This is a genomic window from Streptomyces sp. NPDC040622, assembly GCF_055593965.1.
Map to the genome: position 1 here is coordinate 418971 of NZ_JBVIXD010000008.1, position 57167 is coordinate 476137.

Sequence of the window (57167 nt, forward strand, 5' to 3'; positions counted from 1 at the left end):
CGGGCCGGGACGAGTGGAACGCGCCGGTGACCACCGTCATCCCCTCCCTCGGCCTCACTCTCACCCCCACACAGCTGCGCTCCGTCGCCGTGCGCAACGGCTTCGCGCTGCGCAACACCGATGGCGAACCGCTCTTCGGCGCACAGCCGTTCACCGTCGTCTGGCGGGGAACGCTGCTGGTCGAGGAGTCCGGGCGGTACGAGTTCCGTGCCGGAGCACCGACCCCCGAGGGCGAGGATCCCGACCACGAGCACTGCCCCGACCACAGCTGGCGCCTCACCCTGGCCCGCCGTCAGAAGACCTGGCAGCTGCTCAACCGGGGCCGACCCGGCGAGGACGCCCCCGACCACCACTCGGGGCCCGTCGAACTGCGCCGTGGCGCGTACGACATCACCCTCGAACTGACCCACGACGAGCCGACGTTCACCGAGGAGGGCAGCGTCCGCCCCCGGCACACCGGATTCCAGGTCAAGTACGCCGGCCCCGACACCGAGGACCGTCTGGTCGAGGTGCCCCGCCACCGCCTCTACCGCGACCAGGTCGACGCACCCCTCGGGGAGGGTGTCGAGGTGCCCGGCACCGCCGCGGCGTTCCTGCGCGACCGCTACACCGGCAGCCTGCGCGACATCCGGCGCACCTATCAACGGGCCTTCAAGTCCGTTCTGCTGGCCCACCGCTTCGGGCTGTCCGCCACACCGCTGCCCGGCGATCCGCAGTCCGAACTCGGCCACCTCCTCGATCATCCGGACGCCTTCCGCGGCACCTCACACCCCCGGACGGGGCCGGACGCCTTCGGCACCCACCACGCCTGGTTCGACGTGGACCTGCTGCCGGTCGACGACCCCTTCCGCGCGCCGCCCCCCGTGCGCGACGCGCGCGGCGCGCCGAGCGCGCGCCGGCAGGCCGCGCTCTTCGACCTGTGGGAGCGGCTGTTCGACTACGCGGCGCTGCGCGCGGAGACCCGGGCGGCCCGCGAGCGGCCCGCCTGGCGGCTGTTCCACGCCGCGGTCCAGCGCCAGCCCGACGACCCGGCGCAGCTCGTACGCCACCTCGGCATCGACGTCGGCCATGCCGCGCAGGTACTCACCTACTTCGCCCTGCCCGACGACTACAGCGTGCGCACCGAGGACCTGGAGTCGGAGATCTGGGCGGTGCGGGTCTGGCGGGCCGAAGTCCGCCTCGACGCCCTGGTACGGCGCTTCCGCCCCCGCCGGATCGAGGAGGCCCGGCCGCATCGCTGGGCCGCCGACAACCCCGCGCAGGGGCCCGACGCGGGCAACGAGAACCTCACGGCGTTCGTCCGCGACGGCAGCTTCGAGAACGGTCGGCCACGCCGTTACGACGATGTGCGCCTGCTCAACGACGGGTTGCGGGTCCGGGCCCGCGACGCGCTCGTGGCCTGGCTGACGGGCATGAACCGGGTCGCCCTGCCGCACGGGGGCGGCTTCGCGACCCGGGCCCAGGACCTGAGCGACCTCCTGCTGCAGGACGTCGAGGCAGGGACGGGCGAGCGAGCCAGCCGCATCGAGGACGCGGTCAGCTGCGTACAGGCGTTCGTCCAGCGTGCCCGCCTGGGTCTGGAGCCGGGCTTCACCGTCGCCGCGGAGCTCGCCGCGCTCTGGGACGCCCGGTTCGCCACCCTCCACGGCTGGCGGCGCTGCACGGAACGGGACCTGCACCGGGAGAACTGGATCGAGTGGGACGAACTGCGCCGGGCCCGCCGGGTCGAGGCGTTCGCGTTCCTGGAGTCCGAGCTGCGCGGCGCGAAACTCACCGTCGCGGTGCCCGGCGGGCTCGACTGGTGGCCCGGCACCCGGCCGCCGGATCATCCCGCGCTCGCCCCGCTCCAACAGGCGGTGCCCTCGACCCTGCGGATGCTCACGCCGGGGCCGCTGCCGGAGGGGCTCGACCTGCTGGGCACGCCGGAGGCCGCCGCCCGCCCGGCCTGGCTCGCGCCCACCGGTGTCTCCGCCGTGCTGCCGGGGCCGGACCTCAAGGCCCGCGAGCCGTCCGCATCGGGCTCGGGGGAAGCTGAACTCACTCCCCCGGACGATGCTGCCGAGCCGACCGCCGCCCCGGCACACGAGCCCGCGGACGCCGAACACACACGCCTCCCCCTGTGGATCCAGGCCGCCATCCGCCCCGGCACCCGCTTCGTACGGGTCGCGGCGGCCGGAGTCCCGCCGGCCACCGCCCGCCCTGAGGGCAGCCGCCCCGGGGGCGCGGATGCCTGCTGCCGTGCGTGCGGCGACACCCACGAACCGCTCGTCGACGAGTTCTACTTCTGGATCGAGGACGCGGTCGAGTACCGCCCCGTCGTCCAGGACGCCGACGAGACGTCCGGCTGGCACGACCCCGAGCGGCTCCCCGCCCTCCTGCACTGGCCGCCCGCCCCCGTCGTCCACCTGTACTGGACCCGGGTCCACCGAGGCGCCTTCCAGCCACCGCGCCGTTCCGCACAGGCCGTGGCCGTGCCGGGCCCCTCCGCGCAACTGGCGTTCCAGGGACGTACGGCCGACTCGCTGCGCTTCGAGGTCACCGGCGCCGACGCACCCACCGGCCACCTCGATCCCACGCCCCCGGGCTTCCGCTACGACCTGGCCACCGACTCAGCCGTCGCCCTGCCTCTGGTCGCGCCGCCGCCCGCCCCCGCATCCGACGCCTTCCCGGGCGGACTGACCGCCTACCCGTACTTCGCGTACGTGTGCTCCGGCGCACCGGTCGAGCCGCTGTCCCCCTTCTCCGTGGCCCTGACCGTCGGCGGGACGCTGGAGGCGCACTGCCGCTTCGAGGCCGCGCTGAAGTGGTACGAGCTGGTCCGAGCACCGCTCGTCAGCGACAACGTCTGGACGCGGTGCACCCGGCACCGGCCGCAGTCCGGCGACTCGGTCCGCCCGGCCGCCCCTGCCGCGCCCTGCTGCCCGACCATCGCCGCCGACGACGACCGGGCGCGCGAACGTGCCGTCCTGCTGCGCTGGCTGGAGACCACCCTGGCCTGGGGAGACCGGCTGTTCGACCGCAATGATCCCGAATCCCTGCGGCGCGCCGGGGTCGTCTACGGCACCGCCGCCCACGTCCTGGGCCGGCGCCCCACCACGATCCGGGCCGTGGACGACGCCGCCCCGCGCACGGTCGCCTCGTTCGTCGCCGCACCGGGCCGCCTCAACCCGCGGTTGCTGTCACTGCACGACCGCCTCGCGGACCGGCTCGCCCTGCTCCACGCGAGTGTGGGTCCCACGCGCCGGCGCGGCGGCACACCCGGCACCGACCTGTCCTACTTCGGTGACGACCCCCGGCGCGATGGCCGGTTCACCGCGGCCGGGGACGCTTGTGCCTGCGGGGCGTGCGACGACGGCCCCGGGAGCGTGGGTGACACGTACCGCTTCGAGGTCCTGATCGCCAAGGCGACGGAATTCGTCGGAGAGGTGCGCGGGCTCGGCGGAGCGCTGCTCGCCGCGTACGAGAAGGGCGACGCGGAACACCTCTCGGCGCTGCGCGCCACCCAGGAGCGCCAGCTCCTCGAACTCGCCGTCGTGGACCGGCAGTACGCCTGGCGGGAGGCCGACTGGCAGGTGCAGGCGCTCGGCAAGACCAAGGAGGGCGCGCAGGCCCGGCTGCGGTACCACGAGGGGCTCATCACGGGCGGGCTGATCGGCGGAGAGATCGGCTACGAGTCGCTGTCGGAGGTCTCGATGGCCTCTCGTGCCGCGGGCAACGTGTCCGAAGCCATCGCCCAGGGCATCGGGATGGTCCCCGACTTCTGGATCGGCGTCGCCGGGATCGCCGGTACCCCTCTTCAGTTCAACCAGCTGCCGCTGGGCAACAAGCTGGCCGCCGGGTTCAGCACCGCCGCCCGGATCCTGAACGCGGTCGGGGAGATCTCCACCAGCGGCGCCAACCTCAGCCTCACCCAGGCGGGTTGGGAGCGTCGACTCGACGAATGGCGTCACCAGGTCACCGTGACGAGTATCGAGATCGAGCAGATCGAACGGCAGGTCCTGGCGGCGGAACGCAGGCGGGACGTGGCGCGGCGCGAACTCGACGCGGCGCAGCGGCAGATCGAGCACTCCGCCGCGGTCCAGGACTTCCTGCGCGACAAGTTCACCAGCCACGAGCTCTACCTCCACCTTCAGCGTGAGACGGCGGCCCTCTACTACCGGATGTTCGAGTTGGCGGAGCGGGCTGCCTGCCGCGCCCAGCGCGCCTTCCGGCGCGAACGTGGCGACAGCACGCGGTCGTTCGTCGAACGCGGCGCGTGGGAGGACCTGCGCGAGGGGCTGCTCGCGGGCGAGCGACTGGCGCTGTCCGTGCGCCGGATGGACCACGCCTATCTGGAGGAGGACCGCCGCGAGTACGAACTCACCAAGCACCTGTCGCTGCGGGTCGACTTCCCCGAGGCGTACCTCGGGCTGCGGGCGGGCGGTCACGCCGAGTTCGAGATCCCGGAGTGGCTGTTCGACCTGGACTACCCCGGGCAGTACATGCGCCGCATCAAGAACGTCACGCTCACCGTTCCCTGCGTGAGCGGCCCCTACGCGGGGGTCCACTGCCGGTTGACGCTGCTGAGCAGCGCCACTCGTGTCGATCCCCGCCCGGCACCGGTGCCGCTCGGTTGCTGCCGTCCGGGCTGCGAGACGGGGTGCCGGTGCGGATGTGACGGGCCGGGCGAGCCCTGCCGGTGCTGCCCGCCCCCGGACGACCGCTACACGTTGCGGCCCGCCGACCCCCGCGGGGTGCGCGCGTACGCGGCGACCGAGGCGATCGCGACCTCGATGGGCCAGAACGACGCGGGACTGTTCGAGCTGAACTTCCGCGACAATCGCTACCTGCCTTTCGAGTACGCGGGTGCGGTCAGCCGGTGGCGGATCGAACTGCCCCCGGAGACCAACGCGTTCGACTTCGACTCGCTCTCCGATGTGATCCTGCACCTCAACTACACGGCCCGGGAGGGCGGTGAGACGCTGCGTCGGGCAGCCACCGAGGCGGCACGCTGCCGGCTGCCCGGCGACGGGCAGCGGATGCTGGACGTCAGGCGCGACCTGCCCGACGCGTGGGCGGGGCTGTCCAGGCGCACCACGGGGCACCGGAGGCTGGACCTCGACGTGTCACCGGCGATGTTCCCGCTCGTACCGGGCCGTCAGGTCACCCACGTCGACCGGGTCCGCGTCCTCCTCGAGGCACCGGGTGCCGAGCCGGGCTCCGGCATCGAGCTGGCGTTCCTGCCCGGAGCGCACACCTGTCCCGGTCCTTGTGCCTGCGAACGGGTGCCGGTGCACTGTGTCGCCGGCAGCGCCTGGCCGGGACTGTTCCTCGGCGAGGTGGACCTGCCCTCGATCCCTTCCCTCTCCCCCCTGACTCCGGGCCGACCGACACGGATCGGCACGTTCGGGTTCACCGACGCCCCGGAGCGAATCTGTGACGTGTTCCTGCTCCTCGGCTACTGCGCTCAGCCCGAGGTTCACGAGCCGAAAGCTCGTGAACCTCGGCCGAGCAACGGACCGGGATGACTTGCTGGAGACGCCCGGCCGTCTGGATCGAGGCCGGCGTGCCGGACCGGTGACTCCGGTCCTGCCGTTGCCCGACGAGATCCCGGCCGTCGCGGGCCGCGCCGGAATACCGTGCCGACGGCCGGACGTCCTTCTGGCCGACCGCGGCCAGGATCACGCCACCTACCGTCGTCTGCGTGTCCGGCGGGAACATCAGCTTTGTCAGGGCCGGTCAGGCGGCGGATTCCCAGTCTGCCGGGTGGCCCACGTGGCGGCCGCGTTCCTCGTGCCGCACCCGTTTCTGGTGGAACCGGGCGAGGAACCAGGCCCCGGCGCTGAGGGGCAGGGCGGCCCAAAACAGGTACAGCGCACCACGGTGGTCGCTGACGGTGAACACGGCGTACACCGCCGTGACGCTCATGGCGAGGGCGAGGTGCAGGCACAGCAGCCTCCCGGCGTGGCGGGCTGCTGCGTCGGCTCGGGTCGTGGGCACCGTGGAACTCCTGGCGCTCGGGCGGCCGAGGCGGTCTTCGGCCGATCAGGGTGACAAGGCAGGAGTGGGGGGTGTGTTCACAGTTGCCCACGATCACGTGAGTGACATACGGGCCTTTGTGCCATTCAGGAAACCCACACATAGCCGGGCAAGATGCCGGTCAAATGGGTACAGGCCGTGCGGAACCCAGACTTCGCATTGGTTCAGACCTGGCTGGAAATAGCGGAAGAGGCCTTCAGGACGGCCCCGTTGGATCACGTATCGAATCCTTTCGGTCACTCTGGCGGCACATACCGTTCCGCTGAGCGCAACAACCCCCACGAACTCACCCTTCGTGTCGGGTAAGTCCTCCTTGCTCCCCCGTTGAGGAGGGGCTGATTCCGGGCCGTATGGCATATGCGTTCGGGGGCACCGCGGCCCGTCCGTGACCGTCGCGTGAAAAATTGTGTGCGCCTCGTGACCACTGGGGTTCACGGGATGCGTCTTCCTGTGGGGGGAAGCCTTGATGCAACGCACCTCTGGTGCGCGTGTTTCGCGTGCCCGCAAGAGAACCGGCCTGGCCACGGCGGCTGTCGTGGCCACCAGCGCCCTGACGTTGTCCCTGCTGCCCGCGGCGGGCGCCCTGGCCGCCGACGAACCGGGCTCCGCGTGGGGCAAGGACGCCCCGTCGTTCACGATGCCCGAGGTGAAGGTCGGCGCGAACGAGCCCGCCGCGCCAGAGGCCGAGGCCAAGCCGTCCGACGAGGTCGCCAAGTGGCGGGCCGAGCAGAAAGACCGGGCCGAGAGCACCGGGGCCAAGCGGTCGGCGCGGGCTGCCTCACCGTACGTACCCGAGGGCCAGGGCGACGTTCCCTGGCACCGGATCACCAACTTCGCGATCACGGACGCGCTGACCGCGCGGATCGACTACTCGACCGGCAACCTGATGCTGACGGCGACGGACTTCTCCATCGCCGGCGCCGGCCAGAAGCTGACACTGGCGCGCACGTACAACTCCCTGGACGCACCGTGGGGAAAGGTCTCCCAGCGGTGGTGGCAGCAGTACGAGCGCTACCTCCAGGTCCTGGACGACGAGGTGGTGCTGTACGACGCATCCGGTGACTCACTGCGCTTCACCAAGAAGACGGACGGCGCCTTCACCTCCCCCAAGGGGTACTCCAAGGAGCTGAAGAAGAACGCCGACGGGACCTACACGGTCACCGACTGGAAGTCGTCGGTCAAGGACACCTACGACGGCAACGGCACGCTGACCAGGGTCACGGACAAGAACAAGGGCGCCATCACCGTCACCCAGCACGACGAGGGCGGCGAGCACAAGGGTTTCAAACTGACCGAGACACGCTCCGGCCGCTGGATCGACCTGGTCAAGACGGACGCCTCCCAGTGGCAGGCCAAGGACAACGCCGGCCGCACCGCCGTCTTCGACCTGGACGGCGCGGGCAACGTACACCGGACCACGGACGCCGAGGGCAAGAAGACGACGTTCGGCTACGACTCCTCGCGCCGCCTGGAGAAGATCACGACCCATGAGGGCCGGGTCACCGTCTTCACCTACGACAGCGCCAACCGCGTCACCTCCATGCTGCGTGCCACCGACTTCAACGGCTCCGGCCACACCGGCCCGACCTGGACCTACGACTACGACGCGTCCTCGCCGACGGCCGCGGGGACGACGAAGGTCACCGACCCGGAGCGGCACGCCACGAAGTACAAGCACGACGGCGACGGTCAGGTCACCGACGTGACCGACGCGCTGGGGCGCGACCGTGCCACCAAGTTCGACGCGAACCACAACATCGACACCGCCACGGACGCGATGGGCACGGGCACCACGCCCGGCAACGTCACGGACTACGGGTTCACCACCCGCAACAACCTGGAGTCCGTCAAGTCCCCGACCGGCGGCAAGTCGCTGACGAACTGGCAGACGGTCGCCGGGGGCGACGTGCCCAAGGACTCCACGAACGCCGACGGCGAGAAGACGTCCTTCACGTACGACACCGCGGGCAACACCAAGTCGGTCGCGCAGACCGGCACGGGCGGCGGCAGCGTCTCCTACACGTACAACCCCGCCACTCCCGACTGCGGCGGGTTCGAGGGCCAGCGGTGCACCGCCCAGACGAAGATGACCGCGTCCAAGACGGTGAAGACCTCCTTCACCTACGACGACAAGGGCAACCTCACCAAGGCCACCCCACCGGGGCCGCTGAAGCCGACCACCTACACCTACGACAGCCTGGGCCGCACCGAGACCCTCACCGATGGCCGGGGCGTCAAGAAGGTCTTCACCTACGACAACCTCGACCGCGTCAAGACGGTGTCCACCACGCACGACACGGTCCACTACTGGTACGACGGCGACGGCAACATGCGCCAGCGCGACGACTCCACCGGCACGATCAGCTACCAGTTCGACCCGCTGCAGCGCGAGACCGTGCGCACCCTGCAGGACGGCTCCCAGACCCTCCTGGCCTACACACCCGCGGGCAACGTCGACTACTACCAGGACCCCGCAGGCAAGACCGACTACACCTGGAACGAGGTGGACAAGCTCGACAAGCTGACCGACCCGTCGGGCAAGGACACCACCTACACATACAACCGCAACGACCTGCGCACCGAGACCGCGTACCCCGGTGGCACCGTGCAGACCGTCGGCCTCGACAAGTCCGGCCGCCCCGAGACGATCACCGCCAAGTCCGACAGGGGCACTCTGGTCGACCTCGCCTACACCTACGGGTACGGTACGGACGCCAAGACCGACGGCGACAAGATCCGTACGCGGGCCGACAAGGTCGCGGGCACGAAGACCGGATACGAGTACGACGGTGCGGGCCGCCTCGCCTACGCCGCGGAGAACAAGGGCTCCGCCCTCAACGAGTCCTGGCAGTACTGCTACGACCTGGCCGGGAACCTGACCAGCCAGGGCACGGAGAAGGGCTGCCCGCGCGGCACGACGTACACGGTCAACGACGCCCAGCAGATCACCGCGAAGAACGGCTCGGCCACGAACTGGTCCTACGACACGGAGGGCCACGAGACGGCGGCGGCCTCGACCCCGGAGGGCGTCCGCACGGGTGAAACATGGTCCGACCACAGCCAGTTGACGTCCCTGACGGTCGGCGGCAAGACCTACGACGGCCGATACGGCTCCACCGACCAGAGCGAGCGGACCAAGCTCGGCGACACCTATTTCCACAACGGCCCGCTCGGCCTGTCGGCCACCTCGACCGCCGGTACGGACACCGGCTTCAACCGTGAACCCGGGGGCACACTCAACTCCATGACCCGGGACGGGAAGACGTACTTCTACCTCACCGACGCGCTCGGCTCCGTCGTCGCGGTCACGGACGAGGCCGGCGCGAAGGTCAACTCGTACGCCTACAGCCCCCGCGGCGTCACCCGCTCGGCGAGCACCGAGAAGACGCCCCAGCCCTACCGCTTCGCAGGCGGCTACCAGGACCCCACCGGCCTCTACCACTACGCGGCCCGCTACTACGACCCCAACATCGGCCGCTTCACCCAGCCCGACCCCTCCGGCCAGGAGAAGAACCCCTACCTCTACGCCGAGGGCGACCCCGTCAACCGCATCGACCCCACCGGACTCTTCAGCTTCAAGAACCTCGGCATCGACACCCTGATAGGTGCCGTGAGCGGTGCCGTGACGGGCTGCGTCGGCGGCGCGGTCACGGCCGCCATCGTCGGGTCCGCGGCGGGCCCCGGCGGCACGACGGTCGGCGCTCTCGGAGGCTGTGCCATCGGAGCAGCCGGAGCAGGATCCGCCGGTGTGGCCGGTGGGGCCGTGACATCGACCCTGACCCAGCTCCTCAAGTAGTCGGCATGGAATAGGAGACCCGGAAATGAGCGCTCTCACAGTCGCTCTGATCGGCGCCCTCATCGGACTCGTGGTCGGGCCTCTGACCGTGTTGTTCGTGACGAGGGCCCGGCGGCGCCGCTGAATCGCGGCTTCGCCCAGCAACGACTGACGGCGCGGGACTTCGACTCCCTTGAGGCGTGTGCGCCCGAACGTCCGGTGCACGCTGACCGCGAGGAAGTCACCACCGCCTGACTGCTGGTGCGGGCCGCATGGGCCCGCACCAGCTCACGTCATGGATGGACGGGCGACACCTACCGCAACGGGTCCGTCTGCCGTCCCTCCTGCTCACGCAGGCACGGCCGGCCAGTCCGATGCGTTCCTCGACGAGCTCCCGGCGGTGCGCCCAGGCCAGCGGGATCCCGTCCTCCTCGCAGAGCCTCACAGAGGCCGGGGACGTGCTGCCAGTCGAGCCGGAGACCCTGGGACGGCGAGGAGCGGGGCAAGCATCCAGCGGGGAACCTGCCTCACAGTTCGACGGCGGCAGTGGGAGTCTCACCGTCCAGCGCCTGCTGGGCGCGGGCAGCCACCGCCTGGGTGAGTGCGCTGAGCGCGCCGAGATCGACAGTGCCGCCGTTCTCGTTCATGACGTGGACGGCGGCCACTACGGTCCCGCAGCGGACCACCGACCGTCCCTGCGACCTGTCCACCGCGTCGGTGACGCCGGTGTACGTCAGCGTGACGGCCGCTGACTCGTCCCCGTAGAGCGGCCGTGCCAGTTCCGCCGGTTCCGTACCGCCGGCGAAGTCGGCCTGTTCCATTTTCAGTCCGAGGTACCCCTCGGCCGCCGCGTCGGTGCTGGTGTACGGCAGGACTTCGATTTGCACCTCTTCGAAGCTGACAGCCTGCCCCGGGTCGTACACCGATCGCAGGTCGAGCTGCGAGGCCGACGTGCAGATGTCGTGGCGCTCCCCTTGGCCGAGGCCACCGACGCGGCTGCTACGACACCGCTCCGTCGTCGGCGAATCGCTCGCGAGGTTCCAGCCGTCCGGCAGGCTCGGCGGGCCCGGGAGGATCTGCTTGGCCCGCGCGGCGTCAAGGACGACCGGGGCCCGCCCGCCGGATGTACCGGACGCCGACGCGGAGGGCACCGCATCACGGGGGTGTTGCGAGGATGTGCCGCCGGAATGTCGGGAGGAGTCGCCGCCGGTGACCATCTGGACTCCGCCGTAGACCGCCAGGGACATCAGCGCGAGCAGGAGGGCGGCGATTCCGGTGAGGGAGGCTCGGTTGGTGCGGGTGTTGGTGATCGTCAGCGGCCCCAGCGAGATCTGGCTGCGCCGCACCGCGCTGCCGCTTCCGATCACGATGCTGCCGTCGTACGAGGGGGTGACGGTGTGCACAGGCGCAGCGGCCGGAGGCGGACCGGCGAGCACTGCCGCCATGCGGTCCCGGAATTCGGGATCGGCGGCCAGTGCCTCCCGGATCGCCTCCTGGAGTCCCTGTGTCGCCAGTGGATCCGCCGGATCGGCGCTTATCCCGGCGAGGGCGGCACGTCCGTCTTCGGAAGTGCCGAGCCGCGCCCGCACGAGGTCGCCCACCGCCCGGCCCGCTTCGGCCCCCACCGCCGTAGCCGCCCCTGCCGCCATGCCGGTCAGTATCTGTGCGGCCGATAACGCCATGCTCCCTGCCGCATCCATGCGACACCCCCCGTGTCCAGTCGAACCCCTGAGGCAACCACAGTCACGGCTACGGCACCAGGGTGCCCCAGCGCCTTCCTCGTCCAGTGACGGAACATTCCACTCTGGGAAGCGGGCGGGAAGCTGCGCGGCGCCCTCTGGACGGGTTCCATCACGGAGGTGACTACGAACAGCGTGAGCGCGCCGCCTGGCATGGCGGCAAAAAGACGGTTGACCCGGCTACGGGCATCCGGCGCCCTTCCGGAACGCCGCGCCCGGCGAACCAATGTCTGTGTTCGCGAGGTGAGGGTTTAACGATCCGGGCAGGGAGAGTTCTTAGCGTAATGCACGGATCGAAATTATTTCAGCCCACAGGCCACCACAGCGTGCTACTGTCGTTTCAGTTGCAGTTGTGGTTCCCGAAAACTTCAAGTGCTCCTGGCCGCATACTGCGGTGGGGCGCTTTTGTATCACCGGTCATTTCCGGGCGGGGTAATCATCGCGGCGACACGGCGTCCGCACAGTGCGGATGTCCGCTGTACTGCCCCAAAGGAGATTGACATGGCTACTGGCACCGTGAAGTGGTTCAACGCGGAAAAGGGTTTCGGCTTCATCGAGCAGGAAGGTGGCGGCGCTGACGTGTTCGCCCACTACTCGAACATCGCCGCCCAGGGCTTCCGTGAGCTGCTCGAAGGCCAGAAGGTGAACTTCGACATCGCGCAGGGCCAGAAGGGCCCGACGGCCGAGAACATCGTTCCCGCCTGACACTGACGCGCACTTTGCAGCTGGGGCCCGCATCCTTCGGGGTGCGGGCCCCAGCTGCAGGCATTTCCCGCAGTGATTCCACCTGCGGGCGACCGCGACGACATCCGCCCATGGTCACAGTCGACACACTGGGTGGGATCCCCTCTTCGCGTCACTCATTTTCAGCGCCTGTGCCCGCATGAATGATCCGCCGGCCAGATTCGCTTTCGCTTTTACTGTCGGTCCATTTCTTGTAATTCTCTGCGCCGCTCATCGCCGGAAGAATTCCTTGACGTGCGCCGCATCGAGGAAGGTTCCGCATGAACCGCACACGTACGAATGACCGATTCGCCCGCACCCGTAATGGCGGTGGCGGTGGCGGTGCCAATGCCGGTGCCGGATACCGGAGCAGGTCCGGTCGGCCGGCCCGGTCCGGCGGCTACGGCCGTGGGCCCGCCGCCCCGCAGGGTGAGTTCGCTCTCCCCAAGACGGTCACCCCGGCCCTGCCTGCCGTGGAAGGCTTCGCCGATCTCGGCATGCCCGCGCCGTTGCTGGCCGAACTCGGCAGGCAGGGGGTGGCCGTCCCCTTCCCGATCCAGGGAGCGACGCTGCCGAACTCCCTCGCGGGCCGTGACGTCCTTGGCCGCGGGCGCACCGGTTCCGGCAAGACCCTCGCCTTCGGCCTCGCCCTGCTCGCCCGCACCGCCGGGCAGCGCGCCGAGCCCCGCCAGCCGCTGGGTCTCATCCTGGTCCCCACCCGCGAACTCGCCCAGCAAGTCACCGACGCGCTCACCCCGTACGCACGCTCCGTCAAGCTTCGGCTGGCCACCGTCGTGGGCGGCATGTCGCTCGGCAGGCAAGCCGGGGCGCTGCGCAACGGCACCGAGATCGTCGTCGCGACCCCGGGCCGGCTCAAGGACCTCATCGACCGTGGCGACTGCCGCCTGAATGAGGTGGGCATCACCGTGCTCGACGAGGCGGACCAGATGGCGGACATGGGGTTCATGCCGCAGGTCACCGCGCTTCTGGACCAGGTGCGCCCCGAGGGACAGCGGATGCTCTTCTCCGCCACTCTGGACCGCAACGTGGATCTGCTGGTGCGCCGCTACCTGACGGATCCCGTCGTCCACTCGGTCGACCCGTCGGCCGGTGCGGTCACGACGATGGAGCACCACGTACTGCACGTCCAGGGCGCCGACAAGCACACCGCCACCACCGAGATCGCCGCCCGCGACGGCCGCGTGATCATGTTCCTGGACACCAAGCACGCCGTCGACCGGCTCACGCAGGACCTGCTCAACAGCGGTGTACGGGCCGCCGCGCTGCACGGCGGAAAGTCCCAGCCCCAGCGCACCCGCACCCTGACGCAGTTCAAGTCCGGACACGTCACCGTGCTCGTGGCCACCAATGTCGCCGCCCGCGGCATCCACGTCGACAACCTCGACCTCGTCGTCAACGTCGATCCGCCGACCGACCACAAGGACTACCTGCACCGCGGCGGTCGTACCGCCCGTGCCGGTGAGTCCGGCAGCGTCGTCACGCTGGTCACCCCCAATCAGCGCCGCGGCATGGTTCGCCTCATGTCGGACGCCGGTATCCGCCCGCAGATCACGCAGGTCCGCTCCGGCGAGCAGGAACTGCACCGCATCACCGGCGCCCAGGCCCCCTCCGGCATCCCGGTCGTCATCACCGCACCGGTGGTCGAACGCCCCAAGCGCGGCACCGCGTCACGCGGCCGTCGCCGCCCCGGTTCGGCGGCGCGACGCACCTCCGCGCCGCGGCGGCCCGCTGCCGACGCGGCCTAGAGACCTTCGCGGCCGGATAGCTGACAAACCCTTTTCAGGAGGCACCTTTTGACGCTGGTTCAGATGCGGTCCCGCTCGATAGGCGGAGATCTGGTGCACGAGCCGCCGGCCGACACCGTTGAGGAAGCCGGGCCGCGGGTCTGGGACGACATGACGGTCGAGGTCGCCCTGTCCGTGATGGCCGGTGCCCGCGTCGGGCATCTGCTCGTCTGCGACGCGGACGGCCGGCGCACCGGTCTGGTCACCCGGGCAAAGCTCACGGCTGTCCGTGACGGCTCCGCGTACACGGATCGGATCCGCCTGCGCGACCTCGGCGACGGCAGCCTCGCCCTCGCCCACTGAGCCGGGCCCCTGATCCCCCTTCCTCCTGTTGCTCCTGTGAGGTCTCATGCGCTGTGTCATCGCCCGCTTCCCCTTCGATCTGACCAGGAGCGGGGTGCTGGAAACGATGAAGGGCATCAAGCCCGAACCGGTCACCGGCCAGTCCGTGATCATCGGACGCCGCCACTACCCCGTCAAACAGGTCGGCCAGGTCATCACCCGGCAGGACCGCCGTGATTTCAGCGCGGGCGAAGTCCTCCGGGCCATGGCTCAGCTCGGCTTCACCTGCCGGACACTTCCGGCAGCCGCGCCCACCCTCACCACCAGCCCGCTCCAGCGAGCCTCCGCCATGCTCGGCACGCCCGTACCCGCCTGAACGACAGGGCAAGACGCGAGCCGCACCAGAAGCAGCGGCGAGGCCCGACCGGCGTGTGCCGGTCGGGCCTTGCCGCGTGCCAGGCGATGGACCGTACCGGCGAGAGGCAGGACGACGCGACTGTCATGTGCCGGGACCGGCGCGGCGTCGGCGACTCCCGGTGGGGCACAGCCACCGGTACGGGCCTGCCCCACGCCTCCGCACCATCACGGACGGGGCGGGCCGCTCCCGGACAATGCCCTTGAGGCCGCTCCCCACGCCGTGAAAGCCGCCACGGTGAAGGCGTGGAACACCTTGTGGAAGCCGAACCAGCGGCGGTGCGGGGTCGGGTCGCTGGAGGGCGTGGACGACCGCGCCCGCGGTGGGCGCCGGCGCGCTACTTGTCCGACTTCCTGAACGTCGGCGAGGCAGCCGTGCTCACCCTGATCGTGGTCGGCGGTCCCCTACGGGCATCGCGAGACGTGGCTTCCCGTCCTTCTGGGAGGCCGCGCGAAGTTCAGGACGAAGGACCGTAACCGCGCGGTGCCCGCACGGAGTTGCGGATCCCGGCCCTCTCAAGTCCCGCCCATCTGGTTGCCTGACCCTGCCGCGCGGCGGTATTCGGCGTTGAGGCGCTGGGCTTCTTCGAGCTGGTCTTCGAGGATGACGATGCGACAGGCGGCTTCGATGGCGGTGCCTTGGTCGACGAGTTCCCGAGCGCGGGCGGCGATGCGCAGCTGGTAGCGGGAGTAGCGGCGGTGTCCCCCCTCGGAGCGAAGCGGGGTGATCAGGCGGGCTTCGCCGATGGCGCGCAGGAAGCCCTGGGTGGTGCCGAGCATTGCGGCGGCCCGGCCCATGGTGTAGGCGGGGTAGTCGTCGTCATCGAGCCGGTTGAACGAGTCGCCTGCTGTCATTGGACCTCTCTGTGGAACGCGCTTGAGGGGCCCGGGTGCCTAATGGCACCCGGGCCCCGAAGGAACTGCTACACCATCTGCCGACCCTGGTCCTGCGCCGGCCTTGTGTTTCCGCACACCCACCTGGGAGCGGGGGGATGCGGGGATCGCGGTTGCCTGACCGGAGACCACCTCACTGTCGATGTCCTGCGGTACCCGGGCTCAGCGCATCGGCCCGGGCGATCCTGATGGCGCCTCGTTCCTCCGTTCTTCCCTCTTGACCAACACTTACCGAAGGGGACTGCGTACTGCGGGGGCACTGCTCTACTGCGTACTGCCGGTGATGCGAACTGCACTTACAGGTGCCGCAACGTGCGTGTACTGCGGTCCTGCTCGCGGCGGCCCCTGATCACTACGGGCCACCCGGTCCGGTCGTCAGCCCCGTCGCCGTCCTGTGACAACCCTGGCTTCGGAACTCCACCACCGCACCGTCCTGCGATTACCTCTGCCCGCCAGTTCGTGTCTGCCGGGCCCTGCTCGATCTCGGCTACGAGAGAAACCATAACCACACCACCACCCAATGTCTACTCCAGCCGACACAGATTTACGCGTGTCCGGCGGGGAGACAATCGGCCTCGAACGGTGGCGGAGGGTGGGAGCGAGGCGTTCATCGTCCGGCTTTCGGGCCATCTTCTGGCGTGTGTCTCACCCGGTAGCGGCACCGTTGAAAGAGCTGGAGCTTCGGCGAATACAATTTCGCCCATGTCGAAGCATGACGAGCTGCTCGTTGCCATCGCAGCCCTGGTGGAGTCCGGGCAAAGCAATCAGATGTCCCTGACCGTCGTGACCGGCGGCGCTGTCATCACCGGTCGGCTGGCTCCCGAAACAGTGTGGCGCCAGCGTGTCGCGGAGGTCCTGACGGACTCCACCCACCTGGGAGAGTTCTCCGTCATCTTCGACACCGCCGCGGAGGAGAACGGACCGCCCACGCATCTGCACTTCCATGTCGCCCGCATCCTGCAGGGCACGGTGGGGATCCCGGAGACAGGCGGGATGTACCGCGTCGCGATTGAGGACGTCAACGCCTGGACCGTGGGCGACTTCAGCTATTCAGACCACTGAGCGACCAGAGCACCGGCGTTCAGTCGCAGTGTGCCTGTGCTGTCGGACAGACGGAACCGGGGGTGCCTGGCCTCTCACGACCTCGCACCGTCACCGAGCTCAGAGCTGGTGACGAGATCTCGCCGAGGCTCCTTGGCCGGGCACGCCCGATCCCCGTTCCGCTCCGGTTGTGTGGCTGCCGCCGCGCCTGCCCACTGCCCGCACGCCGCACCGGGCGGCGCGCGGGTGCGGCCGAGGGCGCCCAGCCAGGCGGCCGAGGGCTTGGGGGTACGGACGAAGGTCTCGCGGTCGACGGCGAGCAGGCTGAAGGTCGGCGGCCAGAGAGTCCAGAGCACCGGTGGTGTTATTGATCCGGCGGGCGTCGTCGGCGGTCGCGATGCCGTTCTCGGTGGCGATCAGCGGGGTGGCGCAGGTAACGGCGGCGCTGTGCCGCAGGGACTCTGCTCGAACTCCCACCAGTCGCAGTTGGTATTGCCGCCCTCGATCTGGTGGGCGGCGGTGGGGGCGCCCCACAGGAGTCCCTCGGGCAGACGTCGCACTTCTGTCATGGGCGGGTTCTCTCTTCTGTGTGACCGTGTGTGGGAACGATCACCTCGGGGCAGAGGCTCCCCGGCACGCGTCAGGCAGTGGGGTCGAGGGCTTGTTCGCGGCGCGCGTACAGTTCCCGCTGGACGCGCGCCACGTCGTCGGCGTACGAGCGGTGGAGGAGCGTCAGGAACGCGCCGTTGATCAGCATGAGGACGACGAGGACCCACAGGAAGACCGTGCGCAGTCCGACGGCATCACCGAGGAACCCGGCGCCGAGGCTGTAGGCCGCCCAGGCGATCGCCTCGACGATGGATACGTACAGGGCGAACGCGGCGCCGCGCAGTTCGGGTGGGGTGATGGCCATGACCATGGGGCGGTTGACGCTCGGGTTGATGCCCTGGGTCGCGCCCATGAGGGCGAAGAAGACGCAGAACAGGGCGATGCTGTCGTAGTCGAACTGGGTGCCGAAGTAGGCGACGAGCGCGAACGTGAACTGGCCCGCCTGCAGGACGGCGACCAGCCCGTGCCGCGGGCTGCGCCGGGTGGCGTGGTCGGCCGCGACACCGCCGAGGAGCGTGCCGAGGAAGTAGCCGACACCGAAGGGCAGCAGGACGATGGACGCCTTCTGCGTGCTGAATCCGTAGACGTCCACGAGGAAGACCACGCCGAAGGTGCCCACCAGGAGGTGGCCGGACAGGAGGCGCGAGACGAGGAGGATCACCAGGCTGCGGATCTTGAGGAGCGAGAGCGCCCGGGTCCAGGTGAGCTTCGCGTGGGCGTCGCGGGTGGTGCGGTCGAGGTCGGCGAGCTGCTCCTCGGCCGCGCCGTGCCCCGGATCGCGGAACCCCAGCCAGAGGGCGATGCCCAGCAGGATGTTGAAGACGCCGATGCCCCACAGGCCCCAGCGCCAGCCGTCGTCGACACCGGCCAGCTGCCCCTTGAGCGGGCCGATCACGGCGGTGACCAGGGAGACCGCGCCGTAGACCACGCCGACCGCGCGGCCTCGGGACGAGCCGCCGAAGAGGTCGCCGATCAGCTCGGTGATGATGGGGTTGGCGGCCGCATAGCCCGCCGCCAACACCGTGTAGAGGACGAGGAGTTGGGTGAAGTTCTGCGAGAAGCCCGCGGCCACGCCCCACACGCCCCAGAGTCCGGTGGCCACCACGAGGACACTCTTGCGTGACCAGCGCTGCGCCGCCCACACCCAGAGCGGGCCGGTGAACGCGCCCACGGTCTTGGCTGTGGCGGTCAGTACCCCCAGCCCGCCCAGCGAGACCCCGAGGGACTGCCGGATCAGCGGGAAGAGGCTGCTGACCAGGCTGGCCTCCGTGCTGTCGACCAGCATCGTGCCGCCGAGCAGGGAGAGCTGCCGCCAGCGCCCCTCGATCCGGGCCTCGGCTTTGGGCATGACGGGGCTCTGACTAAGCTCAGGCATCGCGCCTTCTCATTTCTCTGCGTTCTTCTTGGCGGGAGATCTGCGGGAGGGAGAGGGCAATCGCCGGTGACGGGGCGGCAACCCCGTCACCGGCTCACACGGCCGCAAGCGCCTCAGAGCTGAGCGAGCTCCTCGGCCACCAGGCGGAGGTTCGACGACGGGAACAGCGCGCCCGCCATCGCGGCGACATCGATGAGCGGGGTCGCCCCGAGCATCTGGAGGAGCTCCGAATCGGCGACGCCGGGCAGGTGCCTGCGCAGCACTTCGACGGCGACCGGGTCGGAGATCAGCGCCATGAGGGGCGTCCGCAGCGAGAGACGCCCCTCGGGGAAGTCCTCGGCGCGGGGCAGCGGTTGGGCGGCCCGTTCGGCCTGCTCGCGCTGGACCCGTACCAGAAGGTGCTTCTCCGTGACCGGGCCGTGGGCCGGCAGACCGAGGCGTTCGTACTGGCTGGGCGGGGCGTCATTGGCGCGCATCAGCTCCACCAGCAAGGTGGCCATGCGCAGTTCGGCGGTGTCGTCGGTCAGCGGGCTGTGCTGCTCGGGGTCGGCCTCCAGGTCGAAGAGGAGCGTGCCGTGGTGGTACGGATTGACGAGGGTGCGGCCCGGTACGCGCAGAGTGCGGACGTTCTTGGTGAAGTCGAACGGCGCGGCCAGCTCCAGGTCCGCAAGCTCGGCGGCCGAGAAGCGGCCCCGCATATGGGTCGGCATCAGGGTGTGTTCGTACAGGGGCGCGTTGTCGGGTGAGGCGGGCGCCCGCATGTAGACGTAGCGGCCGTCCGTGACATTGACGTGTCCGCCGTGGATGCCGAACAGGCCCGCCTCGCGCACCGGGGTGTCCTCGGCGACCGGCAGGGGCGTGCCCTGCATGTCGCCGGGACGGTCGATGCCGAAGAACTCGAGGAGGGTCGGCGCCACGTCCACGGTCTGCACCAACGCCGAACGCCGCTGGCCCGCGGCGCGGTTGCGCGGGTCCCAGGCGAACAGGGGCAGATGGACGAGCTCGTTGAACCAGGGCTGGACGCTCTTGCCCCACCAGCCCTTCTCGCCGAGCAGCAGCCCGTGGTCGGTGTTGACGACCAGCAGGGTGTCGTCCCACAGCTCCAGCTCGTCCATGGTGTCCAGGACCCGGCCGAGCGAGTGGTCGCACATCGACAGGAGCGCCCCGTACTCGAAGCGGGCGTGCTCCACCTGGCCGTCGGTCTCGACGACGCGTTTGTAGTCGGGCCAGTCGAAGTGCGGGCCGTCGTAGTCGTGGGGGTAGAGGTCCTTGTACTGCTGGTGGCTGAAGAACGGCTCGTGCGGGTCGAAGGTCTCGATCTGCACGAACCACCGGTCGGCGTCCTTGTTCGTACGGACGAAGCCGAGGCCCGCGTCGAAGGTGAGGGTCTGCGGGTGCCGGTCCTCCGTCGCCATGTGGGGGCGGTTGACCCAGTCCTGGCGGTAGCCGCCGAACCGCATCCGCTTCAGGTCCTCGGGTATCTCGGGGTCGGCGACCCGCCCCTTCCACGGGTCGCCCTCCTGGCCGCGGAAGAACTCCCAGGTGTTGTAGCGGCCGTGGTAGGTGGCGCCACCGTCCTCCCAGTAGTGCGGGTGGTCGCTGACGAGGTGGGTGTACACGCCGTTCTGCTTGAGGAGTTCGGGCATCGAGTCGTCGAACGGCTCGAGGGGGCCCCAACCGCGGTGCAGGAAGTTGTGCCGACCCGTGTGGAGTTCGCGGCGGGCCGGCATGCAGGGCATCGAGCCCGCGTACGCGTTGTCGAAGGTGACGGCCTGCTCCGCGAGCCGCGCGAAGTTCGGAGCATGGGTCCAGTCGCCTCCGTACGGCGGCAGCATGTGCCGGTTGAGGCTGTCGAACATCACCATGATGGCCCTCATCGGACGGGCTTCCCTTCTGTCAGGCTGCGCAAGGTCCGCTCCAGCCAGGCGACCCAGCGGTCCATGGCGGCCGCGCCGAGCGCGTGGAGCGCGTCGTGGACCTGCCGGTCGAGGTCCTGGTCGAGGCCGGGTGCCGGGTCCTCGTAGAGGAGAGTGCGGTCGCGGTCCCGGTTCTTGGCGATCTGCGCGCGACGGTGGTCGAGTTCGGTCCCGACGATCCGGATCGCGGCATCCTTGTCGAGCGGCGCCGAGACGCTGAACCGCGCGAGGAAGTCGATCTCCTGGAAGCGGCTGGGCGGTTCGTAGGGCGAGCGCACCCATTCCAGGAGGACCTCGCGCCCACGCGGCGTGAGCCGGTACACCTTGGCGTCCGGGCGGCCCTCGCGCGCGTCGACGTCGTGCCGCACCCAGCCGTCGGCCTCCATCTGCCCGAGCTTGCGGTAGATCTGGCTGTGGTGCGCCCGCGCCCACAGGAACTGCCCTTCGATCTCGAGCCACTTGCGCAGGTCGTACCCGCTGTGGGGATGACGGGCCAGCAGGCCGAGCAGGACGTACTCGAACTTCACGGACGTGGACTCCCTCAGTTCGGAAGCTGTGCGCGACGTGTCGCGATGTGCAGTCTCACCTAGGTGAGAATTCATATACTCGCGTCATGGAGACGTCAATGGGATGTTGCGTACCGGACACCCGGATCTGCTCGACGGGACCGCTGCCCACGCCGGCGCGCGTGCCGCCCGCGCACGATCACGTCCCCCTCCCCGGGGGTGAGTTCCTGATGGGCGACGCTTTCGACGAGGGCTGTCCGGCGGACGGTGAACAGCCCGTGCACGCAGTACACGTCGCCCCGTTCGCCATCGACGTCACGGCGGTCACCGTGACGATGTTCGAGGCGTTCGTCGCCGACTCCGCGTACGTGACCGTCGCCGAACGGGAGGGCAGCTCCGCCGTGTTCCACCTGGCGGCCGCCGCCGAACGGGCGGACGTGCTCGGGACCGACCCGGCCTCACCCTGGTGGCTGGACGTACGCGGAGCCGACTGGCGCCACCCGCACGGCCCGCTGTCCACCGCGGAGGCGGACCACCCCGTCGTGCACGTGACCTGGGACGACGCCCTCGCCTACTGCGCGTGGGCGGGGCGCCGCCTGCCGACCGAGGCGGAGTGGGAGTACGCGGCACGCGGCGGACTCGAGGGCCGCCGCTTCGCCTGGGGCGACGAACTCACCCCCGGCGGGAGGTGGTTGTGCAACATCTGGCAGGGCACATTCCCCTACGCCAACACCGGCGCGGACGGCTGGCTGGCCACCGCCCCAGTGCGCTCCTACCCGCCCAACGGTCTCGGCCTGTACGAGGTCGCCGGGAACGTGTGGGAATGGTGCGCGGACTGGTTCGCCGCGGACTATTACACGTGTTCGCCCCCGACCGACCCCCAGGGGCCGGGGCGGGGCGAGCGCCGTGTCATGCGCGGCGGTTCCTACCTGTGCCACCACACTTACTGCCACCGCTACCGCGTGGCCGCCCGCTCGGCCAACACGCCCGCCTCCAGCAGCGGCAACTGCGGGTTCCGGACGGTCGCCGGCTGAGAGGTGACGCCGGGGTCAGGAGGCCTTCTCCTTCCCCGCGCCCGCGGCCGACCGCACCGTGTCGACCAGTTCCCGTACGTCGTCGAAGCCCAGGGGAACGAACGGAAGCTGGGCGAGCTGGCTGAGGCGCATGCCGCTCACCATGCGCTGACGCCGGCTTCCCTCCCTGGGGTAGGCGTCGCCCATGGACGCCCGGACCCGGCTCAGCAGTGCCTCGACGGCCGGGCCCCCCACGGGGTGGGCGAGCCATACCGCGAGGGTCGAGTCGGCGTCGGGCAGGTCGGCGTGGGCGTCGCCGTCCACCGGGACCGTCGCCGTCAGCCGGATGTCACGGCTGGAGGACCCGACATCGATACGGTGATCGGCGCCCTCGACGAGCCAGGTACCGGCCGCGGTGTCGAAATGGGCGAGGTCGGCGCGGGCGACGCGGACGGTGACGTGGCGGGTCTCACCGGGCGAGAGCCACACCGCGGCGAACCCCTTCAACTCCCGCACGGGGCGCCGGACTCGCTCCCCCGGCGCGGCCACGTACACCTGGACGACCTCGTGCCCGGCCCGCTCCCCGGTGTTGGTGACCGCCACGGTGACGTCGAGCCCGGCGCCGTCGCAGGCAACCCGCAGGTCGGCGTAGCCGAACGTGGTGTAGGAGAGGCCGTGCCCGAACGGGAAGGAGACCGCCATGTCGCGGGCGTCGTAGTGGCGATAGCCGACGAACAGGCCCTCGCTGTAAGCGGCATGACCGTTCTCGCCGGGCCAGGAGAGGTGGGCCGGCGTGTCGGCGAGCCGCAGCGGGATCGTCTCCGCGAGGCGCCCCGACGGGTTCGCCCGCCCGAACAGCAGGTCCGCGATGGCCGATCCGCCCGCCTGGCCGAGCAGCCAGCCCTCCAGGACGGCCGGTACGGCGTCGATCCACCCGGACAGGCGCACCACCCCGCCGTTGGCGAGGACCACGACGGCGTTCGGGTTGGCCGCCCGCACCGCGTCGAGCAACTGGGTCTGCGCCACGGGGAGTTCGATGTGCTCACGGTCGTAGCCCTCGGACTCGAGGCTCGGCGGGAGGCCGAGGAAGAGGACGGCCACGTCCGCCGACCGCGCCGCACGGACGGCCTCCTCGTGCAGTGCCGCCGTATCGGCGTCCGGAGCGTCGACGGTGAAGCCGGGAGCGAAGGTGACGTGCGCCGTGGGCGCGGCCTCAGTGATCGAGGTCAGCGCGTCGTCCAGCCGGGTCGGGGTCACGCGCGAGCTGCCCTCGCCCTGATAGCGGGGCGTGCGCGCGAACTCACCGATCACCGCGATGTGCTGGAGTTGTGCGGGGTCCAGCGGGAGGAGCGCGCCGTCGTTCTTGAGCAGTACCGCTCCGCGCGTGGCGACCTCCCGGGCCAGGTCGTGGTGCGCGGCCGGGTCGAAGGCGGCGTCGGAGTGCGCGTGTGCGGCCGCCTTGCGGGCGAGGGCCACGACCCGTGCGGCGCTGCGGTCCAGTGCGTCCCCGGGAAGTTCACCGGACTCCACCGCGGCGACGGCCCGGGCGGGCCCGGCGCCGGACGAGGACGGCATCTCCAGATCGAGCCCGGCGGCAAGCGCCCGCGCCCGGTCGACGACGGCGCCCCAGTCGGAGACGACCACGCCGTCGTATCCCCATTCATCTCGCAGGACGTCGGTCAGAAGCCACGGATCCTGTGAGGCGTACACGCCGTTGACCCGGTTGTAGGCGCACATGACGGTCCAGGGCTCGGCCTCGGTCACCACGCGGCGGAAGGCTGGGAGGTAGATCTCGCGCAGCGTACGCATGTCGATGTCCGCGCTGACCGACATGCGGCCGGTCTCCTGGTTGTTGGCGGCGAAGTGCTTGACCGAGGCCCCGACGCCCTGCGCCTGCAGACCCTTGACCCAGGCCGTTCCCAACACCCCACTGAGCAGCGGGTCTTCGGAGAAGTACTCGAAGTTGCGCCCGCACAGCGGGCTGCGCTTGATGTTGACGCCGGGGCCCAGCAGCACGTGCACGCCGTGCGCGAGGCACTCGCGGGCCAGCGCGCCGCCGACCCGCCCCGCGAGGTCGCTGTCCCAGGTGCAGGCCAGGGTGACGGCGGGCGGGAAGCAGGTGGCCGGAGCGCTGGAGTTGATGCCCAGGTGGTCGGCGTCGGTGTCGTTCTGCAGCCGCAGCCCGTGCGGGCCGTCCGAGAGGCGGCACTCCGGGATCCCGGCGTCGGGCAGTGCGGTGGTGTGCCACCAGCCCGCGCCGGTGGTCAGGGCGGCCTTCTCGGCGAGGCTCAGCCGGGCCACCGTCTCGCCGGGCATCCGCGCCGGCTGCTTCGGGTTGTTCATGTCTTCTCCTTGGAGCGTGGTGCGGGTTGATGCGCGGTGCGGAGGCCGCGCTGCTGGGCCGCGGTCATCGGCTCCCCTTTCACTCGCAGCACTGCCACCGCACCGAGCAGCGCGAAGGCCGGGGCGAGGGGGAAGGGCGTGCGGTACCCGCCGAGGCAGAGGCCATCGCGACGAACGCGCCCACCGTGGGAATGACCGCGAGCGTGCCGACCTTCGCGCCCTCGCCCACCGCGTGCGGGACCTGGAGGGCCGGCAGGGTTCCTGGTACGGCTCCCCCCATACAAGGTCGATGCCGAGGTTGGCGGGGCCGATGCACGCCATCAGGCGTCGCAGTGCCCGGCCGTCGACCGGCGGGGCGGCCGGTCATGCCGGTCCGGCGGGATCGGCAGGGAGCGGGCAGGGAGCACGGTGCCCGCCAGGGAGGTCTCGCCATCGGCACCTTCCTTCGGTGGGCCGCACGGGGCCGCACCTGCGACTGGCGAGAAACAGTACGTCGTACTGTTTTTGCGGGCAAGGCTTTGCGCGGAGGGAATGCCCGCCCCATAGGGTGGACGCGTGACAGCCAGAACTTCCTACCCCAAGGGGGTCGCCAAACGGGAGGAGATCCTCAAGGTCACGCTTGAGATCTTCGGCCGCGAGGGCGAGCGGAACACCACCCTGCGGATGGTCGCCAAGGAGAGCCGTATCAGCCTGACCGGCCTGATGCACTACTTCGCATCCAAGGACCACCTGCTCACCGAGGTCCTGCGCGCCAACGACCGCGCGGCCGAGGCGCGCTTCCACGACCCGGACGCCGTGCGCGATCCGGGGGAGTTCCTGGCCGAGGCCCTGACGGCGAACGCCGCCAACTCCGCCCGCGTACGCCTCTACGTCACGCTTGCCGCGGCCTCGACCGACCCGGCGCACCCGGCCCACACATACTTCAGAGAACGCTTCACCCTGCTGCGCACCACCATCGCCGAGCACCTCACGGCCGAGCAGCGGGCCGGCCGGGCGAGCCCCGGTCTCGACCCGCACTTCACCGCCTCAGCCCTCGTCGCAGCAACCGACGGCATCCAGCTCCAGTGGCTGAGCGACCCCGACATCGACATGGCGAGCCAGGTCCGCGGGATATGGCGGATGCTCACTTCGGCACCCGGCTCGCCGGACAGCGCCGCACCACGCACGTAGCGCCTCAGCCGCGGTCGGCCGCGTCGTGGCCCGTCACCGCTCGCGCGTAGGCACGCAGGGCGGTGATCACTTCGGCTCGGGAGCGGCGACCGGCGAGGACCTCCATCTGATAGCCGTCCTCCATGGCGACGAAACTGGCGGCGAGCAGACGCGGCGGATCCTGCAGGGTGAAGTGCCCCTGCGCCTGCCCCAGGACCAGGATGCCCGAGTACACGGCGATCTGACGCTCCGTCAACGCACTGTCGAGGGCCGCGGCCCTGGCGTCGCGCAGACAGCGGGGCCAGTACTCGAACAGGAGTCGGGGCAGCGCGTCGTCGGGGCCTCCGGCCACCCCCTTGTCGATGCAGGCTGCCAGTTGGTCGCGGGCGTCGGCGAAGCGGTTCGCGGCCTCTTCGCGTTCCTGGCTGTAGCGCTCGATGGCCTGCTGGTAGGCCGCGTGGACGAGGGCGTCCAGGTCGCCGTAGTAGAGCACTGCGGCAGGGGTCACCCCCGCCTCGTCCGCGATGTCCCGCAGCCGCAGGCCCTCGAGCCCGCGCGCCACCAGAGCCCGCTCCACCGCCTTGCCCAGCTCGGCCCGGCGGGCCTCCTTGCCGCTGCCCTTCCTCGCCGCCACACCGTTCCCCTCACCGTTCTGTTGTACGCAAATTTAACGATAGCCCGGCAGCTATTGACGCGCCATCGACCCACGTCTTAAATCTGCGTTTAACAAACCTGCGGCTCACGGAGGCACCATGCCCAACCCGACCGACGCCGAGGCCGGAACGGGATCGCCGTCCGCCCCCGACAAGGGGCTGCGCGAGGGTTCGGTGGGCCTGCTCGCCTCCGTCACCCTCGGACTCTCCTGTGTCGCCCCCGCGTACAGCATCGCCGTGACCCTCGGCTTCGTGACCCTGACCGTCGGCCATCTCGCGCCGGCCGCGCTCCTGCTGGGCTTCGTGCCGATCCTGCTCACCGCGCTCGCCTTCCGTGAGCTGAACCGCGAGATGCCGGACTGCGGCACCACCTTCGTGTGGACCACGCGCGCGTTCGGGCCGCTGACCGGGTGGCTCACCGGCGGCTGGGTGGCGCAGATCGCCACGCTCACCGCGATGACGGCTCTCTCCCAGGTCGGCGCCACCTACCTGCTCCACCTGCTCGGCCAGGGCTCCCTCGCCGACAGCAGCACCGCCGTGACCATGACCGCGGTGGCGCTGCTGGCAGCCGTCACCTCGATCGCCCACCGGGGCCTGCACCTCGCCGCGTCCGTCCAATACGTCCTGCTCGGACTGCAGTTGGCCGCCCTGCTCGGTTTCGGCGCCGCCGCCTTCGCCAGGGACGGCGCCGTCACCCCGTCCCTGGCCTGGCTCAACCCCTTCGCCTTCGACGGCTTCGGCCCGTTCGCCGAAGCGGTGATGCTGTGCCTGTTCATCTACTGGGGCTGGGACGCGCTGATCACCGCGAACGAGGAGACGCGCGACGGGGAACGCGTAGCGGGCCAGGCCGCCGTCATCTCCACCCTCGTACTCCTGGGGACCTACCTGTTCACCGCCTTCGCGGCGATCAGCTTCGCCGGCACCGGCACCGGCGGAACAGGGCTCGGCAACCCCGACAACGCCGCCGACATCCTGTCCACGCTGGCCCCGCCGGTCCTCGGCACGGCGGCGGCCAAGGTGATGCAGCTGGCCGTCTGCGTGTCCGCGGTCTCCGCCCTGCTCACCAGCCTCGTGGGCTCCTCGCGCGGCACCCTGTCCATGGCCGCCCACGGCGCCCTCCCCGCCGCCTTCGCCCGAGTCCACCCCCGGCACCGCACTCCCGGATTCGGCACCGTATTCATCGGCGCGACGGCCGCCTGCTTCCTCGTCGTCCTCACGCTCGTCTCCACCGACTTCCTCGGCGACGCCATCCTGTGCGTCGGACTGCTGATCGCCTGCTACTACGGCACCACCGCGCTCGCCTGCGTCTGGTACTTCCGGGGTCGCCTGCGCGACTCGCTCCGCGACCTGCTGCTGCGCGGGGTCCTGCCCCTGCTCGGCGGTGTGATGATGCTGGCCGCCTTCGCCCGCAGCGCCCACGACATGTACGACCCGGCCTACGGCAGTACGTCCTTCCACGGCATCGGCGGGGTCTTCCTGCTCGGCGCCGGCTCCATGGCCGCCGGCGCCCTGGCCCTGGCCGCCGCCCGCATCCGCTTCCACCGCTTCTTCCGCGACGGCCGCACCACGGTCGCCGAACTCACCGTCACCGAGGACTGAACTCCCCCATGCGCACACTCGCCATCGCCGCCGTCCAGACCACGCCCGTACCCCACGACATCGAGGCGACCTGGCAGCGCTTCGCCGACCAGGTCCGCACGACCCGCGACCTGTTCCCCCACGTCCAACTCGTCGTAGTCCCCGAGCTGTTGCTCGCCGCCGAGGGCACCCTGCTGCAGTCGGCCCCGGACGGCTGGACGGAGCGGGCCGCCGTCACGATCCCGGGGCCGCTCACCGACCGGATCTGCGCCCTGGCCGTGGAAACCGGCCTGTGGCTCGTCCCGGGCAGCGTGTACGAGCGCACCGAGGACGGGCGCCTGCACAACACCGCCCTGGCCATCTCCCCGCAAGGCGAGATCGCCGCCCGCTACCGCAAGGTCTTCCCCTGGCAGCCGTACGAGAAGACCGTCCCCGGCCACGAGTTCACCGTCTTCGACATCCCCGGCGCAGGCCGCGTGGGCCTGGCCATCTGCTACGACGGCTCGTTCCCCGAAACGATGCGCCAACTCGCCTGGCTGGGCGCGGAGATCGTCATCCAGCCCACCCTCACCCCCACCCGCGACCGGGAGATGGAGCTGGTCTGCGCACGGGCCAACGCCTGGACCAACCAGCTCTACGTCGTCAACGTCAACGCCGCCGACCCGGCCGGCGTCGGACAGAGCGCCGTCGTCGATCCGGAAGGCATCGTGCGCCAACAGGCCGGCCCCGGTGAAGAGATCATCGTCGACGTCCTCGACCTCGACACCGTCGCCCGCGTGCGCCGCTACGGCAGCGCGGGCATCAACCGCCCCTGGAGCCAACTCGCCCGCCACGGCGCGTCGCTGAAGCTCCCGATGTACGGCGGCGAAGGAATCCACACACCGGACTGGCTGAAGGACGAGACCCCGTGACGAGACCTCGTAGCGCTCCCCGAGGGACTTCGGTGGGCGGTTCGAATGGAAGTGGATCGGCCGCTGGCTGGGAGCACTGAGACGATGGACGTGCCGCCGATCAAGGACCACCTGGCTCCCCGCCGGTCAGAAGGCTGATGGCTCTTGTGCGGTGGGGTGGATCAGGTTCCGGGCCGGGCAGGCGTCGGGCATGGTGCGGCGACATGAATTGACCGATGCGCAGTGACAGCTGCGAGAAGTGGGAGCTCGCCGCCCGGAGCACTGGCCGGCAGCCGCATCCGCATCCGACGGCTGTGGTCGGATTGGGCCGCTCGGCCCTGGTGCGTCCGCTTCACAAGGGTGACGATGGTCATGGCGATCGGCATGTGATCTGCAGTCCACCAGCGAACGAGAGGTCCTCATGGCCGAGGCGCGTACGTTCACGGAACAGAACCCGATCCAGGTCTTCCTGTTGGATGACCACGAGGTCGTACGACGCGGCCTCACCGACCTGCTGGACTCCGAGCCCGACATCTCAGTGGTCGGCGACGCGGACAGCGCCGAGCACGCTCTGGTACGCGCACCGGCGCTTCGCCCGGACGTCGCCGTCCTCGACGTCCGGCTGGCGGACGGTGACGGGATCAGTGTCTGCCGCGAGCTGCGCAGCCAGATGCCGGAGCTGGCCTGTCTGATGCTGACGTCGTTCGACGACGAAGAGGCCCTGCTCGACGCGATCATGGCGGGGGCGGCGGGCTATGTGCTCAAGCAGATCAAGGGCTCCGACCTGGTCATGGCGATCCGCACGGTCGCCTCCGGCCAGTCGATGCTGGACCCCACGACCACTGCCCGTCTGATGCGCTCCCTGCGCGCAGGCCCCGCCGAAGGACCGGCACTCGCACCTGAGCTCGCCGGCCTGTCACCCCGCGAGCGGGACATCCTCACGCTCATCGGAGACGGGCTCACCAACCGCGAGATCGGAAAGAAGCTCTACCTGTCCGAGAAGACGGTGAAGAACCACATCTCCCGGCTGCTGGCCAAACTCGGCGTCCAACGCCGCGTCCAGGCGGCGGTCCTGGCCAGCCATCTCGAACGGCCCGACTCCACCGACCGTCCCATGCGATGAGCCCCTCCTGCCCCGCTTCGTCGTCCGGCCCTGCCCCCGGGCCGCGCCCTTGCGCGTCAGCCTCCGGCCACGGCTCCGTCCGCAGTCACGGGAACCTGCCACACCAGCCGCGTGCCGCCGCCCTCCGGCCGTTCGTCGAGCGTCAGCGTTCCGCCCAGGGTGACGGCCCGCTCCTCGATGTTCTTCAGCCCGCTACGCCCGGCGCCACCCGGCACCCCGCAGCCGTCGTCCGTCACCGTGAGCGTCAACTCGCCACTGGCGCACTGAAGTCGGACGTCCACGGCCAGTGCTCCGGAGTGCCGGGCCGCGTTGCTGAGCGCCTCGCCGAGGACCGCGACCGCGTGGTCGGCGATGTCGCCGGGGACATCGGTCTCGACGAGGCCCTCGATGCGCAGCGCGGGCGGGAATCCGAGTGACGTGGCCGAGTCCCTCACCGCCTCGGACACCCGGGCGCGCAAGCCGTCGCCGCCCCGCCCGCCCCCGCTGTGGGTGCGCAGTCCGAAGATCGTGGAACGAATCATCTTGATGGTGTCATCGAGGTCGTCGACGGTCCGTGTCAACCGCTCCATGCCCTCGGGGTGCTCCATGAACCGCTGGGTGCTCTGCAGGGTCATGCCGGCCGCGAAGAGCCGCTGGATGGCGATGTCATGGAGGTCGCGGGCGATGCGATCCCGATCCTCGAGCAGAGTGATCTGTTCCGCGTCCCGCCGCCGCTCTGCCAGCTCCAGAGCCAGCGCCGCCTGGTCGGCGAACCCGAGCAGCGGTCCGGAGTCCACGTCGCCGAACGGCGTACCGCCCGGCACGCGCCCCAGCAGCAACACGCCTCGCGCTTTCCCCCCGGCGCCGAGCGGCACCGCGACCACGGGTCCGAGCCCGGCCCACTGGGCTTCGTCTTCGCCCGTGCGGGAATCGTGCCCGACGTCGGCGCTGACCACCGGCTCCATCGCGCCAAGTGCCGCTCCGACGAAACCGTCCCGGGCGGACAGCACCAGGCCGCTGCGTTCCTCTCTGCCCAGGCCGACCGCCAGGGCCGGCCGCAGAGTCTCCTCGCCCGGTACGCGCTCGGCGATCAGCCCCATGTCGGCGAAGACGATCTTCCGGGCCTCGTCGACGATCAGTTCCATCACCTCCGCGCTCGGCGCACCGGCCAGGAGCATGCTGGTGACCTTGCCACTCGCCCTCTGCCAGCGCTCGCGCAGTCTGGTCTCCTCGTACAGCCGCGCGTTCTCGATGGCCACTCCGGCGGCGACTGCCAGCGTCGTCAGGACGGACTCGTCCTCCGCGTCGAATTCCCTGGCACTGCGCTTTTCGGTGAGGTAGAGGTTTCCGAACACCTCATGGCGCACCCGGATCGGTACGCCGAGGAACGAATGCATCGGCGGGTGATTCGCCGGAAAGCCGTACGACGCCGGGTGCTCCGACAGCTCCGGCAGCCGCAGTGGCGCCGGGCGGCGGATCAGCTCTCCGAGGAGACCGTGCCCGCTGGGCAGCGCCCCGATCTCCGACCGTCCCTCTTCGCCGATGCCGACGGTCAGGAACTCGGACAGACTCTGGTCACCGGCGATCACGCCCAGCGCGCCGTACTCGGCGTCCACCAGCACCACCGCGGCCTCGACGATGCTGCGCAGCACCTGCGCCAGGTCGAGTTCCCGTCCGACCGAGAGAACGGCCTCCAGCAGGCTGTGCAGGCGGTCCCGGGTGCCGCGGACCGCGTCGATGCGCACTTGCAGCTCGTCCAGCAGTTCGTCGAGCCGCAGTTTGGGCACGTGCTCCTCGGAACCGCCGCGTCCATCCCCGCTCATGGCTTCCTCCGACCGACACAGCAGACAAGGCAGTTCGAACCGGTTCCCCGCTGTTCACCGTAGTGCGTGGCCCACGCCTCGATCTGCCCGAAGTCGCGGAAGTCCCCGCCTCTTCCAGAGCAGACGATCTTCCGGGCCGTGAATCCTGTCGCTCCCTCTTCGAGGCAGCCCCCGAACGTGATGTGTTCCCTCGCTCCGAGCCGGGCCATGGCCGGCCGCACACCGGGCACGGGCGGGGTGTCCCGTTCCGGGGCCGTGGCGGCGGGCGTCCCTGTCCCAGTGCCCCGCGTCACCCGACGTGACCTCGCAATGGTCAGTAAACGCCCAACCCCGACGGCACGACAGAAGCGCTCGATCCCATCGAGGGTCCGTTCGTGACGGGGACGAGGACGACGTGGCCGCGCGCATGGTGCAGGAGCGCATGCGTCACCGGGCCGAGTTGCAGTCCCAGCGCGTACTTCCGGCGGTGTGTGGCGATGACGACGATCTCACCCGTCGCACCGGCGTCGATCAGTGCCCGAGCGGGTGCGACGCGCACCGACCGGTTGTCCAGTGGCACGAACGGGTGTTCTTTGCGGAGCGGTGCCACGACCGGTTCGGCCGACACCTCCTCTCGCCGTGCGCGGGATTCGCGGTCGCTGCGCGTGCGGTCGTTCCGTCCGAAGGCCCATGCGTGCACGACCGACACCCCGGCGTCTCGTCGGAGGGCCTCCTCGAAGGCGAAGGACGCTGCCGGGGCGTCCTCCTTGCCCCGCACGCCCACGACGATGGTGCGAACGCGGGGCATCGTCCGCAGGGGAGATTCGTCCCGTACGACGAGTAGCGGGCTTCGGCAGTGCGCGGCCATGCGCAGGCTCACGGAACCCAGCAGCAAGCCGGTGAATCCACCGTTGCCGCGGGTGCCGACCACGGTGAGGGCCGCTGCCCGGCTCCTCCTCACCAGCACTTCTGCGGCGTCGTCCGCGACGGCGGCGGTGGTGACCGGTACTTCCGGGGCCAGCGCGGCGACGTGCCGGGCGGCTTTCGCAAGGATGCCCGGCGCATCATCGTCCAGGGGCTCGTACGCGCCGCCCCAGGGCCAGGCATGGACTATCTCGAGGGGCACCTGGCGCCGGTGCGCTTCACCGGCCGCCTGTTCGAGTGCGTGGGTCGCCGCACGGGATCCGTCCGTGCCGACCACGACGTGGCCGTGCGGACTTTCGCTACGTCGGCTCATTTCCTCTCCTTCTCTTGGTGCGGACCGTGACAGCTGAGGAACGGCCAGCCTTGTACGGGCCTCGACGGCGGCCTTAGGGCGGGCGGGAACACCTCGGTCGGTACTACCGGGCCCGCGGTCAGCACGGCGACCGGAAGGCTGGGGTTTCGGCGCGTCAGAACCCGCTCGCGCAACCCCAGTGCGACTCCGGGCCGGGCGGCCGGCAAGGACAGGAACAGCACCGTCTGCCAGGGGCCGCCGGTATCCCGGACCCAGACACTGACGCCGAGACACACGGCAGTGACGAGGAGCGGCAGCCGCAGGACACGCTGCCACAGGCCGCCGCCGAGGACGTGCGGCCGTGGGCGGCGGGGCGGGTGGTGCATCGCGTCGGGTGAGGAGGGTTCGGCTCCCCTGGCCATCCCGGTCAGGCCGTGGGTGAGGAGGTTGATCCACAGGATCTGTCCGGCGCGCAGGGGCAGTACGAGGCCGAGCAGGCGGCCCAGGAGCATGATCAGGATCTCTCCCTGACGTGGTGTGGTCACGGTTCGGTGGTGTGTTGCGGTGCTCGCGGAGCTGTCGGCCGGGTCGCGGGAGACCAGCGTCTGCCGCTGGCTTCGCGACCCCGCCTTAGCCGTCCTTGGAGGTCAGTTGATCCAGGTCCAGTCGCTGACCTCCGGGAGATCAGTGCCGTGTGCGCGGATCCACGCGTGGTGGCGCAGCCGTACGTCCGCCATCTCCTGGCGGACCGCGGCGGCACGGACGGCGAGTCCGGGGACACGGTCGATGACGTCCATGACCAGCCGGTAACGGTCGAGGTCGTTGCGCACCACCATGTCGAAGGGCGTGGTCGTCGTGCCCTCCTCCTTGTATCCACGCACATGAAGGTTCGCGTGCCCGGTGCGCCGGTAGGTGAGGCGGTGGATGAGCCACGGGTAGCCGTGGTAGGCGAAGACGACGGGCTTGTCGGGGGTGAACAGGGCATCGAAATCCGCGCTCGACATTCCGTGCGGGTGTTCCTCCTGCGGGAGCAGGCGGGCCAGGTCGACCACGTTGATGACCCGGACGGCGAGGTCGGGCAGGTGCTGCCGAAGGAGTTGGGCGGCAGCCATGACTTCCAGGGTGGGGACGTCCCCCGCGCACCCGAGGACGGCGTCGGGCTCTCCGTCGTGGTTCTCGTTGCCGGCCCAGTCCCAGATTCCCGCGCCGCGGGCACAGTGTCCCCGAGCCTCTTCGAGCGTCAGCCAGTCGAAACAGGGCTGCTTGCCCGCCACGACGACGTTGACGTAGTCGCGGGAGCGCAGGACGTGGTCCGCCACGGAAAGCAGCGTGTTGGCGTCCGGCGGCAGGTACACCCGTACGACCTCAGGTGACTTGTTGAGGACATGGTCGATGAAACCGGGGTCCTGGTGGGAGAAGCCGTTGCTGTCCTGTCGCCACACGTGTGAGGTGAGCAGGTAGTTGAGGGATGCGATGGGACGCCGCCAGGGCAGGCGGCGGGAGGTGCGCAGCCACTTGATGTGCTGGTTGACCATGGAGTCGACGATGTGGACGAACGCCTCGTAGCAAGAGAAGAGGCCGTGCCTGCCGGTGAGGAGGTAGCCCTCCAGCCACCCCTGGCAGGTGTGCTCCGAGAGGATCTCCATCACCCGGCCGTGCGGGTCCAGATGCTCGTCGGTGTCCCGTGTCTGTGCCTGCCACGCCTTGCCGCTCGCCCCGTACACGTCCTGGAGTCGGTTGGAGGCGGTTTCGTCCGGTCCCACGAGCCGGAAATCACGCCGCTGCGCGGTGTTCTCCATCACGGCTTCCAGGAGGCCGCCCAGGACCCGGGTGGGTTCGTGCAGGGTGGTGCCGGGTTTGTCGACGGCTACGGCGTGCCGGTCCAGCGGCGGGATCGGCAGGTCGTGGACGAGCAGCCCTCCGTTGGCGTGCGGGCTCGCGCCCAGCCGCCGCGTTCCGGCCGGTACGCAGTCCAGTACGGCGTCGACGGGCCGCCCGGCCTCGTCGAAGAGCTCCTCGGGCCGGTAGGAGCGCATCCACCGCTCCAACTGGCGCAGGTGGTCGGGGTTTTCGCGCACTCCGCCCAGAGGGACCTGATGGGCGCGCCACGTCCCCTCGACCGGCAGCCCGTCGACCTCGGCCGGTCCGGTCCACCCCTTGGGTGTGCGCAGGACGATCACCGGCCAGCGGACGCGTTCCCTCACGCCTTCTTCGCGGGCTCGCCGCTGCGCGGTCCTGATCCGGTCGAGCGCGGTGTCCATCGCTCGCGCCATGGCGCTGTGTACCCGCAGCGGCTCGTCGCCCTCGACGTGCAAGGGCTCGTGCCCCACGCCCCGCAGGAAGTCGTCGAGTTCCTCCCTGGGCAGGCGTGCGAGGACGGCCGGGTTGGCGATCTTGTAGCCGTTGAGATGCAGAATCGGCAGGACGGCCCCGTCGTGAACGGGATCGAGGAACTTGTTTGAGTGCCACGAGGCCGCCAGCGGCCCGGTCTCTGCCTCACCGTCACCGATCACGCATCCGACGAGCAGATCCGGATTGTCCAGGGCCGCACCGTAGGCGTGGGCCAGGGCGTACCCCAGTTCGCCGCCCTCGTGGATCGAGCCGGGAGTCTCAGGAGCCACGTGGCTGGGCACGCCGCCGGGGAACGAGAACTGCCGGAAGAGCCGGCCCATGCCGACCTCGTCCCGGCCGACGTCCGGATAGGTCTCGCAGTACGTGCCCTCCAGCCAGGAGTTCGCCAGAACGGCAGGCCCGCCGTGGCCGGGCCCCCAGACGCAGACGATGTCCTGTCCGCGCTCTCGTGCCACGCGGTTGAGGTGGGTGTGCACGAGATTGAGGCCGGGCGAGGTCCCCCAGTGCCCCAGCAGCCTGGGCTTGATGTGTTCGGGCCGCAGCGGCTCCTTGAGGAGCGGGTTGGACATCAGGTAGATCTGGCCGACGGCCAGATAGTTCGCGGCCCTCCAGTGTGCGTCCAGCGACGCGAGTGCGGTGTCGTCGAGGTAGCGGGCGTCTCCCCGAACAGAGCTGTCCATGTCTCGCTCCCTTGGCTGATGGCGAGCCGGTCCGGGCCGCCAGCCCCGCAGGCGGCAGGCGCCTTTGGCCGACGACGGGCGCCGCTCGGCCGGGAACGGTCACCAACCGAGGTGACGACCACGGACGGCCTCGCGCTGCCGCCCATCGTGGTCGCCGCGACGGGCGGCGGCAGAGGGGCCGTTCGGCCCCGCCCCGACGCCGGGTGGCCTCTCTTGTGTCACGGCCGCCGGTGCGAGGGTCGAACCGAACGAACCTGTGCGAACCGAACGAGTCTGTGCAGAGCCACACCCAACAGGAGGCGAGCATCATGCTCCGTCCCGTCATCGTCGGCATCGACGGATCCCCCGAGAGCCTGGCCGCCGCCGGCTGGGCAGCGCGGGAGGCGCAGCGCCGCGACACGGCACTGCGTCTCGTCCACGCCTGGGCATGGTCCCCACATCCCTCCACCGCCGTCCCCTCGACGACGAGCCAGCGCCAGTGGGCGCAGCGCATCCTGCGCGAGGCCCGCGTTCACCTCGGATCCCTGTATCCGCACCTGCGAGTCGAGGAAGCGCAGGTTCCCGGGCCCGCTCCGGACGTGCTCCTGGAGGCCTCGTCGCAGGGCGCTCTTCTCGTGCTGGGCTCACGAGGGCTCAACGGCTTCACCGGCTACCTCGCGGGATCGGTGGGCCTGAGCCTCACGGCGCGGTCCGCGATCCCCGTCGCCCTCGTGCGGGCGGGCGAACAAGCTGCGGACGCACACCAGTTGAACGCAGAAGGTCACAGCTCAACGGAGACTCCGTACCGCGATGTGCTGCTCGGGATCGACCTGGCGCACCCCGGCGAGGAGGCCATCGCCTTCGCTTTCGAGACGGCGCAGTCGCGCGGCGCCGCCGTGCACATCCTGCACGGATACCGACCGCCCTCGATCGCGGCAACGGGCCGCGGCGCCGAGGGCGGCCGTGAGGCGGCCACGGAGCACGAGTCGGCCCTCGGCGTGCTGGTGCAGCCGTGGCGGGCAAAGTACCCCCGTACAGCGGTGACGATCGCAGCGCTCCGGGGCCGTGCGCAGAGCCTGCTGCTGCACGCCGCCTCCGATGCCGGGCTCCTCGTCCTCGGCCGGCGCGACCGGCCCCGCTCCGGCCCGTTCACGGGGCCGACGATCCACGCGGCGCTGCACCACGTCCGGTGCCCGGTGGTCGTCGTGCCACACGTCTGACCGGGCGCTCGCCGTCCGGCTGTCGCCGTGTCCGACGGATACGCGCCGATGAACAATTGCCCTGCCCGCCATACCGGCCGGCGGACAGGGCAGAGGACGGGCGGTCTGCCAACGGCAACCGGCCGGGCAACCGCGCCCGCGATGTGGCGCGCGGGGCGAGGAGGGCCGCCTCGCTCCACCTCGTGCGGGGCCCGCTGCGTTGGACCTGCCCCGACCGGCCCGCCGGGCAGGGACCTTCGGCGGGTGCCCGAGGGCCGACCGGACCGGTCCCGGCGCCCGGACCGGCGGACAGTCTGGACGGGCGCACCCATGTCGCATGACACGAGCAAGGGCGGGACACCATGGCACTGCACCAACGCCCCCGACGACACACGGGCATCCGCTTCCCCGCTTCCCGCATAACCCCGGCGCAAGGTGCGGCGGCCGACGAAGCGGCCGCGTCCACCCTCGCTTTCTCACGTACCGCCGCCGTACTGCGCATCCTCACCGCGTTCACCTTCCTCTGGGCGTTCTTCGACAAGACCTTCGGTCTGAGCTACGCGACCGGGCATGGCAAGGGCTGGCTCGACGGCGGTTCCCCGACGACGGGCTTCCTGAGCGGCGTCTCGGCCGGCCCGATGGAGGGCACCTTCCATGCCTGGGCCGGCGATGTCTGGGCGGACTGGGCCTTCATGCTCGGCCTGCTGGGCGTCGGCGTCGCCCTGGCCGGCGGCGTCGCGCTACGGCTCGCGGCACTCGCCGGAACGGCCATGATGGCCCTGATGTGGGTGGCGGAATGGCCTCCGGCCCAGCACCTTTCCGACGGCTCGCCCAGCATGTCGACGAATCCGCTCATCGACTACCACGTGCTGTACGCAGCCGTCCTCGTCCTGCTCGCCGTGTCACTCGCCGGGCGCGCCTGGGGGCTCGGCGGCGCCTGGGCACGGCTGCCCCTCGTACGCCGACACCGCTGGCTCCTCTGACCCGCCGCCACCCCGCCGCTCCGCCACCAGCGCCCATCGATCCCTCGCGTAGCCAGCCGTTCCTGCCTCGCGAGCGCCCAGGGCCGCCGATCACAGGAGAACCGTCATGACCGCACACCCGCGGACCACAGCGGAGAACCCGCGCGGCGACGCCACCGCCCACCCCGGCCGCGTTGCCGCCGATCGACGTCAGGCGTCCGCTCCGGACCGTACGCGCCTCCCCGTACTGCGAGATGTGAGAGCCGTTGTCTTCGACACCGACGGCGTCATCACCGACTCCGCGCGGCTCCACGCCGAAGCCTGGAAGACGGCCTTCGACGCATGCCTGCGCGCACACCGGTCACAGGGCCCCGGGCCCGAAAGGCTCTTCGATCTCCCCTCTGACTACCTGCGCTACGTGGACGGCAGATCACGCCTCGACGGCGCCGCCTCGTTCCTCGCCTCGCGAAAGCTGCGGCTCCCCGCAGGCAGTCCCGGCGACCTCCCGGGAACCGGCACCGTGGGGGCGGTCGCCGCCCACAAGGAGCAGCTCTTCGTGGAGCGCCTGCGCCAGGGCCGCATCGAGGCGTATCCCGGAACGGTCCGGCTTCTACGGGTACTGCACGCCCGAGGCGTGCCGATGGCCGCCGTCTCCGCGTCCCGTCACGCGGGCGAACTGCTGCGAGGCGCGGGGGTGTTCGAGCTCTTCGTGGCCCTGGTGGAAGGCGCCGAGGCGGCCCGGCTGGAGCTGCCGGGCAAGCCGGATCCCGCTCTGTTCCTGGAGGCGGCCCGCAGGCTCTGCACCCCGGTGGAGCACATCGCAGTGGTGGAGGACGCCCTGGCGGGGGTCGAGGCTGGTCGCCGCGGCGGGTTCGGCCTCGTGATCGGCGTGGACCGTACCGCGGGCCCGGGGACGGGGGCCGCACTGCTGGGACACGGTGCCGACCTCGTGGTCACGGATCTGGCCGAACTCTTCGACGACGGCGGGGAGGTCCAGCCATGACGGGATGGACCTGGGAGTACCACGGCTACGACCCGGCGTCGGAACGCCTGCGCGAGGCACTGTGCACGCTGGGCAACGGATACTTCGCCACCCGCGGCGCCGCGCCCGAGTACCCGGCCGGCGAGGCCCACTACCCCGGCACGTACGCCGCCGGCTGCTACGACCGGCTCACCTCCACCGTGTCCGGCCGTCAAGTCGAGAACGAGGACATCGTCAACCTGCCCAACTGGCTCCCCCTGCGCTTCAGGATCGACGCGAAGAGCACGGACACGCCGTGGCTCACGCCTGGCAGCACAGCGCTGCTCCATTTCCACCAACGCCTGGATCTGCGTGCAGGAACCCTGGAACGCACCATGCGCTACTCGGTCGGCGGCGACCGGGTGCTGTCCGTGCGACAGCTGAGACTCGTTCACATGGCGGACCCGCATCTCGCCGCGCTGCGCACCGTGTTCACCGCTGAGGGATGGTCAGGCAGCGTGGAGGTCGAGGCGGCCCTGGACGGGGCGGTCGCCAACGACGGCGTCGCCCGCTACCGGCAGCTCGACGGCCACCACCTCACAGACGTCCGCACCGGGCGCGGCACACCGGACTCCGCCTGGCTGACCTGTCGCACCCGTACGTCCGCGATCCGCGTCGCCATGGCCGGCCGGATGACCGCCGACGGCCCCGTCGAACACCGCCACACCGACCCTCGCGCCCTGCGGGTCACCCAGGTCCTGCGCCTCTCCCTCGCACCCGGCCAGCCGACCGCCGTCGACAAGGTCGTGGCTCTGCACACCTCACGCGACCCCGCCATCAGCGATCCACTGCACGCCGCCGTGGACAGGGCAGACCGGGCACCGGGATTCGAGGCGCTCCTCCTCTCGCACCGCGCGGCCTGGCTGCGCCTGTGGAACAGCGCGGAGCTGCACGTACCGGGGAAGTCGGGCGGCATCCTGCGCCTGCACCTCTTCCACCTCCTGCAGACGCTCTCCCCCCACACGGCCGACCTCGATGTCGGCGTACCGGCCCGCGGCCTGCACGGGGAGGCGTACCGGGGCCACATCTTCTGGGACGAGCTCTTCGTCCTGCCATATATGAACCTGCACTTTCCCCAGGTCTCCCGCGCCCTGCTCACCTACCGTCACCGGCGCCTCGAACAGGCACGGAACGAAGCCGCCGACGCCGGCCGGGCCGGTGCCCTCTACCCGTGGCAGAGCGGGAGCGACGGCCGCGAGGAAACGCAGCTGGTGCATCTCAACCCCCGCTCCGGACGATGGCTGCCCGACCACTCACGACTCCAGCACCATGTCGGTTCGGCGATCGCCTACAACGTGTGGCAGTACTGCGAGGCCAGCGGAGACACCGAATTCCTGCACACCAAGGGGGTGGAGATGCTGACGGAGATCGCCCGTTTCTGGGCGGATCTCGCCACCTACGACGACAGGACCGGCCGGTACCGAATCCTCGGCGTGGTCGGCCCCGACGAGTACCACGACGCCTACCCCGGATCTTCGACGCCCGGTCTGGACGACAACGCCTACACGAACGTCACCGCCGCCTGGGTACTCGCCCGCGCACTCGACGTGGTGCGTGCACTGCCACAGGCGCGCCAGGACGAACTCCGCGAGCGCACCGGTCTCCAAGAAGACGAACTGGTCCGGTGGTACGAGGTGTCACGGAAGCTGCGGGTGGCCTTCCACGACGGAGTCATCAGCCAGTTCGAGGGGTACGGGGCACTCGCCGAGCTCGACTGGAGCGCCTATCGGGCCCACTACGGCGACATCCGCAGGCTCGACCGGATCCTGGAGGCGGAGGGCGACACGGTCAACCGCTACCAAGCCTCCAAACAGGCCGACGTCCTCATGCTCGCCTACCTCTTCTCACCGTCCGAACTGCGCCAGATCTTCGCCCGACTGGGCTACGAACTGGACGACGCGATGTGGGCGAGGACCGTCGACCACTACGTGCGGCGTACGAGTCACGGCTCCACCCTGAGCGGTCTTGTGCACGGCTGGGTGCTGGCCCGCCTGCGGCGCGAGGACGCCTGGACGTACGTCGAGGAGGTGCTGGCGGGCGATGTCGCCGACGTCCAGGGCGGCACCACGGAAGAGGGCATCCATCTCGGCGCCATGGCCGGCACCCTGGACCTGGTCCAGCGCGGACTCACCGGCTTCGAGACGCGGGACGGAGCCCTGTGGCTCGACCCCGTCTCGCTGCCGCGACTCTCCGAATACGGCTTCTCCGTGTGCTATCAGGGGCATGAGGGGGTCACCGTGCAGGTGCGGGCCGGAGAGCTCTCCATCAGCGCGCCCGCCTCTCAGCGATCGCCGATCGACATCAGGCTTCCCACTCGTACGGTGTCCCTCGCCCCGGGCACGAGCTGCTCGCTGCCGCTGCACGAACGGTGATGCACGCCTTCGACCGTCCCCGGCTCAGGTCAAGGGCCGGGGCCGGGGCCGGTTGGAGACGGTGAGGGACCAATGGCCCCTGCTGCACGCGCCCATGACACGGGGAGAGTGGGGACATCCCGACAGCGACCAAGTCAGGAGGCTCCAATGTCCCGCACCGTGACCGCAGGCATCGATGGTTCACGCGAGAGTCCGGCGGCCGCCGAGTGGGCCGCCGGTGAGGCTTCGCAGCGACGGCTGCCGCTTCGGCTGCTCCACATCCGGGACCCGTCACCCGGGATGCGCGCCACGTTCACCGGCGCCAGGAAGCCACTCTGGCCTGCCAGCGGAACGCAGTCGGCGGCCGAGGCTCTCCGGACACGGCACCCGGACCCCACTGTGGCAACCGACGACGATCCGACGGACGCAACGCTGTCGGCCCAGACCGAACTGGCCGCGGTGAGGGACGAGTTCCTCGCGGAGATTGTGGCGCCCCGGCGGGAGAACTTCCCCACCGACGCCGTCACCGAGCGATGCCTACTCGGTCACCCCGCGCACGACCTCGTCGAGGCGGCGTCACGCAGTGCCGGTCTCCTCGTCGTGGGTCGCAAGGCGCACCGGGCGGACCTCAGCGCGCACACCGGCTCCGTCCCGTACGCGGTGCTGCACCACTCGGCGACCGCGGTGCCCGTGGTGCCACACGCCTGACCACGCGCGACCGCCGCGCGCCGGCACAGCCGACGCCGACGCGAACTCCGCTCCCCTGCCGGAGCAGCTCCTCCGGCCGACGACCAGGAGGCTGTCCCATGTCCCCCACCTCAGCGCCCGGCCCCGCCGCCCCCGCGCCCCACACCCCGCAGGGTGACATGGGTCGACGCGTGTCGTGGCGTCGAGAGCAACTCGGCCTGTCCCGCCAGGACGTGGCGGAGCGATGCGGCTCGGTGCCCGGATACATCAGATACGTGGAGGAACAGTCCATCACGTCCCCGGGTATCGGCTTCCTGACCAGCCTCGCCAACGCGCTGGAGACAACGGTGGCCGAACTGGCAGGCCGCACGGCAGATCTCCCGCCCGGCACCGGAAGAGCGCCCGACCGTCCGCAGTTCACCGAACTGGGTGTCGGGGAGTGCCGTCGGCTGCTGGGCACGCACGGCATCGGGCGAGTGGGCTTGTCCACGCCCGACGGGCCCGTCATCCTGCCGGTCAACTACATCCTGTTGGAAGATGCCGTCGCCTACCGGACTGCTCCGAACGCCCTTCCCGCGTCCGCCGCGGGAAACCGGGTCGCCTTCGAGGTGGACCGCATGGACGACGCACTCAGCCAGGGGTGGAGCGTCCTGCTGGCAGGCACGGCACGTGCGGTCGCAGACCCCGCCCAGGTGTGTCTGCTGGACCAGAGAGCGCACTCACTGCCGTGGGCGGGGGGCGACCGCAACCTCTGGATCGTGATCATCCCCACCCGGATCACCGGCCGCCGGATCGCCGCGCGCCACACCTATCTCTCGTCCGCGATCGTGCGGCCCGAACTGCAATAGCCCACCCGCGGAACCGGGCCCACACCTGGCTTACGAGTGCGCGCGGGTCGATGCCGGGCAGGGCGATGTTGGCGCCAAAGCACCCGCCGCTGTGGTCGATGATCGAGAAGGTGGCGTGAGTACCGTCCGACCTGTCCGCTCCGATCAGGCAGTCCATGACAGCGGCTGTCCCGTCGTCGATCTTGCAACGAGGGTTCCACGGCCGAAGATCCGGGCCGACGCCCGGCCCGAGAACCTCCACGTGCTCGTCCACGCTCGGGGAGCGGAGCCGGAACTCTCCAGCAGCTGGGGTGAGAGGCTTCAGTGGATCACCAGGCAGCGGTCGGAGTCTCACCGCACGGCAGGACACGGCCGTGCGGTGGGCCCTCTGTGCCGACACCCCAGCAGGCACGAGGACCAGCCCGGTGGCGATACCTCTCCACGCCTTGAGCTTGTTGATCAGACGCTCGACGGTGTTCCGCCCTACCACAGATCAGCGTCGTGGCTGATGCCGTCGCTGTCCGAGAGCCGGATCGGGGACTCGACTGAGAAGACGCGTTCGTCGCCCCCATCCCGCTCCGGTGCCGGCTTGTTGAACCCTCCTGGTCAACCACCGCCGGTCAGCGTAACGGCCCGCTGCCGGCCGGACCGTACAGATCCAGCAGACGAACCCTGGACGCGTGCAGACGACGGTGCAGTACCTGTGCGGCCCACAGTGCCACGGCCGCACCGAGCTCCGGGTCGCTGCGGCACCTGAGGCGCACCGCTACGGCGTCGAACTCCGCGGCACTCACCGGCCGCACGGCAGTCGCCCCCAGCTGCCACGTGTACGGCGCGACCAGCCATGACACGCCGACAAGCCGGTCCGACCCCAAGGTCTCGATCACGGCCGGCGTCCGTCCCGGAACGTGCAGGTCGAGGGCGACCGCACCGGAGCGGATGATCCAGAACCGGTCGGCGTGCTGTCCCTCGTTGAACAGGCGCGCCCGCGCCGGAAAGGTCACTTCGCGCCCGAGGTCCGCCAACCGGTCACGATACTCAGCCCCGAGACCGCTGAGGAGCGTGCTCACGGCAGACATGGACGGCTCCCCTCAGGCATGGCACCCTCGCCAGCCGGCACTGACTGCCACGTGAACCTCCGCCACGTCACCCTGCTTCGTGCCCTTGTCATCACACCCGCACCTCCCTGGCAGCCTCGTGCGCGACCTCCGTCGCCCAGGCCGATATACGCGCGAAGTCGCGGAAGTCCCCACCGCGCCCGGACTGGACGATCGTCCGCGCCATACGGCCCCGCGCCCCGGCTTCGAGCCTGCCGCCGAAGGTCACATGCCCCCGGGCATCGAGCCGCACCAACGCCCGCCGGGCGCCCCGCACCGGCAGGATCTCCCGCTCGCCGGCCGATGCGTCGAGCGGGCCGCTGCTGAACAACCACACCGTTCGGTCCAGCAGCGCAGCGCGATGCCGGCGCGCGAACCGGACCGCGTCACCGTGCCAACGTCCCGTGTACAGCGCCCCACCCAGCACCACCACGTCGTACGGACCCACGTCCCCGGCCTCGGACGCGGCACGCACCTTTGTCTCCATCCCGTGAGCGCGCAGGGCCTCACCGATGGCTTCCGCTATCTCCCCAGTCGAGCCGTTCTTCGTCCCGTACGCAACGAGTACTTGCGGTGCCATATCAGGCCCCTCATCCTCAGAGTTTATGGATCCAGGCGTCCGCGACGTCCTCCAGTTCCTCGTCCAGCACATCACTCATGACATCGCGGGCGCAGATGCGCGTCCGGTCTCAGGAAGAGCTGCAACAGGTCCCGCCGGGGCATGATCCCGACGTGACGGCCCTCCACATCGACCACCGGCAGACGCTCGACGCTGTGCCGTGCCCTCACCCGCGCGCCAGCAACGACCGTGTCCTCCACATGTGCCGTGATAGCGGGCCTGGACATCAACTGACCGGCCCAATGGTCAGAGCCCCCGGGGCCCTCGCACCGTTCCAGGACGCCTTCGGTCTGGACGTGCAACCTGGGCCCCTTCTCCAGGGGACGCGCCTCACCCGACCGATCGCGTAGCAAGTCGCTACCGGAGACCATGCCCAGGGCCGGTCGTCGCTGTCCACCACGGGCGGGCCGCTGCCGCGAGTCTCGCCTCCGCGGCCGAGGGTAGGGTCCTGCTGCGCGAAAGGAACCGGGGACCGGCTCGCCCTCTCGCGTGACCGTGAACCGCCATAGCTACCTCGTCCTCCCCTGCGCCGCCACTGCAAGTACGGTGCTCTCTTCACTCTCCCGCCGCGGCCGGTGCTCTGCTCTGGGCCGAAGGACCGCCCCCGGGGGGCCAACCGGCCCTAAAGAAGGGGAGCGGCCGACGTCCGGGGCCGCAGCAAGCGTCCATATGGAGACCACGTCCCGGCGGCTCGAGCCTCGTCCCGGAGCCACCGGAGTGGCACCATGCACCTCCAGCGCTCGACATCGCCCCCTTGAGGAAGTAGGCGCATCCAGATGACGGACGACGAAACGGTCGCGCACCGACACCATCCCGTCGTGGCCGCGCATCGGTCCCGAAGGGCGAGCGACGCCCAGCTCCGCATCGCTGACGCGATCACCAAGTTCGCCGGTTCGATGACCTTCGTCTACCTCCACGCGATCATCTTCCTGCTGTGGATACTGTTCGTGGAGTCCAATCCGTGGCCCACACTCACCCTGGTCGTGTCCCTCGAAGCAATCTTCCTGTCGACCTTCGTCATGATCGGCCAGAACCGGCAGGCGGAGTTCCAACAGGCAAAAGCCGACCACGACTTCGTCAAACAGGAATTGGAACTCAAGACGAATACGGAACTGACCCGGGCGATCCATGCGATGACGACAGAACTCCACCGTCGGCTCCTGGAAAACCCCAACCAGAGGTGATACCCCGGACAACTCATTACCCAGGGCCCGGCCTCGCGGCGCTGATGCCTAGGGGCCGCCGACTCGCCCCCTAGGCATGACTCACGCACATCGGAACACAGCCAACACTCCCGCAGCATCAGGGGATTCACGGGAGATCGCCTGACGAGGCGAGGCCAATGACTCACACCCTGACGACACCACGAGTTCAGGCTCAACAGGCGAAGTTTGGCCAGAGCTGGCCGAACGTCGCTACGGAAAACGCAAAGGGTCCGAGCAACCACGTACTACGTTCGCTACGCGGAGAGACGGCCAGGAGAGACCCCCCTTATATACGCCTGGAACCCATTCCGCTTGCAGGGAACTGCGGTGATGAGCACGCCGTCTCCCTCTGCATCCGATCCGACACAGGGGGCACCTATGGATCCCGCTTTCCAGCGGCCGCAACCTCGCCGCCGCCTTCGACTGCGCTCGTGGCAGGTAGTGATCGCTGCTGTGATAGCGGCTGTGGCGACCGTCGTTGCCGCCTACCTCGCCACCCGTGACGACGATTCCGGTGGAGAAGGTGCGACTGGGGCGAGCACTTCCCCTGGGAGCCCGACGCCGAGCAGCAGCTGTCAGTTCCCGGCCGTCGAGCTGAGCGCGCCGGAACAAGCGGGAGCCACCTTTCAGACCACGGCCAAGCTGAACTGCCCGCCGCCTGCTGGGACGAAGTACTACCTGGTCGCTCAACTAGACAACTTCGGAGACCCGGGTACCGAGCACACCATCTACTGCCCGAAGGATCCGATCAAGCCGGGCCAGGCGGCAAGGACCTACACCACGACGCGCGACATCCAGAAATCTGAGCTCCACTCCAAGCGCGCGATGTACTACCTGAAGGTCACCAACCAGCAGGAACAGGAGCTGATGGCCAATTTGCAAGAAGAGTGCGCCTTCGAATTGCCAGCAGGCGTCGAGACCGTATCCAACTCCGTCACCGTAGAGCGAGCATGGAAATAGTCTCCGTCCATCGTTCAGAGCGCGTAACAGGACCTTTTTGAAGTGCTCTGGTCAGACTTGACTGTCGTGACGATCTGACTGTTCGGTGGGTGCAGCAACTCGGCCGTGGATCGTGGATGACGGCTTGTGGGCGCCGATCGAACCGTTGCTGCCACCCAGGCACAAGCGTTCACCCGGGCCGAGACCGGTGCACGACCGGCTGTGCCTGCAGGGCATCCAGTACGTCCTGCACCAGGACATCACCTGGCATCTCCTGCCCTTGGAACTGGGGTTCGGCTCCAATCAGACCGGCCGGCGGCGTCTGGAACGCTGGCAACAGGCCGGGGTGTGCGACCAGTTGCACCTCGTCCCGCTTGCGAAACCGAACGCGGCCAGCGACCTCGACTGGTCTCGCGCGTGCGTGGACGGCTCCCACATCCGCGCGAAAAAAGGGGAGCCGCGACTGGTCCGTCGCCGGTCGACCTGCGGAAGACGGGCGGCAAACACCACCTGATCTGCGACGGGCGCGGCACCCCGCTCCACGTCATCACGACCGCCGCCGACGCCGACATCACCCAGACCCTCCACCTCGTGGACGGCATCCAGCCCGTCGCCAGATGCCCCGGCCGACCTCGACCACGGCCCGAGCTCATCCTGGGAGACAAGGCGTACGAATCCTGCGCCGTGCGCCAGGAGCTGCGCCGCCGCGGGACCCCGCCGGTGATCTCCCGCAAGGAAGCCGCGAACATCAAGGGCCTGGGCGAACTCCGCTACGTCGTCGAGCAAACCTTCGCCCTGCTCCACGAGTTCAAACGCCTCGCCGTCCGATGAGAACGGCGCCTCGAACTCCACGACGCCTTCGTCTCGTTTGGCCTGCGGCCTCATCTCCTGACGGCGGCTCAAGAAGGCCGGAGCACCGAGAACCGGCAGTTCCTCGATGAGGGACCGACGGCGCGGTCGCGTGCAGGGATCAGAGGGCCGTCCACGATCCACAACCGGTCCACGTCGGCGACCGGCCGCGTGACCGGCTCCAGCGACAGCAGCGGACCCAGACGCCGGATGGCCCGGCGGAGCGTGGCCGAGGCGATCCCGAAGAGCGGGCCGAGCTGGCGCATCGTGCGCTCAGGACACCCCGGACCACCCCGGCCCGTATCCGCGACGACAGCAACAGAGCTGGTCAGCGCACGCGCCCTCGCGGTTTCAGCGGCACGGACGGCAAAGCCGGCGCAGAGAGGCGACCGCCGTCGTACCCCTTCACCTCGCCGAAGCGCGCACCGTCCATCCAGTCCGCACGGGCCTGCGCGATGTCCTCGTTCGACCTGCCGACGAAGTTCCACCACATCACCAGCTCCTCCTCGAACGGCTCGCCGCCCAGGAGCATCAGGCCCGCGTCCGAGTCGGCGCGCAGCGGGAGTTCGGTGCGGCCGCAGCCCAGGTAGAGCATCGAGCCGGGCAGGAGCCGTACCCCGTCGACGTGCGCCTCGCCGGACATCGACAGGACCGCGTACTCGAAGTCCGGTTCCAAGGGGAGGCGTACGTCCGCGCCGCGGGACAGTGCGAGGTCCGCGCCGACGATCGGCGTGTACGTCGTGCCCGGCGAGGCCGTACCGTCCAGGGCGCCCAGGACGACCGTCGCGGTCAGGCCGGACGCCGTGACCTGCGGCAGCTCCGCGTGGTGCTCGAAGTGCGGGTCCGTGTGCCGGTCGCTGTCGGGCAGGGCCACCCACAGCTGAGCCCCGTGCAGGAGGCGGGCGTGCGACTTGGGGCTCTCCTCGGAGTGGGAGATGGCCCGGCCCGAGGTCATCAGACCCAGTTCGCGGGGCCGGACGGTCTGCAGGCTGCCGGTGGAGTCGCGGTGCAGCACCTCCCCGTCGTGCAGCCAGCTGACGGTCTGCAGGCCCATGTGCGGGTGGGGCGGCACCTGCATGCCGGGCTCGTCGGCGATGTCGTCCGGGCCGTAGTGATCGACGAAGCACCAGGCGCCGACCATGCGCCGCCCGAGGTTGGGCAGCAGTCGGCGGACCTCGGTGGACTCGCCGAGCTTGACCCGCCGGGGGCTGAGGAGTTCCCGTACCGGTTCCGCGACGACGAACCCTCGGCCGCCGCACAGGGACGGGACCGCTTCGCGATCAAGATTGCTCATGTCGCACAACCTAGCCCCGCGCGGCACCCGGCGGCAGCCACCTACCCGCCACCGGTTCCGACGCGCCCCGCCGGGGAGCACCCTGCGGCATCCCGCCTCCGGGCCGCCAGCCCGGACCATCCATCGTGGAATATTCAACTAACCGACGTCGTTACAGGCCACGAAGGAGGCAGACAGTGAGGCAGACAATGGAGATGACCTACTACGACCACGGGACGGCGGCGGAGCGCTGGGAGCGCGCACAGCTGTTCTTCGGCGCCAAGGAGTACGCGACGGCGGCGCGCGTCCTCGACGGCCTGGCCGACGAGGTGCCCGAGCAGGTCGCCCCGCGTCTGCTGCTCGCCCGCGCCTACTACCACTCGGCACAACTCGTGCGCGCGGAGACCGAGTTGCGCAAGGTACTCGAAATCGACCCGGCCGAGAGCTACGCCCGGCTCATGCTCGGGCGCACGCTGGAGCGCCAGGGCCGTGCGGCCGACGCGGCACCGCACCTGCGCATGGCCGCCGCGCTGAGCGGGGACTTCACACACGTGTGAGGCCCAGGCGTCACAAGGCACAGGTGTGAGGCGACAGCAAGGGAAGCAGTTCGGGGAGGGGGCAGCCGGGTGGCCGTCCCCTCCCCGACACGTCCCCTCCCTGACGCGTCCCTTCCCCGACGCGTCCCTCCCGACAGCGCCCGATCCGCCCGTATCGTCACTCCCCACGAGAGCCTCGGCCGCCATGCCGACAGCAACGCCAGCGGTGACGGCGACCGCGACCGCGGGAACGACCGTGAGGAGCGCCATGCGAAAGATCATCTGGGCGATGTCCGTGTCCCTTGACGGCTTCATGGAGGGTCCGGACCGGGAGCTCGACTGGCATCTGGTCGACGACGAGCTGCACCGCCACTTCAATGAGGAGGCGGCGGCCATGGGCGCGTTCCTGGACGGCCGCGTCTCCTGGGAGCTGATGGCCGAGGCCTGGCCGACCGCCGACGCCGACCCGGAGAGCACCGGGCCGATGCGGGAGTTCGCGGGAATCTGGCGCGACATGCCCAAGTACGTGTTCTCACGGACCCTGGAACACGCGGGCTGGAACACCACGATCTTGCGTGATGTGGTGCCCGAGGAGATCCGCGCGCTCCAGAAGAACGCGCACGGCGATCTCGCCCTCGGCGGCGCCGATCTCGCCGCGTCCTTCCTGCGGCTCGGGCTGATCGACGAGATCCACGTCTACGTCCATCCGGTGCTGATCGGGCGCGGAAAGTCCATGTTCCAGGCGGCGGACGTGCGGGCCGAGCTGCGGCTGACGGAGACGCGGACGTTCGGCAACGGCGTCGCACTGCTGCGCTACGCGCTCACCCCGCACTGACCGCACTGACCGGGTCGAGCACGCCGAGCACGCTGAACAACTAATGCGCTTTAGTGCCGTCTCTCCCTAGCCATTTCCAGCAAGCCCCCGTAAGAATTGCGGCGACTGCGATCAGGGCGTGCACGCATTGGCGATGATCGGCGGAGCCGCCCCCGGCAGCTTCACGCGGCTCGACACCGAATTCGACACGTATTACCCGCTGTTGCGTGACTTCATCCGGGAGTACGAGCTCGACGGCGTCGACCTCGATGTCGAGGAGCACATGTCGTTGGCGGGAATCGAACGTGTCATCAGTGCGTTGCGCGCCGACTTCGGCGCCGCATTCCTCATTACTCTCGCACCGGTCGGCAGTGCTCTGAGCGGCGGCGGCAATCTCTCCGGTTTCGACTACGACGCCCTGTATCGCAGCAGGGGCGGCGACATCGCGTGGTTCAACGCGCAGTTCTAAAACGGCTGGGGAGCGATGGACTCGGCGTCCGACTACGACGCCGTCATCGCCCGTGGGCTGATTCCGGCGGACAAGGTGGTGGCAGGCACGCTGACCTCACCGGCCAACGGTGGCAGTGGATTCGTCGACATGGCGCCCCTCAAGGCGACGCTGGGCGCGCTCGCCGCGAAGCACCCCGGCTTCGGCGGCGTGGCCGGCTGGGAGTACTTCGATTCCGAACCCGGCGGCACGGCGGCGCCCTGGCAGTGGTCGGCCGAGGTCTCGGCGGCGCTGAAGCGCTGAGCCAGCCCCGATCGCCCGACGCCGTCGGCCCCGCCGACCCCGCGGGCCCGGCGGCGTCAGGGCCACAGGGCCTCGGCGACGGCCATCCCCCCGAAGGCCGCGCCGAGGCCCGCCACGACGCTTCCCAGCGCGTTGGCCACCGCGTAGAACCTCGTGCCGCCCTCCGCGAGCCGCAGGGTCTCGTAGGAGAAGGTCGAGTAGGTGGTGAGCGCCCCGCACAGGCCCGTGCCGAGGAACAGCTGGGTGTGCGAGGACGTGGCGCCCGCCATGACCGCGCCGGTGAGCACGCCGAGGACCAGGCTGCCCACGACGTTCACGGTGAAGGTGCCCCAGGGGAAGTCGGTGGTGTGCCGTGCCTGTACGGCCCGGTCGGTCAGGTAGCGGAGCGGGGCGCCGATCATCCCGCCGGCGATGACGAGCAGCCAGTTCACGCGCGCCTCCACGCCACCGCGCGGCGCGTCGTCCGTGCGGCGCCCCACACCGCCGCGAGCGCCGCGAGCAGCGTCAGGGCCAGGTAGGCCAGGCCCGTGCGGGCGTGGCCGTCACGCACCAGGCGCTCGATGTCCACCGCGTACGTCGAGAACGTGGTGAAGCCGCCGAGGACGCCCGTGCCGAGGAAGGGACGCACCAGTCGGTGCGCCGTCCGCACCTCGCTGACCAGCACCATGAGGACGCCGATCGCCGCGCAGCCCACGGCGTTCACCACGAGGGTGGTCCAGGGGAATCCGTCGACTGCCGTCGGCCAGAGCTCGGCGGCCGCGTACCGGGCCACGGCGCCGGTGCCGCCGCCCACGGAAACCGCCGCGAGGACCTGCCACTGGCCGCGCGTGAGCTCGTCGCGCTGCGCGGGGATGGTCAGGTCGACGTCGGGGTCCGTCGGTTCGTTCACCGCTTCGGGCGGCTGGGCTCCCATGCGGCCACGCTATCCGGCGTGGAGGATCACCGCGGCACACGGGGCTCGGGTGGTGTCGTCGGTGCCGGCGCTCACACCGCAGGACGATGCGGCGGGCCGTCCACGCCCTGTTCCCTGCCCTGGATGGCGCGTACGAGGCCGGTGACCAGGTTCGCCCGCTCGGCCATCGCGTCGACCACGACGTACTCGTGGTCGGCGTGGGCGCCGCCGCCGACCGCCCCGAGGCCGTCGAGCGTCGGCACCCCGAGCGCGGCCGTGAAGTTGCCGTCGCTGCCGCCGCCGACCGCCTCGGCCTTCACACCGGGGAGCAGCCGCTGGGCCACCGCGAAGAGTTCCGCCGCCGCCGATTCGGGCATCGGGGGCCGGCCGACGGATCCGCCGACCGTGAGCTGCGCGCCGTCGAGATGCGGGACCAGGGCCGCGAAGGCGGCTTCGACGCGCTCCTTCTCCTGGGGCGACTCCACTCGGACGTCGACGACGATGGTGGCCGCCGCGGGCACGACGTTGTCGAGGGTGCCCGCGGACGCGACGGTCGGGGTGACGGTCGTGCCGATCTCGGGGCGGCCGAGCGCCGCGATGTCCAGGACCTGATGGGCCGCTTCGACCAGGGCGTTGATCCCCGCCGCGGGTTCGAGGCCCGCGTGCGAGGCGCGGCCGGTGACGGTGACCTCGAACGTGCCGCAGCCCTTGCGGCCGGTCTTCAGGCCTCCGCCGTCGGCGGCTCCTTCGAACACCAGGACGGCGCCGCAGGCGAGGGCCCGTTCCTCGATGAGCTCGCGGGAGGACCGGGATCCGACCTCCTCGTCCGCGGTCACCAGGATCTCCACGCCGGAGCGGTCCTCCAGGGCGGCCAGGCCGTGCACCGCCTGCACCAGGCCGCCCAGCATGTCGAAGACGCCGGGGCCGGTCGCGTGCCCGTCCCGGACCGTGAAGGGGCGCCGTTCGAGGGTGCCGAGCGGGAACACCGTGTCGTGGTGGCCCAGGATCAGCACGCGCGGGTCGCCGCCGGCCGACCAGTGCACGTGCGGCCCCGCCGCGCTCTCGACGAGGGCGGCCCGCCCGCCGAGCCGGTTCTCGATGATCCCGGCAACCGCCTCGGCCGAGCGCGTCAGCGCCTCGGCGTCGCGCGAGGGCGACTCGATCTCGACGAGCGTCCTGAGGTCCTCGATCATCGCGTCGGTACTCACGCCGACCCCCGTGTGCTTGGTCACGGCGTCAGGGTACGTGGACGGGCGGGGGCGACGCCCTGGCCGGGCGGTCCGCGGACCGGCGTTCAGGCGCCTCCCCCGCCCCGGCGCACGGTGGGGGACGCCACCTCGGGCGGCCACGCGTCCGGGTCCAGGACGCCGAGTACGTAAGCCCGGGCTGCTGATGTGTCCTGGTCCGGCCCGGTCCCGCTCCTGCGGACCGCGCGAGGTCAGGAGCGGTACGTCTCCAGGAGCCGCAGCCACACCTCGCTGATCGTCGGGTACGCGGGCACCGCGTGCCACAGGCGGTTCAGGGGGATCTCGCCTGCGACCGCCATCGTCGCCGAGTGGATGAGTTCACCGACGCCCGGGCCGACGAACGTGACGCCGAGGAGGATCTCGCGGTCCAGGTCGACGATCATGCGGGCGCGGCCTCGGTAGCCGTCGGCGTACAGGCCCGCGCCGGCGACACCGGACATGTCGTAGTCGACGGCGCGGACGCGGTGGCCCGCCGCCTCCGCCTCGGCGAGGGTCAGGCCCGCGGAGGCCGCCTCGGGGTCGGTGAAGACGACCTGCGGGACGGCGGCGTGGTCGGCGGTGGCGGCGTGGGCGCCCCAGCGGTCGGACTCCAGGAGCGGGAGGCCCTGGGCGCGGGCGGCGATGGCGGCGCCGGCGATGCGGGCCTGGTACTTGCCCTGGTGGGTGAGGAGCGCGCGGTGATTCACGTCACCGACCGCGTACAGCCAGTCGCTGCCCTCGACGCGCAGGCTCTCGTCGACCGGCAGCCAGGAGCCGGGTTCGAGGCCGATGGTCTCCAGGCCGATGTCGTCCGTGCGCGGGGCGCGGCCGGTGGCGAAGAGGATCTCGTCGGCCTGGAGCGTGGAGCCGTCGTCCAGGGTCGCCGTGACGGTGCCGTTCTCGCGGCGCACCTCGGTGACCGAGACGCCGGCGCGGACCTCGGCGCCCGCTTCGGTGAGGGCCTCCCGCACCAGCTCGCCGGCGAACGGTTCCATGCGGGGCAGCAGTCCATCGCCCCGTACGAGCACCGTCACGTGTGATCCCAGGGCCTGCCAGGCGGTGGCCATCTCCACGGCGACGACGCCGCCGCCCACCACCAGGAGGCGGCCGGGCACGTGATCGGCGCTGGTGGCCTCGCGGCTGGTCCATGGCGCGACGTCGGCGAGCCCCGGCAGGCCGGGCAGGCCGGCACGGGTGCCGGTGCAGACCGCGACCGCGTGACGGGCCCGCAGGGTGCGCACGGTGCCGTCCGTGCCGGTGACCGTGACCTCGCGGGCGCCCGCGATGCGGCCCTGGCCCCGGTACAGGTCGACGCCGACGCCCTCCAGCCAGCCGACCTGGCCGTCGTCCTTCCAGTGCGAGGTGTAGTCGTCGCGGTGCGCGAGGACGGCCGGGGCGTCGAGCGGGCCCTGCACGGACTGGCGCAGTCCGGGGACGCGGCGGGCGTCGGCGCGGGCGATCACGGGGCGCAGCAGGGCCTTGCTGGGCATGCAGGCCCAGTAGGAGCACTCGCCGCCGACGAGCTCGCTCTCCACGATCGCGGCACTGAGCCCGGCGGCGCGGGCGCGGTCCGCCACGTTCTCCCCCACAGGACCCGCTCCGATGACTACTACGTCGTACGTGATGGCATCCGTCATGAGGACAGTCTGTCGGCAGGTGTGCGGCGTGGCCACACGGGTACGCGCGCGGAACACGCCGATGTGCGCGCGGCCCCGTCCGCGCGTGCGACCAGGTGGAATACGTACGCACGATCGGCCGTTGTGCACAGCGGCCACGCCAGACACAGGAAGTAGGGACACACCATGAGCAGCGCCACCGTGGAGCTCACCAAGGAGAACTTCGACCAGACCGTCACGGACAACGGGTTTGTCCTGATCGACTTCTGGGCGTCGTGGTGCGGGCCCTGCAAGCAGTTCGCCCCCGTTTACGAGAAGGCCGCCGAGGCCAACCCCGACCTGGTGTTCGCCAAGGTCGACACGGAGGCCCAGCCGGAGCTCGCCCAGGCCTTCAACATCCAGTCCATCCCGACGCTGATGATCGTCCGCGACCAGGTGGCGGTGTTCGCCCAGCCCGGCGCGCTGCCCGAGGCCGCCCTGACGGACGTCATCGGCCAGGCCAGGAACCTGGACATGGACGACGTGCGCCGGCAGGTCGCCGAGGAGCAGGCCAAGCAGCAGGGCGAGTAGGCGCCGCGGCGGGCCAAGGGGCCGCTGCCGCCGCCGTCAGCTGGACTCGCGGTGCACGACGTCCGCTCCGAGCACGTCGTGCACCTCGGGTTCCGCGCCGGGGTCGCGCACCACGCGGTCGACGAGTTCGGCCAGGCCGCGGCCCGACGGCAGCTCGATGCGGACGGTGCTGAGGCGGGGCCTGAGGAGTCGGCCGAGCATCAGGTCGTCCGTACCGATCACGGCGGTCTCGTCGGGGATGGCGACGCCTTCGTCCTGCAAGGCGCGCATCAGGAGCATGGCGTACTCGTCGTTGTAGGCGAACACGGCGTCGATGCCCAGGGCGCGGCAGCGCGCCGCGAGCCGCGCCGCAGACTCCTCGTCGTAGGCGAGCGGCAGCTCGGTGACCGAGGCGTCGGTGGTGCGTGCGCTCTCCACCGCCTGGCGGGTCCCTTCCAGGCGGGGATGCGAGAAGTGTTCCAGGCCCGGCTCCTCGGGGACGACGACGCCGATGCGGCGCCGCCCGCGGGCCAGGAAGTGCAGGGCGGCGGCCTCGCCGACCCTGCGGCCGTCCATGAGCAGGGCGTGTGCGCCCTCGACGCGGTGCGGGCCGAGGGTGAAGACTGCCCTGGCGCCGGAGCGCTTCAGGACGCTGACGCCGCGCGCGTTGAGCGCGGAGGCGTCGGGGGCCAGGACGGCCACCGGGCGCAGCTCCGCCCAGGCGCGGGCGGCGTCCTCGCCGGTCAGGCCGAGGCTGGCGTACTGGACGACGGTGTAGTCGAGGCGGCTGAGCGCCCACTGCAGTTCGTTGAAGAACTGGCTGAAGAGCGGGCCCATCGGGATCTCCGGCGTGGGCATGAGCACCATGCGGCTGTGCCCGGCGCGCAGGCTGCGGGCGGCGGCGTGCGGGACGTAGCCGAGTTCTCTGGCCGCCTCGTGGACGCGGCGGCGCGTGGGCTCGCTGATGCGGACGGCGCTGGTGTTGTTCAGGACGTACGAGACGGTCGCGCGGGAGACTCCCGCCAGGCGGGCGACGTCGGCGCTCGTCGGCACGGAGCGCTGCGCGGGCTGCTGCTTCGGTATCTGCACCATGTCCTGGGCATCTTCGCAGACGGCGTCGGGGCGTACTCGGGCGGGCGGTGGAGCGGGCCCGCGGGTGGTGGGGTCGTGGCCGCCCCGGTGTGAACTCCCCTCCCCGCGTTCCGTGTTGTCCCGCTCCCCCGTTCCGCGCGATGCTACTCGCCGGTTAACCTCGGGCACCCGACCGTCGAGCGAAGGTGTCCCCCATGACTGTCGACCGTGCCGAAGGCCTGGCGGGCACCGCCCGCGCGCTGGCCGAGGGAGAGGTGACCTCGCGTGCGCTGACCGAGCGGACGCTGGCCAGGATCGAGGCGTCGCAGCCCGTCCTCAACGCCTTCAAGCTGGTGCGGGCCGAGGCCGCGCTCGCCGAGGCGGACGCGGCCGACCGGGAACTGGCGGCGGGCGGCGGCGCCTCGCGGCCGCTGCTCGGGGTGCCGCTGGCCGTGAAGGACGACATGGACGTGACGGGTGAGCCGACCGCGTTCGGGTGCAGGGGCGACTTCCCGCCGAAGACGGCGGACTCGGAGGCGGTGCGGCGGCTGCGGGCGGCCGGGGCCGTGCTGGTCGGCAAGACCAACACGTGCGAGCTGGGGCAGTGGCCGTTCACGGAGGGGCCGGGGTTCGGTGACACCCGCAATCCGTGGAACACCGGTCATACCCCCGGTGGTTCGTCGGGCGGTTCGGCGGCGGCGGTCGCCGCGGGACTCGTCCCCGCCGCGCTCGGCTCCGACGGCGCGGGGTCGGTGCGGATCCCCGCCGCCTGGACACATCTCGTGGGGATCAAGCCGCAGCGGGGACGGATATCGACCTGGCCCTGGCC

At 70.5% G+C, this 57167-nt stretch carries 51 protein-coding genes and 3 pseudogenes (2 of these 54 cut by a window edge); 28 read left to right on the plus strand and 26 right to left on the minus strand.

Going from position 1 to position 57167, the window contains the following annotated elements; genetic code table 11:
• Positions 1-5507, plus strand: partial view of a Tc toxin subunit A-related protein gene (locus tag ACZ592_RS25050; protein ID WP_471583853.1) — the 3' portion only. The gene continues 4693 nt to the left of window position 1, outside the view; only the last 5507 of its 10200 coding nucleotides appear in the window; its start codon lies off the left edge, out of view; the stop codon is at positions 5505-5507.
• A gap of 211 nt (positions 5508-5718) precedes the next feature.
• Here the strand turns inward: ACZ592_RS25050 and ACZ592_RS25055 are convergent, their stop codons facing one another.
• Positions 5719-5979, minus strand: coding sequence for a hypothetical protein (locus ACZ592_RS25055; protein WP_471583854.1), 261 nt, complete (start codon positions 5977-5979; stop codon positions 5719-5721).
• Positions 5980-6553: 574 nt separating this feature from the next.
• Between ACZ592_RS25055 and ACZ592_RS25060 the strand changes: the two genes are divergently transcribed.
• Positions 6554-9814 (plus strand): RHS repeat-associated core domain-containing protein, encoded by a 3261-nt coding sequence (locus ACZ592_RS25060; RefSeq protein WP_471583855.1) that lies wholly within the window; start codon positions 6554-6556, stop codon positions 9812-9814.
• A 506-nt stretch (positions 9815-10320) separates the two neighbouring features.
• Here ACZ592_RS25060 and ACZ592_RS25065 read toward each other — a convergent pair.
• Positions 10321-11475 carry a hypothetical protein gene (locus tag ACZ592_RS25065; RefSeq protein WP_471583856.1) on the minus strand — a complete coding sequence of 385 codons (1155 nt, stop codon included), beginning with the start codon at positions 11473-11475 and terminating at the stop codon, positions 10321-10323.
• A gap of 558 nt (positions 11476-12033) precedes the next feature.
• Here ACZ592_RS25065 and ACZ592_RS25070 point away from each other — a divergent pair.
• From ACZ592_RS25070 to ACZ592_RS25085, 4 genes are all read left to right on the plus strand, one after another.
• Positions 12034-12237: a cold-shock protein gene (locus ACZ592_RS25070; RefSeq protein ID WP_037861485.1), complete on the plus strand. Its 204-nt coding sequence runs from the start codon at positions 12034-12036 to the stop codon at positions 12235-12237.
• Positions 12238-12536: 299 nt separating this feature from the next.
• Positions 12537-14021 carry a DEAD/DEAH box helicase gene (locus ACZ592_RS25075; protein WP_471583857.1) on the plus strand — a complete coding sequence of 495 codons (1485 nt, stop codon included), beginning with the start codon at positions 12537-12539 and terminating at the stop codon, positions 14019-14021.
• A 93-nt stretch (positions 14022-14114) separates the two neighbouring features.
• Positions 14115-14363, plus strand: a complete 249-nt coding sequence (locus ACZ592_RS25080) for a CBS domain-containing protein (protein ID WP_471583858.1) — start codon at positions 14115-14117, stop codon at positions 14361-14363.
• A 46-nt stretch (positions 14364-14409) separates the two neighbouring features.
• Positions 14410-14718 carry an SCO5918 family protein gene (locus ACZ592_RS25085; RefSeq protein WP_471583859.1) on the plus strand — a complete coding sequence of 103 codons (309 nt, stop codon included), beginning with the start codon at positions 14410-14412 and terminating at the stop codon, positions 14716-14718.
• A gap of 206 nt (positions 14719-14924) precedes the next feature.
• Here the strand turns inward: ACZ592_RS25085 and ACZ592_RS25090 are convergent.
• Both ACZ592_RS25090 and ACZ592_RS25095 read right to left on the minus strand, forming a co-directional pair.
• A pseudogene (locus ACZ592_RS25090) lies at positions 14925-15081 on the minus strand (hemolysin III family protein); the annotation flags it as partial.
• Positions 15082-15272: 191 nt separating this feature from the next.
• On the minus strand, positions 15273-15611 hold the full coding sequence (locus ACZ592_RS25095) for a MerR family transcriptional regulator (RefSeq protein WP_471583860.1): 339 nt from the start codon (positions 15609-15611) through the stop codon (positions 15273-15275).
• Between the two features lie 741 nt (positions 15612-16352).
• Between ACZ592_RS25095 and ACZ592_RS25100 the strand changes: the two genes are divergently transcribed.
• A complete protein-coding gene (locus ACZ592_RS25100; RefSeq protein WP_471583861.1) occupies positions 16353-16712 on the plus strand; it encodes a hypothetical protein in 360 nt (119 codons plus the stop codon).
• 203 nt (positions 16713-16915) lie between these two features.
• On the opposite strand, the pseudogene ACZ592_RS25105 reads toward ACZ592_RS25100, so the two are convergent.
• From ACZ592_RS25105 to ACZ592_RS25125, 5 genes and pseudogenes are all read right to left on the minus strand, one after another.
• Positions 16916-17150 (minus strand): annotated as a pseudogene (locus tag ACZ592_RS25105) (glycoside hydrolase family 1 protein); the annotation flags it as partial.
• Positions 17108-17260 carry a hypothetical protein gene (locus tag ACZ592_RS25110; RefSeq protein WP_471583994.1) on the minus strand — a complete coding sequence of 51 codons (153 nt, stop codon included), beginning with the start codon at positions 17258-17260 and terminating at the stop codon, positions 17108-17110. The pseudogene ACZ592_RS25105 and the gene ACZ592_RS25110, both read right to left, overlap by 43 nt.
• Positions 17261-17331: 71 nt before the next feature.
• On the minus strand, positions 17332-18675 hold the full coding sequence (locus tag ACZ592_RS25115; protein WP_471583862.1) for an MFS transporter: 1344 nt from the start codon (positions 18673-18675) through the stop codon (positions 17332-17334).
• 113 nt (positions 18676-18788) lie between these two features.
• Positions 18789-20552 carry a sulfatase gene (locus ACZ592_RS25120; protein ID WP_471583863.1) on the minus strand — a complete coding sequence of 588 codons (1764 nt, stop codon included), beginning with the start codon at positions 20550-20552 and terminating at the stop codon, positions 18789-18791.
• Positions 20549-21118: a PadR family transcriptional regulator gene (locus tag ACZ592_RS25125; protein ID WP_471583864.1), complete on the minus strand. Its 570-nt coding sequence runs from the start codon at positions 21116-21118 to the stop codon at positions 20549-20551. The genes ACZ592_RS25120 and ACZ592_RS25125 overlap by 4 nt, the downstream gene beginning before the upstream one ends.
• A gap of 86 nt (positions 21119-21204) precedes the next feature.
• On the opposite strand from ACZ592_RS25125, the gene ACZ592_RS25130 reads away from it, so the two are divergent.
• Positions 21205-22131, plus strand: coding sequence for a formylglycine-generating enzyme family protein (locus ACZ592_RS25130; RefSeq protein WP_471583865.1), 927 nt, complete (start codon positions 21205-21207; stop codon positions 22129-22131).
• A 15-nt stretch (positions 22132-22146) separates the two neighbouring features.
• Here the strand turns inward: ACZ592_RS25130 and ACZ592_RS25135 are convergent, their stop codons facing one another.
• On the minus strand, positions 22147-24453 hold the full coding sequence (locus tag ACZ592_RS25135; RefSeq protein ID WP_471583866.1) for a glycoside hydrolase family 3 C-terminal domain-containing protein: 2307 nt from the start codon (positions 24451-24453) through the stop codon (positions 22147-22149).
• Between the two features lie 79 nt (positions 24454-24532).
• Positions 24533-24733, minus strand: a complete 201-nt coding sequence (locus tag ACZ592_RS25140) for a hypothetical protein (protein WP_471583867.1) — start codon at positions 24731-24733, stop codon at positions 24533-24535.
• 275 nt (positions 24734-25008) lie between these two features.
• Between ACZ592_RS25140 and ACZ592_RS25145 the strand changes: the two genes are divergently transcribed.
• On the plus strand, positions 25009-25623 hold the full coding sequence (locus tag ACZ592_RS25145) for a TetR/AcrR family transcriptional regulator (protein WP_471583868.1): 615 nt from the start codon (positions 25009-25011) through the stop codon (positions 25621-25623).
• Between the two features lie 4 nt (positions 25624-25627).
• Here the strand turns inward: ACZ592_RS25145 and ACZ592_RS25150 are convergent, their stop codons facing one another.
• Positions 25628-26236: a TetR/AcrR family transcriptional regulator gene (locus ACZ592_RS25150; protein WP_471583869.1), complete on the minus strand. Its 609-nt coding sequence runs from the start codon at positions 26234-26236 to the stop codon at positions 25628-25630.
• 118 nt (positions 26237-26354) lie between these two features.
• On the opposite strand from ACZ592_RS25150, the gene ACZ592_RS25155 reads away from it, so the two are divergent.
• From ACZ592_RS25155 to ACZ592_RS25165, 3 genes are all read left to right on the plus strand, one after another.
• A complete protein-coding gene (locus ACZ592_RS25155) occupies positions 26355-27854 on the plus strand; it encodes an APC family permease (RefSeq protein ID WP_471583870.1) in 1500 nt (499 codons plus the stop codon).
• Between the two features lie 8 nt (positions 27855-27862).
• On the plus strand, positions 27863-28744 hold the full coding sequence (locus tag ACZ592_RS25160; protein WP_471583871.1) for a carbon-nitrogen hydrolase family protein: 882 nt from the start codon (positions 27863-27865) through the stop codon (positions 28742-28744).
• Between the two features lie 400 nt (positions 28745-29144).
• Positions 29145-29846: a response regulator gene (locus tag ACZ592_RS25165; RefSeq protein WP_471583872.1), complete on the plus strand. Its 702-nt coding sequence runs from the start codon at positions 29145-29147 to the stop codon at positions 29844-29846.
• Positions 29847-29902: 56 nt separating this feature from the next.
• Here the strand turns inward: ACZ592_RS25165 and ACZ592_RS25170 are convergent, their stop codons facing one another.
• From ACZ592_RS25170 to ACZ592_RS25185, 4 genes are all read right to left on the minus strand, one after another.
• Positions 29903-31648 carry a sensor histidine kinase gene (locus ACZ592_RS25170; RefSeq protein ID WP_471583873.1) on the minus strand — a complete coding sequence of 582 codons (1746 nt, stop codon included), beginning with the start codon at positions 31646-31648 and terminating at the stop codon, positions 29903-29905.
• 313 nt (positions 31649-31961) lie between these two features.
• Positions 31962-32828 carry a universal stress protein gene (locus tag ACZ592_RS25175; RefSeq protein ID WP_471583874.1) on the minus strand — a complete coding sequence of 289 codons (867 nt, stop codon included), beginning with the start codon at positions 32826-32828 and terminating at the stop codon, positions 31962-31964.
• A gap of 32 nt (positions 32829-32860) precedes the next feature.
• Positions 32861-33388: a cation transporting ATPase C-terminal domain-containing protein gene (locus ACZ592_RS25180; RefSeq protein ID WP_471583875.1), complete on the minus strand. Its 528-nt coding sequence runs from the start codon at positions 33386-33388 to the stop codon at positions 32861-32863.
• Positions 33389-33490: 102 nt separating this feature from the next.
• Entirely contained in the window at positions 33491-35875 is a 2385-nt protein-coding gene (locus ACZ592_RS25185) for a phosphoketolase family protein (RefSeq protein ID WP_471583876.1), read from the minus strand.
• 308 nt (positions 35876-36183) lie between these two features.
• On the opposite strand from ACZ592_RS25185, the gene ACZ592_RS25190 reads away from it, so the two are divergent.
• The 6 genes from ACZ592_RS25190 to ACZ592_RS25215 all read left to right on the plus strand — a co-directional run bounded on the left by ACZ592_RS25190 (position 36184) and on the right by ACZ592_RS25215 (position 42922).
• Positions 36184-37074, plus strand: coding sequence for a universal stress protein (locus tag ACZ592_RS25190; protein ID WP_471583877.1), 891 nt, complete (start codon positions 36184-36186; stop codon positions 37072-37074).
• Positions 37075-37415: 341 nt separating this feature from the next.
• Entirely contained in the window at positions 37416-38036 is a 621-nt protein-coding gene (locus ACZ592_RS25195) for a hypothetical protein (RefSeq protein WP_471583878.1), read from the plus strand.
• 106 nt (positions 38037-38142) lie between these two features.
• Positions 38143-39018, plus strand: a complete 876-nt coding sequence (locus ACZ592_RS25200; protein ID WP_471583879.1) for an HAD family hydrolase — start codon at positions 38143-38145, stop codon at positions 39016-39018.
• On the plus strand, positions 39015-41408 hold the full coding sequence (locus tag ACZ592_RS25205; RefSeq protein ID WP_471583880.1) for a glycoside hydrolase family 65 protein: 2394 nt from the start codon (positions 39015-39017) through the stop codon (positions 41406-41408). Before ACZ592_RS25200 ends, ACZ592_RS25205 begins: the two co-directional genes overlap by 4 nt.
• Before the next feature lie 147 nt (positions 41409-41555).
• A complete protein-coding gene (locus ACZ592_RS25210) occupies positions 41556-42095 on the plus strand; it encodes a universal stress protein (protein WP_471583881.1) in 540 nt (179 codons plus the stop codon).
• A gap of 98 nt (positions 42096-42193) precedes the next feature.
• Complete coding sequence (locus tag ACZ592_RS25215; RefSeq protein WP_471583882.1) at positions 42194-42922, plus strand: helix-turn-helix domain-containing protein; 729 nt, start codon at positions 42194-42196, stop codon at positions 42920-42922.
• Positions 42923-43521: 599 nt separating this feature from the next.
• Here the strand turns inward: ACZ592_RS25215 and ACZ592_RS25220 are convergent.
• The 3 genes from ACZ592_RS25220 to ACZ592_RS25230 all read right to left on the minus strand — a co-directional run bounded on the left by ACZ592_RS25220 (position 43522) and on the right by ACZ592_RS25230 (position 44988).
• Positions 43522-43980, minus strand: a complete 459-nt coding sequence (locus ACZ592_RS25220; protein WP_471583883.1) for a Crp/Fnr family transcriptional regulator — start codon at positions 43978-43980, stop codon at positions 43522-43524.
• 91 nt (positions 43981-44071) lie between these two features.
• Positions 44072-44578, minus strand: a complete 507-nt coding sequence (locus ACZ592_RS25225; RefSeq protein ID WP_471583884.1) for a flavodoxin domain-containing protein — start codon at positions 44576-44578, stop codon at positions 44072-44074.
• A gap of 71 nt (positions 44579-44649) precedes the next feature.
• On the minus strand, positions 44650-44988 hold the full coding sequence (locus ACZ592_RS25230; RefSeq protein ID WP_471583885.1) for a CBS domain-containing protein: 339 nt from the start codon (positions 44986-44988) through the stop codon (positions 44650-44652).
• Between the two features lie 405 nt (positions 44989-45393).
• Between ACZ592_RS25230 and ACZ592_RS25235 the strand changes: the two genes are divergently transcribed.
• From ACZ592_RS25235 to ACZ592_RS25250, 4 genes are all read left to right on the plus strand, one after another.
• Entirely contained in the window at positions 45394-45801 is a 408-nt protein-coding gene (locus ACZ592_RS25235) for a DUF1003 domain-containing protein (protein ID WP_471583886.1), read from the plus strand.
• 486 nt (positions 45802-46287) lie between these two features.
• On the plus strand, positions 46288-46782 hold the full coding sequence (locus tag ACZ592_RS25240) for a hypothetical protein (protein ID WP_471583887.1): 495 nt from the start codon (positions 46288-46290) through the stop codon (positions 46780-46782).
• Positions 46783-46894: 112 nt separating this feature from the next.
• Positions 46895-47275 carry a transposase gene (locus ACZ592_RS25245; RefSeq protein WP_471583888.1) on the plus strand — a complete coding sequence of 127 codons (381 nt, stop codon included), beginning with the start codon at positions 46895-46897 and terminating at the stop codon, positions 47273-47275.
• A complete protein-coding gene (locus ACZ592_RS25250) occupies positions 47179-47592 on the plus strand; it encodes a transposase (protein ID WP_471583889.1) in 414 nt (137 codons plus the stop codon). The genes ACZ592_RS25245 and ACZ592_RS25250 overlap by 97 nt, the downstream gene beginning before the upstream one ends.
• Before the next feature lie 86 nt (positions 47593-47678).
• Here ACZ592_RS25250 and ACZ592_RS25255 read toward each other — a convergent pair.
• Positions 47679-47879: pseudogene (locus tag ACZ592_RS25255) on the minus strand (IS5/IS1182 family transposase); the annotation flags it as partial.
• 59 nt (positions 47880-47938) lie between these two features.
• Positions 47939-48904, minus strand: coding sequence for a pirin family protein (locus ACZ592_RS25260; protein WP_471583890.1), 966 nt, complete (start codon positions 48902-48904; stop codon positions 47939-47941).
• A 188-nt stretch (positions 48905-49092) separates the two neighbouring features.
• Here ACZ592_RS25260 and ACZ592_RS25265 point away from each other — a divergent pair, with 188 nt between their 5' ends.
• The 4 genes from ACZ592_RS25265 to ACZ592_RS25280 all read left to right on the plus strand — a co-directional run bounded on the left by ACZ592_RS25265 (position 49093) and on the right by ACZ592_RS25280 (position 50984).
• Positions 49093-49440 (plus strand): tetratricopeptide repeat protein, encoded by a 348-nt coding sequence (locus tag ACZ592_RS25265; RefSeq protein WP_471583989.1) that lies wholly within the window; start codon positions 49093-49095, stop codon positions 49438-49440.
• 247 nt (positions 49441-49687) lie between these two features.
• On the plus strand, positions 49688-50254 hold the full coding sequence (locus ACZ592_RS25270; protein ID WP_471583891.1) for a dihydrofolate reductase family protein: 567 nt from the start codon (positions 49688-49690) through the stop codon (positions 50252-50254).
• 118 nt (positions 50255-50372) lie between these two features.
• Complete coding sequence (locus ACZ592_RS25275) at positions 50373-50702, plus strand: glycoside hydrolase family 18 protein (protein WP_471583892.1); 330 nt, start codon at positions 50373-50375, stop codon at positions 50700-50702.
• Positions 50703-50717: 15 nt separating this feature from the next.
• Positions 50718-50984 carry a hypothetical protein gene (locus ACZ592_RS25280; protein ID WP_471583893.1) on the plus strand — a complete coding sequence of 89 codons (267 nt, stop codon included), beginning with the start codon at positions 50718-50720 and terminating at the stop codon, positions 50982-50984.
• A 56-nt stretch (positions 50985-51040) separates the two neighbouring features.
• Here ACZ592_RS25280 and crcB (ACZ592_RS25285) read toward each other — a convergent pair whose 3' ends face one another.
• The 4 genes from crcB (ACZ592_RS25285) to ACZ592_RS25300 all read right to left on the minus strand — a co-directional run bounded on the left by crcB (ACZ592_RS25285) (position 51041) and on the right by ACZ592_RS25300 (position 54739).
• Entirely contained in the window at positions 51041-51415 is a 375-nt protein-coding gene (crcB, locus tag ACZ592_RS25285; protein ID WP_471583894.1) for a fluoride efflux transporter CrcB, read from the minus strand.
• Positions 51412-51897 (minus strand): fluoride efflux transporter CrcB, encoded by a 486-nt coding sequence (gene crcB, locus ACZ592_RS25290; protein WP_471583895.1) that lies wholly within the window; start codon positions 51895-51897, stop codon positions 51412-51414. Before crcB (ACZ592_RS25290) ends, crcB (ACZ592_RS25285) begins: the two co-directional genes overlap by 4 nt.
• 71 nt (positions 51898-51968) lie before the next feature.
• On the minus strand, positions 51969-53069 hold the full coding sequence (locus ACZ592_RS25295; protein WP_471583990.1) for a M20 family metallopeptidase: 1101 nt from the start codon (positions 53067-53069) through the stop codon (positions 51969-51971).
• A 245-nt stretch (positions 53070-53314) separates the two neighbouring features.
• A complete protein-coding gene (locus ACZ592_RS25300) occupies positions 53315-54739 on the minus strand; it encodes a dihydrolipoyl dehydrogenase family protein (protein ID WP_471583896.1) in 1425 nt (474 codons plus the stop codon).
• A 165-nt stretch (positions 54740-54904) separates the two neighbouring features.
• On the opposite strand from ACZ592_RS25300, the gene trxA reads away from it, so the two are divergent.
• Positions 54905-55288 (plus strand): thioredoxin, encoded by a 384-nt coding sequence (gene trxA / locus ACZ592_RS25305; RefSeq protein ID WP_471583897.1) that lies wholly within the window; start codon positions 54905-54907, stop codon positions 55286-55288.
• Positions 55289-55324: 36 nt separating this feature from the next.
• Here trxA and ACZ592_RS25310 read toward each other — a convergent pair whose 3' ends face one another.
• Positions 55325-56359 (minus strand): LacI family DNA-binding transcriptional regulator, encoded by a 1035-nt coding sequence (locus ACZ592_RS25310; protein ID WP_471583898.1) that lies wholly within the window; start codon positions 56357-56359, stop codon positions 55325-55327.
• 194 nt (positions 56360-56553) lie between these two features.
• Here ACZ592_RS25310 and ACZ592_RS25315 point away from each other — a divergent pair, with 194 nt between their 5' ends.
• Positions 56554-57167, plus strand: the start of a protein-coding gene (locus ACZ592_RS25315; protein WP_471583899.1) for an amidase. The gene runs 814 nt beyond the window's last position; only the first 614 of its 1428 coding nucleotides appear in the window; it begins with the start codon at positions 56554-56556; its stop codon lies off the right edge, out of view.

Bases quoted from the DNA above. Each gene is read 5' to 3' on its own strand.
- ACZ592_RS25185 (WP_471583876.1), bottom strand. From the start codon at position 35,875: ATGGACAGCTCTGTTCGGGGAGACGCCCGCTACCTCGACGACACCGCA.
- ACZ592_RS25065 (WP_471583856.1), bottom strand. From the start codon at position 11,475: ATGGCGTTATCGGCCGCACAGATACTGACCGGCATGGCGGCAGGGGCG.
- ACZ592_RS25135 (WP_471583866.1), bottom strand. From the start codon at position 24,453: ATGAACAACCCGAAGCAGCCGGCGCGGATGCCCGGCGAGACGGTGGCC.
- ACZ592_RS25190 (WP_471583877.1), top strand. From the start codon at position 36,184: ATGCTCCGTCCCGTCATCGTCGGCATCGACGGATCCCCCGAGAGCCTG.
- trxA (WP_471583897.1), top strand. From the start codon at position 54,905: ATGAGCAGCGCCACCGTGGAGCTCACCAAGGAGAACTTCGACCAGACC.
- crcB (WP_471583895.1), bottom strand. From the start codon at position 51,897: ATGGGAGCCCAGCCGCCCGAAGCGGTGAACGAACCGACGGACCCCGAC.
- ACZ592_RS25165 (WP_471583872.1), top strand. From the start codon at position 29,145: ATGGCCGAGGCGCGTACGTTCACGGAACAGAACCCGATCCAGGTCTTC.
- ACZ592_RS25215 (WP_471583882.1), top strand. From the start codon at position 42,194: ATGTCCCCCACCTCAGCGCCCGGCCCCGCCGCCCCCGCGCCCCACACC.
- ACZ592_RS25200 (WP_471583879.1), top strand. From the start codon at position 38,143: ATGACCGCACACCCGCGGACCACAGCGGAGAACCCGCGCGGCGACGCC.
- ACZ592_RS25130 (WP_471583865.1), top strand. From the start codon at position 21,205: ATGGAGACGTCAATGGGATGTTGCGTACCGGACACCCGGATCTGCTCG.
- ACZ592_RS25280 (WP_471583893.1), top strand. From the start codon at position 50,718: ATGGACTCGGCGTCCGACTACGACGCCGTCATCGCCCGTGGGCTGATT.
- ACZ592_RS25220 (WP_471583883.1), bottom strand. From the start codon at position 43,980: ATGTCTGCCGTGAGCACGCTCCTCAGCGGTCTCGGGGCTGAGTATCGT.
- ACZ592_RS25095 (WP_471583860.1), bottom strand. From the start codon at position 15,611: ATGACAGCAGGCGACTCGTTCAACCGGCTCGATGACGACGACTACCCC.
- ACZ592_RS25140 (WP_471583867.1), bottom strand. From the start codon at position 24,733: ATGGGGGGAGCCGTACCAGGAACCCTGCCGGCCCTCCAGGTCCCGCAC.
- ACZ592_RS25295 (WP_471583990.1), bottom strand. From the start codon at position 53,069: ATGATCGAGGACCTCAGGACGCTCGTCGAGATCGAGTCGCCCTCGCGC.
- ACZ592_RS25155 (WP_471583870.1), top strand. From the start codon at position 26,355: ATGCCCAACCCGACCGACGCCGAGGCCGGAACGGGATCGCCGTCCGCC.
- ACZ592_RS25160 (WP_471583871.1), top strand. From the start codon at position 27,863: ATGCGCACACTCGCCATCGCCGCCGTCCAGACCACGCCCGTACCCCAC.
- ACZ592_RS25100 (WP_471583861.1), top strand. From the start codon at position 16,353: ATGTCGAAGCATGACGAGCTGCTCGTTGCCATCGCAGCCCTGGTGGAG.
- ACZ592_RS25210 (WP_471583881.1), top strand. From the start codon at position 41,556: ATGTCCCGCACCGTGACCGCAGGCATCGATGGTTCACGCGAGAGTCCG.
- ACZ592_RS25310 (WP_471583898.1), bottom strand. From the start codon at position 56,359: ATGGTGCAGATACCGAAGCAGCAGCCCGCGCAGCGCTCCGTGCCGACG.
- ACZ592_RS25085 (WP_471583859.1), top strand. From the start codon at position 14,410: ATGCGCTGTGTCATCGCCCGCTTCCCCTTCGATCTGACCAGGAGCGGG.
- ACZ592_RS25195 (WP_471583878.1), top strand. From the start codon at position 37,416: ATGGCACTGCACCAACGCCCCCGACGACACACGGGCATCCGCTTCCCC.
- ACZ592_RS25235 (WP_471583886.1), top strand. From the start codon at position 45,394: ATGACGGACGACGAAACGGTCGCGCACCGACACCATCCCGTCGTGGCC.
- ACZ592_RS25205 (WP_471583880.1), top strand. From the start codon at position 39,015: ATGACGGGATGGACCTGGGAGTACCACGGCTACGACCCGGCGTCGGAA.
- ACZ592_RS25270 (WP_471583891.1), top strand. From the start codon at position 49,688: ATGCGAAAGATCATCTGGGCGATGTCCGTGTCCCTTGACGGCTTCATG.
- ACZ592_RS25265 (WP_471583989.1), top strand. From the start codon at position 49,093: ATGGAGATGACCTACTACGACCACGGGACGGCGGCGGAGCGCTGGGAG.
- ACZ592_RS25225 (WP_471583884.1), bottom strand. From the start codon at position 44,578: ATGGCACCGCAAGTACTCGTTGCGTACGGGACGAAGAACGGCTCGACT.
- ACZ592_RS25070 (WP_037861485.1), top strand. From the start codon at position 12,034: ATGGCTACTGGCACCGTGAAGTGGTTCAACGCGGAAAAGGGTTTCGGC.
- ACZ592_RS25260 (WP_471583890.1), bottom strand. From the start codon at position 48,904: ATGAGCAATCTTGATCGCGAAGCGGTCCCGTCCCTGTGCGGCGGCCGA.
- ACZ592_RS25110 (WP_471583994.1), bottom strand. From the start codon at position 17,260: ATGACAGAAGTGCGACGTCTGCCCGAGGGACTCCTGTGGGGCGCCCCC.
- ACZ592_RS25170 (WP_471583873.1), bottom strand. From the start codon at position 31,648: ATGAGCGGGGATGGACGCGGCGGTTCCGAGGAGCACGTGCCCAAACTG.
- ACZ592_RS25120 (WP_471583863.1), bottom strand. From the start codon at position 20,552: ATGAGGGCCATCATGGTGATGTTCGACAGCCTCAACCGGCACATGCTG.
- ACZ592_RS25230 (WP_471583885.1), bottom strand. From the start codon at position 44,988: ATGGTCTCCGGTAGCGACTTGCTACGCGATCGGTCGGGTGAGGCGCGT.
- ACZ592_RS25075 (WP_471583857.1), top strand. From the start codon at position 12,537: ATGAACCGCACACGTACGAATGACCGATTCGCCCGCACCCGTAATGGC.
- ACZ592_RS25300 (WP_471583896.1), bottom strand. From the start codon at position 54,739: ATGACGGATGCCATCACGTACGACGTAGTAGTCATCGGAGCGGGTCCT.
- ACZ592_RS25115 (WP_471583862.1), bottom strand. From the start codon at position 18,675: ATGCCTGAGCTTAGTCAGAGCCCCGTCATGCCCAAAGCCGAGGCCCGG.